This is a genomic window from Paenibacillus nanensis (genome assembly GCF_003583765.1).
GTDB lineage: Bacteria > Bacillota > Bacilli > Paenibacillales > Paenibacillaceae > Pristimantibacillus > Pristimantibacillus nanensis.
The window spans coordinates 1-52775 of the sequence record NZ_QXQA01000026.1; the positions used below are offsets into that span (position 1 = coordinate 1).

At 48.7% G+C, this 52775-nt stretch carries 50 protein-coding genes and 1 rRNA gene; 45 read left to right on the forward strand and 6 right to left on the reverse strand.

Annotated features, from left to right (window positions below; all coding sequences use genetic code 11):
* Positions 1-9 precede the first annotated feature (9 nt).
* The 4 genes from rrf (at position 10) to D3P08_RS25890 (ending at position 2134) form a co-directional block, all read left to right on the forward strand.
* Positions 10-126: ribosomal RNA gene (gene rrf, locus D3P08_RS25875) — 5S ribosomal RNA — on the forward strand.
* Between the two features lie 476 nt (positions 127-602).
* Complete coding sequence (locus tag D3P08_RS25880) at positions 603-1235, forward strand: TetR/AcrR family transcriptional regulator (RefSeq protein ID WP_420819060.1); 633 nt, start codon at positions 603-605, stop codon at positions 1233-1235.
* Positions 1236-1292: 57 nt separating this feature from the next.
* The gene (locus D3P08_RS25885) at positions 1293-1757 is read left to right on the forward strand and encodes an SRPBCC family protein (RefSeq protein ID WP_119603027.1); all 465 of its coding nucleotides are present in this window, start codon (positions 1293-1295) and stop codon (positions 1755-1757) included.
* The gene (locus D3P08_RS25890) at positions 1754-2134 is read left to right on the forward strand and encodes a VOC family protein (RefSeq protein WP_119603028.1); all 381 of its coding nucleotides are present in this window, start codon (positions 1754-1756) and stop codon (positions 2132-2134) included. The genes D3P08_RS25885 and D3P08_RS25890 overlap by 4 nt, the downstream gene beginning before the upstream one ends.
* 37 nt (positions 2135-2171) lie before the next feature.
* Here the strand turns inward: D3P08_RS25890 and D3P08_RS25895 are convergent, their stop codons facing one another.
* Entirely contained in the window at positions 2172-2729 is a 558-nt protein-coding gene (locus D3P08_RS25895) for a TetR/AcrR family transcriptional regulator (protein WP_119603029.1), read from the reverse strand.
* 175 nt (positions 2730-2904) lie between these two features.
* Here D3P08_RS25895 and D3P08_RS25900 point away from each other — a divergent pair, with 175 nt between their 5' ends.
* The 12 genes from D3P08_RS25900 to D3P08_RS25955 all read left to right on the forward strand — a co-directional run bounded on the left by D3P08_RS25900 (position 2905) and on the right by D3P08_RS25955 (position 15687).
* Complete coding sequence (locus D3P08_RS25900; protein ID WP_119603030.1) at positions 2905-3954, forward strand: NAD(P)-dependent alcohol dehydrogenase; 1050 nt, start codon at positions 2905-2907, stop codon at positions 3952-3954.
* Between the two features lie 103 nt (positions 3955-4057).
* A complete protein-coding gene (locus D3P08_RS25905) occupies positions 4058-5278 on the forward strand; it encodes a multidrug effflux MFS transporter (RefSeq protein WP_119603031.1) in 1221 nt (406 codons plus the stop codon).
* A gap of 11 nt (positions 5279-5289) precedes the next feature.
* Positions 5290-5589 (forward strand): hypothetical protein, encoded by a 300-nt coding sequence (locus tag D3P08_RS25910; RefSeq protein ID WP_119603032.1) that lies wholly within the window; start codon positions 5290-5292, stop codon positions 5587-5589.
* Positions 5590-6036: 447 nt separating this feature from the next.
* Positions 6037-8652 (forward strand): phosphoenolpyruvate synthase, encoded by a 2616-nt coding sequence (gene ppsA / locus D3P08_RS25915; protein WP_119603033.1) that lies wholly within the window; start codon positions 6037-6039, stop codon positions 8650-8652.
* 192 nt (positions 8653-8844) lie between these two features.
* A complete protein-coding gene (locus tag D3P08_RS25920) occupies positions 8845-9312 on the forward strand; it encodes a hypothetical protein (RefSeq protein WP_119603034.1) in 468 nt (155 codons plus the stop codon).
* Complete coding sequence (locus D3P08_RS25925; RefSeq protein WP_119603035.1) at positions 9309-9998, forward strand: AIM24 family protein; 690 nt, start codon at positions 9309-9311, stop codon at positions 9996-9998. The genes D3P08_RS25920 and D3P08_RS25925 overlap by 4 nt, the downstream gene beginning before the upstream one ends.
* Positions 9999-10255: 257 nt before the next feature.
* The gene (locus tag D3P08_RS25930; RefSeq protein ID WP_119603036.1) at positions 10256-10657 is read left to right on the forward strand and encodes a hypothetical protein; all 402 of its coding nucleotides are present in this window, start codon (positions 10256-10258) and stop codon (positions 10655-10657) included.
* Between the two features lie 40 nt (positions 10658-10697).
* On the forward strand, positions 10698-11294 hold the full coding sequence (locus tag D3P08_RS25935) for a hypothetical protein (protein ID WP_119603037.1): 597 nt from the start codon (positions 10698-10700) through the stop codon (positions 11292-11294).
* A gap of 88 nt (positions 11295-11382) precedes the next feature.
* Complete coding sequence (locus tag D3P08_RS25940) at positions 11383-12039, forward strand: hypothetical protein (RefSeq protein ID WP_119603038.1); 657 nt, start codon at positions 11383-11385, stop codon at positions 12037-12039.
* A gap of 52 nt (positions 12040-12091) precedes the next feature.
* Positions 12092-13726: a DUF6138 family protein gene (locus tag D3P08_RS25945; RefSeq protein ID WP_119603039.1), complete on the forward strand. Its 1635-nt coding sequence runs from the start codon at positions 12092-12094 to the stop codon at positions 13724-13726.
* Between the two features lie 20 nt (positions 13727-13746).
* Entirely contained in the window at positions 13747-14871 is a 1125-nt protein-coding gene (locus D3P08_RS25950; RefSeq protein WP_119603040.1) for a DUF4261 domain-containing protein, read from the forward strand.
* A 36-nt stretch (positions 14872-14907) separates the two neighbouring features.
* Positions 14908-15687 (forward strand): SMI1/KNR4 family protein, encoded by a 780-nt coding sequence (locus D3P08_RS25955; protein WP_240647752.1) that lies wholly within the window; start codon positions 14908-14910, stop codon positions 15685-15687.
* A 72-nt stretch (positions 15688-15759) separates the two neighbouring features.
* Here the strand turns inward: D3P08_RS25955 and D3P08_RS25960 are convergent, their stop codons facing one another.
* Entirely contained in the window at positions 15760-16086 is a 327-nt protein-coding gene (locus D3P08_RS25960; RefSeq protein ID WP_119603041.1) for a YnfA family protein, read from the reverse strand.
* A 228-nt stretch (positions 16087-16314) separates the two neighbouring features.
* On the opposite strand from D3P08_RS25960, the gene D3P08_RS25965 reads away from it, so the two are divergent.
* From D3P08_RS25965 to D3P08_RS25995, 7 genes are all read left to right on the forward strand, one after another.
* The gene (locus D3P08_RS25965) at positions 16315-16656 is read left to right on the forward strand and encodes an ArsR/SmtB family transcription factor (protein WP_119603042.1); all 342 of its coding nucleotides are present in this window, start codon (positions 16315-16317) and stop codon (positions 16654-16656) included.
* Positions 16657-16673: 17 nt separating this feature from the next.
* Positions 16674-18854 carry a heavy metal translocating P-type ATPase gene (locus D3P08_RS25970; protein ID WP_240647753.1) on the forward strand — a complete coding sequence of 727 codons (2181 nt, stop codon included), beginning with the start codon at positions 16674-16676 and terminating at the stop codon, positions 18852-18854.
* Between the two features lie 72 nt (positions 18855-18926).
* Positions 18927-20822, forward strand: coding sequence for a copper resistance protein CopC (locus D3P08_RS25975; protein ID WP_119603043.1), 1896 nt, complete (start codon positions 18927-18929; stop codon positions 20820-20822).
* 95 nt (positions 20823-20917) lie between these two features.
* Positions 20918-21250, forward strand: a complete 333-nt coding sequence (locus tag D3P08_RS25980) for a winged helix-turn-helix transcriptional regulator (protein ID WP_119603044.1) — start codon at positions 20918-20920, stop codon at positions 21248-21250.
* Positions 21251-21507: 257 nt separating this feature from the next.
* Positions 21508-22236, forward strand: a complete 729-nt coding sequence (locus D3P08_RS25985) for an NAD(P)-dependent oxidoreductase (RefSeq protein ID WP_119603045.1) — start codon at positions 21508-21510, stop codon at positions 22234-22236.
* A gap of 18 nt (positions 22237-22254) precedes the next feature.
* On the forward strand, positions 22255-22707 hold the full coding sequence (locus D3P08_RS25990) for a DUF2269 family protein (protein WP_119603046.1): 453 nt from the start codon (positions 22255-22257) through the stop codon (positions 22705-22707).
* Positions 22708-23002: 295 nt separating this feature from the next.
* Entirely contained in the window at positions 23003-23623 is a 621-nt protein-coding gene (locus D3P08_RS25995; RefSeq protein WP_119603047.1) for an NAD(P)/FAD-dependent oxidoreductase, read from the forward strand.
* A gap of 157 nt (positions 23624-23780) precedes the next feature.
* Here D3P08_RS25995 and D3P08_RS26000 read toward each other — a convergent pair whose 3' ends face one another.
* Entirely contained in the window at positions 23781-24443 is a 663-nt protein-coding gene (locus tag D3P08_RS26000; protein ID WP_119603048.1) for a response regulator transcription factor, read from the reverse strand.
* Between the two features lie 13 nt (positions 24444-24456).
* The gene (locus tag D3P08_RS26005; RefSeq protein ID WP_162848604.1) at positions 24457-26520 is read right to left on the reverse strand and encodes a sensor histidine kinase; all 2064 of its coding nucleotides are present in this window, start codon (positions 26518-26520) and stop codon (positions 24457-24459) included.
* A gap of 224 nt (positions 26521-26744) precedes the next feature.
* On the opposite strand from D3P08_RS26005, the gene D3P08_RS26010 reads away from it, so the two are divergent.
* The 7 genes from D3P08_RS26010 to D3P08_RS26040 all read left to right on the forward strand — a co-directional run bounded on the left by D3P08_RS26010 (position 26745) and on the right by D3P08_RS26040 (position 34098).
* Positions 26745-27278 (forward strand): hypothetical protein, encoded by a 534-nt coding sequence (locus tag D3P08_RS26010; RefSeq protein ID WP_119603050.1) that lies wholly within the window; start codon positions 26745-26747, stop codon positions 27276-27278.
* A gap of 135 nt (positions 27279-27413) precedes the next feature.
* Positions 27414-27842 carry a MarR family winged helix-turn-helix transcriptional regulator gene (locus D3P08_RS26015; RefSeq protein WP_119603051.1) on the forward strand — a complete coding sequence of 143 codons (429 nt, stop codon included), beginning with the start codon at positions 27414-27416 and terminating at the stop codon, positions 27840-27842.
* A gap of 84 nt (positions 27843-27926) precedes the next feature.
* Positions 27927-28967: an NADH:flavin oxidoreductase gene (locus tag D3P08_RS26020; protein WP_119603052.1), complete on the forward strand. Its 1041-nt coding sequence runs from the start codon at positions 27927-27929 to the stop codon at positions 28965-28967.
* A gap of 337 nt (positions 28968-29304) precedes the next feature.
* Complete coding sequence (locus tag D3P08_RS26025) at positions 29305-30624, forward strand: hemolysin family protein (RefSeq protein WP_206099011.1); 1320 nt, start codon at positions 29305-29307, stop codon at positions 30622-30624.
* A 309-nt stretch (positions 30625-30933) separates the two neighbouring features.
* Positions 30934-31677 (forward strand): hypothetical protein, encoded by a 744-nt coding sequence (locus D3P08_RS26030; RefSeq protein ID WP_240647754.1) that lies wholly within the window; start codon positions 30934-30936, stop codon positions 31675-31677.
* 97 nt (positions 31678-31774) lie between these two features.
* On the forward strand, positions 31775-32467 hold the full coding sequence (locus D3P08_RS26035) for a response regulator transcription factor (RefSeq protein WP_119603054.1): 693 nt from the start codon (positions 31775-31777) through the stop codon (positions 32465-32467).
* Positions 32464-34098 carry a HAMP domain-containing sensor histidine kinase gene (locus tag D3P08_RS26040; RefSeq protein WP_119603055.1) on the forward strand — a complete coding sequence of 545 codons (1635 nt, stop codon included), beginning with the start codon at positions 32464-32466 and terminating at the stop codon, positions 34096-34098. The genes D3P08_RS26035 and D3P08_RS26040 overlap by 4 nt, the downstream gene beginning before the upstream one ends.
* Before the next feature lie 218 nt (positions 34099-34316).
* On the opposite strand, the gene D3P08_RS26045 is transcribed toward D3P08_RS26040, so the two are convergent.
* On the reverse strand, positions 34317-34871 hold the full coding sequence (locus tag D3P08_RS26045) for a hypothetical protein (RefSeq protein ID WP_119603056.1): 555 nt from the start codon (positions 34869-34871) through the stop codon (positions 34317-34319).
* Positions 34872-35312: 441 nt separating this feature from the next.
* On the opposite strand from D3P08_RS26045, the gene D3P08_RS26050 reads away from it, so the two are divergent.
* Complete coding sequence (locus tag D3P08_RS26050; RefSeq protein ID WP_240647755.1) at positions 35313-35441, forward strand: NAD(P)-binding protein; 129 nt, start codon at positions 35313-35315, stop codon at positions 35439-35441.
* A gap of 231 nt (positions 35442-35672) precedes the next feature.
* Here D3P08_RS26050 and D3P08_RS26055 read toward each other — a convergent pair whose 3' ends face one another.
* Positions 35673-36452: a helix-turn-helix transcriptional regulator gene (locus D3P08_RS26055; protein ID WP_119603058.1), complete on the reverse strand. Its 780-nt coding sequence runs from the start codon at positions 36450-36452 to the stop codon at positions 35673-35675.
* A 230-nt stretch (positions 36453-36682) separates the two neighbouring features.
* Here D3P08_RS26055 and D3P08_RS26060 point away from each other — a divergent pair, with 230 nt between their 5' ends.
* From D3P08_RS26060 to D3P08_RS26125, 14 genes are all read left to right on the forward strand, one after another.
* Positions 36683-38494 carry a family 43 glycosylhydrolase gene (locus D3P08_RS26060; RefSeq protein WP_119603059.1) on the forward strand — a complete coding sequence of 604 codons (1812 nt, stop codon included), beginning with the start codon at positions 36683-36685 and terminating at the stop codon, positions 38492-38494.
* A gap of 121 nt (positions 38495-38615) precedes the next feature.
* The gene (locus D3P08_RS26065; RefSeq protein WP_119603060.1) at positions 38616-38798 is read left to right on the forward strand and encodes an ABC transporter permease family protein; all 183 of its coding nucleotides are present in this window, start codon (positions 38616-38618) and stop codon (positions 38796-38798) included.
* Between the two features lie 37 nt (positions 38799-38835).
* Entirely contained in the window at positions 38836-40707 is a 1872-nt protein-coding gene (locus tag D3P08_RS26070) for a beta-L-arabinofuranosidase domain-containing protein (RefSeq protein ID WP_119603061.1), read from the forward strand.
* Between the two features lie 439 nt (positions 40708-41146).
* On the forward strand, positions 41147-41449 hold the full coding sequence (locus tag D3P08_RS26075; RefSeq protein WP_119603062.1) for a hypothetical protein: 303 nt from the start codon (positions 41147-41149) through the stop codon (positions 41447-41449).
* Positions 41450-41695: 246 nt separating this feature from the next.
* Positions 41696-44362, forward strand: coding sequence for a discoidin domain-containing protein (locus D3P08_RS26080; RefSeq protein ID WP_119603063.1), 2667 nt, complete (start codon positions 41696-41698; stop codon positions 44360-44362).
* 202 nt (positions 44363-44564) lie between these two features.
* Entirely contained in the window at positions 44565-45488 is a 924-nt protein-coding gene (locus D3P08_RS26085) for an ABC transporter ATP-binding protein (protein ID WP_119603064.1), read from the forward strand.
* Positions 45485-46258, forward strand: a complete 774-nt coding sequence (locus D3P08_RS26090) for an ABC transporter permease (protein ID WP_162848605.1) — start codon at positions 45485-45487, stop codon at positions 46256-46258. The genes D3P08_RS26085 and D3P08_RS26090 overlap by 4 nt, the downstream gene beginning before the upstream one ends.
* A 13-nt stretch (positions 46259-46271) precedes the next feature.
* Positions 46272-47045: an ABC transporter permease gene (locus tag D3P08_RS26095; RefSeq protein ID WP_162848606.1), complete on the forward strand. Its 774-nt coding sequence runs from the start codon at positions 46272-46274 to the stop codon at positions 47043-47045.
* 13 nt (positions 47046-47058) lie between these two features.
* Entirely contained in the window at positions 47059-47760 is a 702-nt protein-coding gene (locus tag D3P08_RS26100; RefSeq protein WP_119603067.1) for a response regulator transcription factor, read from the forward strand.
* On the forward strand, positions 47757-48827 hold the full coding sequence (locus D3P08_RS26105; RefSeq protein WP_119603068.1) for a sensor histidine kinase: 1071 nt from the start codon (positions 47757-47759) through the stop codon (positions 48825-48827). The genes D3P08_RS26100 and D3P08_RS26105 overlap by 4 nt, the downstream gene beginning before the upstream one ends.
* A 26-nt stretch (positions 48828-48853) precedes the next feature.
* Positions 48854-49327, forward strand: a complete 474-nt coding sequence (gene lspA, locus D3P08_RS26110; protein WP_119603075.1) for a signal peptidase II — start codon at positions 48854-48856, stop codon at positions 49325-49327.
* A gap of 237 nt (positions 49328-49564) precedes the next feature.
* Positions 49565-50119, forward strand: coding sequence for a PadR family transcriptional regulator (locus D3P08_RS26115; protein WP_119603069.1), 555 nt, complete (start codon positions 49565-49567; stop codon positions 50117-50119).
* Positions 50120-50146: 27 nt separating this feature from the next.
* Positions 50147-51298, forward strand: coding sequence for an MFS transporter (locus D3P08_RS26120; protein ID WP_119603070.1), 1152 nt, complete (start codon positions 50147-50149; stop codon positions 51296-51298).
* Between the two features lie 471 nt (positions 51299-51769).
* Positions 51770-52555: a class I SAM-dependent methyltransferase gene (locus tag D3P08_RS26125; protein ID WP_162848607.1), complete on the forward strand. Its 786-nt coding sequence runs from the start codon at positions 51770-51772 to the stop codon at positions 52553-52555.
* Positions 52556-52775 lie beyond the last annotated feature (220 nt).

Sequence of the window (52775 nt, forward strand, 5' to 3'; positions counted from 1 at the left end):
AAAACACTGTTTGGTGGCGATGGCGGAGGGGAACCACGCGTTCCCATACCGAACACGACCGTTAAGCCCTCCAGCGCCGATGGTACTTGGACCGCAGGGTCCTGGGAGAGTAGGACGTCGCCAAGCACGAATGCCTGTCACAGTTATCTGTGGCAGGTTTTTTGTTTTCATGCGTGGCGACGTTTCTCTCCCAACGGGGAGAGTGTCTGAACCTTCCGGTCGAAGCAATTCGTTGATGCATGACCCGGCCTGAAGAGGAAGGCTCAGACGCCGACCGTTGATGTATATTCTGCGAAGAGTATTCATCCCGGTGCGGAATGGGCGTCGCCAAGCACAGAAAACCTACCGTAGTCGATACGGTAGGTTTTTTGGTTTTCGTGCATAGCGACGTTTCTCTCCCAACTGGGAGAATGTCTGAACCTTGTGATCGAAGCAATTGGTTGATGCATGACCCGGCCTTAAAGCGAATTGTTCAATGACTGCGTTTCAATGATTACATCATATTTACTAAACCATTGACTTCCAAATAAAAAAAGGGTAGTATTAACACAACTTAATGTTAGTGAACACTAACATAAAAAGAAAGTCACAAACGACAATGGATGACTTTTTATGATTTTAATAATCAAATAGGAGGTGATGCTGTGGAGAACCAGACCGCATTAGACAGTAAGAGCAAGCTGATGGTGGCCGCCATTGATTTAATGGCCGAGAAAGGCTATAAAGGCGTATCAACCAAAGAAATCGCCTCGACTGCGGGAGTCAGCGAGATGACATTGTTCCGAAACTTTGGCAGCAAATTCAATCTGCTGGAGAAGGCGGTCGACCGTTACCATTACTCCATTGAATTTACAAAAATTTTTGGTGAGCAAGTCACTTGGGATCTTAGAGCGGATCTTCTAATGATTAGCCGGATGTATCATGAAATGATGGAGCGTAACCGTAAGTTATTTCTCATTGTCTTAAAAGATGATGAATTAATCGGAATTCGCGAGAAAGCACAGAAGCATCCGCGCACCTTGCTGGAATTGCTGACGAATTATTTTACCGAGATGCAGAGGAGGAAGCGATTGATCCCAACAGATGCGGAAACACAAGCGATTACGTTTATGTGGATGAATTATGGAGCGTTTATGACACAGTTGTTCGGCGCATCGAAGATAACGAATGTTACCCTGCCGAGATTTATAGAGTCAAGTATCGATTTGTTTGTGAAGGCACTGAGTCCATCTTAATTTTTTTTGGATGATCGTTAGTTAGTACTAACATACATCTCGAAAGAGGGGAAAATAATGAGCTCTAGACTTTCCACATCGAACAAGCTTGTCGGGCTTACAGCTTCGACAGGGTATCAAGTGGGGGTACGTCGAACACTGCCGATCTCTCCGGTTCAGGCGTGGGCGTACCTGACCTCAACCGAAGGATTGAAGCTGTGGATCGGATCCTTAAACCCCTTGACCTTCAGCGAAGGAGAGGCGTTCTGTTCCGCGGAAGGTATTACCGGACAGTTTCGGGTCGTCAAGCCTTACCAACAGCTCCGTCTAAGATGGCAAAAGAAAGAGTGGAAAAAGCCGGCTACTTTGCAAATTAGGCTGCTGTCCAAAAATCCGGACAAAACGACGATCAGCTTCCACCAAGAGAATCTGGACCATCCGGCTACGCGTGAGCAGATGAAACAGCATTGGGAAGAAGTGCTGATTACGATTCAAAAACATATTATTGCTTCCAAAACAATTGAAGGTGAGGATTACCAATGAACAGATTCAGTCATATTGATCTTCGTGTAAACGACATGGCAACCGTATTGCCCTTCTACGAGAAGCTGCTCCCCGAACTAGGATTTACGAGGACATTTCACAGCGCTAACTGGAAAGTATTTGCTGCGGATGGAGAATTGCCGAGCGCTGCTTATTTCGCCATTACGGAAGATCGAGAGCATAGGCCTAACGACAATTTGATTGGCTTCTGGGCCCAAGATCGGACGGAAGTCGATCGGATTGCCGAGATCGTCAAGCAGATTGGAGGGAAAATCAATGACGGTCCAAGGCTGTTCCCGATTAGTCCAACCTATTACGCGGTTTATTTCGAAGACCCTTGCGGCAATAAATACGAAATGCTGCATCGTTTGAACTGATTGATTCGAGGCTGCCGTGTCCCGGCAGCCTCTTCGATTACAGGCTTCTTCCTAACAAGGTTCCGACTTGTTTGGCCATAACCTTGGGCGGATACGGCATCCCATTTCTAATCCACCATTCAATGACCCCAACATATGCCGTCCCAGCATATTGCAGCAGAACATCATCACTTAAATCTGTATTTTTCCCGCTTTCTCTGTCAATTTCATCTTTGAACCCTTCCATAAAAGAAGCAAGAAGCCGCTTTCGGAAGGAAGATGGGGCACCCTTCGCATCCTTACTTGCGAGCATGGTCGAAAAAAATAAATAATTGTTCTCGAAATATTCAAAGTAAGGCACTAAAGCATCGACCCAGTCCATCTCACACGCCCACTTTTCCATTTCCCCTATTTCATTCAAGTGTGTCTCGATCAGCTTGTCCAATAAGTCATATTTGTCCTGATAGTGAAGATAGATGGTACCACGGTTTACGTTTGCCCGATCCGCAATGTCCTGAATGGTGATCTCATCAAAGCTTTTTTCGGACATCAGTTCAATAACAGCCTTTTTCAAGGATTCTTGCGTTTTAACAATTCTTCGGTCCACCTTGGCCATTGAAATCAAGTCACCCGCTTTCTAGATAATTAACATTTTTTAAGGGTTTGTTGATATATCAACAATTCGCAATTTATTAACCATTGATTGCTCGCTTCTTCCTACTATAATAATAGACATGAGTTGAATAAACAATTCATTTCTTTTAATGTCATTAACTATTCGGGAGGTATATATGATTACTGCTAATGCGCGGGCTGTTTTCAATCCGGAAGGACCATTCCAACTTACTACGATAGATCGCAGAGATATTCAGCCGCATGATGTTCTCATTGAAATAAAATACGCTGGGATTTGTCATTCTGACATCCATACAGCGCGCGGCGAATGGGGACCGGTTAACTATCCACTCGTCCCTGGGCATGAGATATCGGGAATAGTCGCCAAGGTTGGAACAGCCGTTACCAAATATTCGGTCGGCGACCGGGTAGGGGTGGGCTGTATGGTAGACTCCTGCGGCGAGTGCGTAAATTGCCATAAGGGAGAGGAGCAGTATTGCCTGAGCGGGAATACGGGCACGTACGGATCCATCGACCGGTACGGGCAATATACACAAGGAGGCTACTCCACTCACATCGTCGTAACCGAAGACTTCGTGGTTAGAATTCCGGACGCAATGGAGCTTGACGCAGCGGCTCCGCTGTTGTGCGCCGGAATCACCACCTATTCGCCGCTGCGCCATTGGGGAGCAGCTCCTGGCAAAAAAGTTGCGGTTGTCGGACTTGGCGGTCTTGGACATATGGCTGTAAAGCTCGCTCACGCCATGGGGGCTGAGGTTACCGTTCTATCGCAGTCCTTGAAGAAGAAAGAAGACGGCTTGCGGCTAGGCGCTGACCATTACTATGCTACAAATGATCCTGAGACGTTCGCAAAGCTGGCTGGCGCGTTTGATCTCATCATAAACACGGTAAGCGCGAAGGTTGATTTGAACGCTTACCTTTCATTACTCGCATTGGACGGCGCTTTGGTCAATGTGGGAGCCCCAGCCGATCCTTTGTCCGTTCATGTCATGTCGCTAATCGGTCATCGTCGAACGTTTGCCGGATCAATGATCGGCGGAATTCGCGAAACGCAGGAAATGCTGGACTTTTGCGCGGAGCATCAGATTGTTCCTGAAATCGAAGTTATTTCCGCCAATCAGATTGATGAAGCATGGGAGCGCGTGCTCGCTTCCGATGTCCGGTATCGTTTTGTAATCGACATTAGCACAATGGAGCATGAATAACGATTCGTTCAAGCGAAATAGTAAAGGCATGCCTACATTTGTAGGTATGCCTCATTCATTAATTAGCTTCTTCAGAGAGAAATGACGGGTAGGAGATACTTTAGTGAACAAAAACAATAATCAGCGTAACGTAAGATTAGCTTTACTGCTCGGTTTATTTTCAACCATGGGACCTTTCACGATCGATATGTACCTGCCGGCATTTCCGGAAATTGTGGAGCATTTCGGATCAACCGCTTCATTCGTACAGTTCAGTCTCACCGCTTGCTTGCTTGGACTTGGCCTTGGCCAGCTTGTGATGGGTTCGCTGAGCGATGTACATGGCAGACGAATCCCGTTGCTTATTTCGATGGCCGTGTATGTCGTCTCCTCGTTAGCTTGCGCATTTTCGCCAAATATTTGGATGTTAATCGCATTCCGGTTTATACAAGGCTTTGCCGCATCGGCAGGCATTGTTATCTCTCGAGCGATTGCACGCGACCTGTACAGCGGCAGCGAACTCACGAAATTTTTCTCGCTGCTTTTGCTTGTCAGTAATTTGGGGCCGCTCGCAGCTCCAGTTGCAGGCAGCGGCGTTCTTTCTTTCACGACGTGGGTTGGTGTATTTATCGCGCTGGCCTTACTCGGAACGTACTTATTGATTATGACCAAATGGCGGCTAAGGGAAACCCTGCCAACCGATCGCCGCAGTCCTTCAAATTTTGCGCATCAGCTCCGCAGTTATGGCACGCTCTTGCGGGATCGCCAGTTTTTAGGCTACATGCTGGCACAAGGTATTATGATCGCAGGGGTTTTCGCTTATGTATCGGGAACGCCCTTTATTTATCAAAATATTTACGGCGTTTCCCCAACCGTGTTCGCGCTTCTGTTCGGGTCGAATGGCATAAGCCTGATTATCGGCTCTCAGCTCGTCGGGCGGATGTCGCATCGCATATCCGAGCACGCCTTTTTGTTATTTGGCCTCTGGCTTGCTCTGATAGCAAGTGCTGCCGTCTTAGTGGTTGCTTTCGTACAAGGGCCGCTTTTCACACTGGTCATTCCTTTGTTCTTATTCGTTGGCGCGATAGGAATTACGTCTACGGCAGCCTTTCCGCTCGCCATGGAGAGTCAGGCCAAAAATGCAGGCAGCGCCGCCGCGCTTCTTGGTGTTATCCCCTTTGTGCTAGGGGCAGTCGTCGCTCCTCTTGTTGGCATTGCGGGAGAAAACACAGCCGTTCCGCTAGGAGTCATTATTTTATTGGCGAGCACGACGGCACTGCTCGCATACTTCTTATTGATAAGATCCAATCACTATTCGCCTTCTGAAGCACATTCCGGCCGATAAGGAGGGGAGACATGTTCAATCTACACGCGAATATGGATGTATTAAGCTTCCCTCGCGGCAGGGGAACGCACAATAAATCGGTCATCCGGGACATTCATGATGAGTACATGCTGCATGATAAAAAAGTGAGACGCATTCATACCGCTTGGAAACTTGAAAGCGGCACGATCGTGGTTTATGAGTACATGTCGAGCAGTGTCCCGCCTTCCAGTATTTGCTTTTTCGAAAAAATAGAGGATTACAATGAAGCTTGTGAAGAGGTCAGCTGGTTAACAACGAAAGCAGGGTACGTAAATGAAAATAACGGGTGACGTTGTAAGTATTCCTCAGGGCGGAAAACATTAGCACGGAGCGACGAGAGACAGAGGGTTCGTACACTTAGCTCTGACACTGTGGTGAACCGATTGGTTAGAGCCGGTTACGGGTGAAGGATATCGCATCCTTATATAGATGAACGCAGCATATAGAAAAGGCAGCCGGTCTCGGCTGCCTTTGAATTTTTGTTATCCTTTGCGAGGATTCATCACGAATTCATGACGCGTCGTTATGATAGGTGAGAGGGGGACGGGAAAATAAAAAAGAACCTCGATAAAGGTTCTTTGACATTGCACAGTAACAGACATGATGATATAATCAAATGGCGCCTGATCGAAAATACTCATAAAGGCATAGTTAGTTCATCTTACAATTATATTGTATCATGCTGATGAACTCCTGTCAAATGTTTTTCTCAATTTCATCGTTAGGAGAGATGTGGAATGAGTCCTCTGGTTCTCGGTTTTCAAGAAGTGGAAGAAACTCAGCTTTTGCTCGTAGGCGGAAAAGGATTACACTTAGGGGAATTAGCAAAAATGGAAGGCGTTCATGTGCCGGATGGATTCTGTGTAACAACCGCGGGTTATCAAAAAGCCATCGAACAAAACGAAACGTTTCAAGCTTTGCTGGAGCAGTTAACTACGCTGCATGTTGAAGACCGGGACCGAATAGGCGAAATCAGCGGAAAGCTTCGACAAATTCTATTGGAAGCGGAAATTCCGTCCGACGTCGTGAAAGCCGTTGCTCGCTATCTCTCCCAATACGGCAAGGAATTTGCCTACGCCGTCCGTTCAAGCGCAACTGCCGAAGATTTACCGCATGCCTCTTTTGCCGGACAACAAGACACCTATTTAAATATTATCGGCGAAGAAGCGATCCTGCAGCATATTAGCAAATGCTGGGCTTCCCTCTTTACGGATCGCGCTGTCATCTACCGTATGCAAAACGGATTTGATCACAGCCAGGTCTATATTTCCGTTATCGTGCAAAGGATGGTTTTCCCTCAAGCATCCGGCATTTTATTTACTGCCGATCCTATGACATCCAACCGAAAGGTGCTTTCCATTGATGCCAGTTATGGGCTTGGAGAAGCGCTTGTCTCCGGCCTTGTCTCTCCCGATTGTTATAAAGTACAGGGAGGGGAAATTGTCGAGAAGAGAATCGCGGCCAAAACGTTGGCTATTTATGGGCGCGAACAAGGCGGAACAGAGACCATACAGCTTCCGCCAGATAAGCAAAAATCACAAACCTTGACGGAACGGCAAATCTTACAATTGGAGCGGATCGGGAGGCAGATTGAAGCATATTTGGGCTGCCCGCAGGATATCGAATGGTGTTTAGCGGACGATACCTTCTATATTGTCCAAAGTCGGCCAATCACGACGTTATACCCCATCCCTGAAGAAAAGGATCAAGACTATCGCGTATATATATCCGTCGGCCACCAGCAAATGATGACCGATCCTATCAAGCCATTAGGATTGTCGTTCTATCTGTTAACGACTCCCGCACCCATGCGCAAAGCTGGAGGACGGCTCTTTGTAGATGTTACACCAAGACTCGCATCAGCTGCCGGTAGAGAAGCATTTTTGGGTATGCTGGAACAATCCGAACAGCTCTTAAAGGACGCGCTTGAGACCATCATCGAGAGGGGAGATTTTATAACAAAGGTGCCACCTGATCAAGAAGAGCAGCGTTCCGGCAAAAGCAATATAAATGCAGCGCCCCCGGGTGTTCAACCCCCGCTCGAATACAACCCGGCAATCGTTTCTGAACTGATTCATCGCAATCGAGTCTCGGTAGAGGAGTTAAAACAAAACATCCAAACGAAATCGGGAGCGGAGCTATTTGATTTTATTCGAGATGATATCCAGCAGTTGAAGAAGCTTTTATTTGACCCGCAAAGTTCAGCTGTCATTATGGCCTTCATGCATGCATCGAATTGGATCAATGAAAAGATGCACGAGTGGTTAGGCGAAAAAAACGCTGTCGATACGCTTACGCAATCCGTGCCCAACAATATTACCTCGGAGATGGGGCTCGCTTTATTGGATGTCGCAGATGCCATTCGTCCTTATCCGGAGCTCATTCGCTATTTGCAGCAAGGAGAAAACGATGACTTTTTGGATGGTCTGATTAAGTTTGACGGCGGACAGAAAGCCCGCGACGCAATCGTCGCATTTCTTAGCCAATATGGCATGCGATGCGCCGGAGAGATCGATATAACGAGAACGCGCTGGAGCGAGAAGCCATCTACACTCATTCCCATGATTCTTAACAACATTAAAAACTTTGAGCCTCACGCCAGCCGGCGGAAATTTGAACAAGGACGGCAAGAAGCAATCAACAAAGAGCAAGAGCTGCTAAGCCGGTTAATGCAGTTGCCGGATGGCGAGCAAAAGGCCAAAGAAACAAAACGGATGATTGACCTGGTTCGGAATTATGCCGGTTATCGGGAATATCCAAAGTATGGCATGGTGAACCGCTACTTCATTTATAAACAGGCTTTATTGAAAGAGGCCGAACGACTCGTGCAAGCTGGTCTTATCCAGGAAGAAGAAGATATTTATTATCTTACGTTTGAGGAGCTTCTCGAAGCCGTACGAACGAATAAGGTGGACGTCCATTTGATCCGTAAGAGAAAGGACGACTACAAATTATTTGAAAAGCTGACCCCACCGCGTATGATGACGTCCGACGGCGAAATTATATCCGGTAAATATAAACGCGAAAATCTCCCAGAAGGAGCGATTATAGGTCTGCCGGTTTCTTCTGGAATGATTGAAGGACGCGCGCGCGTCATCCTAAACATGGAAGAGGCTGACCTCGAAGAAGGAGATGTATTAGTCACCACCTTTACAGACCCAAGCTGGACGCCGTTATTCGTCTCCATAAAAGGCCTAGTCACCGAGGTCGGCGGGCTAATGACCCATGGCGCAGTGATCGCGCGTGAATACGGCTTGCCGGCTGTTGTCGGGGTGGATAATGCCACCAAACGGATAAAAGACGGGCAGCGCATTCGCGTGCATGGAACAGAAGGGTATATCGAGCTCCTGTAATTTTTGCAACCGTAAGGTGTAAAACGAAGAGCTGAAGCGGATGCAGACGGAATCGTCACGATCTGTCGGTTGAGGTCGCATCCGCCGAATTCTTCTTGCCGACAGCAACCGACAAATATGATAGAATAAGAGGAATAACTCTCGCAAATGGGCGGTCCCCGCCTATTTATGTCGGATGAGGTGATTCCTTAGATGCTAATGAGATGGAAGCAGGTCCAGCGTGCTGCAATCGCAGTCCTCATTTTATTATTCATCCCTTTCGCCGGACAGACCGCAGAGGCGGGCGTATTTGACCGATTGCAGGACATTTACGAAGCGCCGGAGCTTCTTGAGGAAATGCAATCGCAGCTGCAGCTGCAGCAGGAACAGCTTGAAGAGGCGCGTCAGCAGGCGGATGAGCTGTTGACACGGCAGGAGCAGCTTCTGCAAAGCAACGAAGCGTACCGCCGGCAGAACGAGGAGCTAGCCTCCGAGAATGAGGCACTGCTCGCGAAGATGGAGAAGGCCGAAGCGAAGCGAAAAGCGCTTTATACGAAGGCGGCAGCGATAGCAGGCACGGTGCTTGCGGCGATTGCTTTCTACGCTGTGTCCGTGCGAGTCTGGCGGTATATGGTGTGGAAGAGGCAAGGCAGAGACGGCCACGGAGCGATGCATCTATGAAGCTGACGACACCGCCGCCGGCTGGTCACGTGAAAGTTGAGCTGGACGCTGCGGATGTTCTGCATGTGCTCCACCCGAAAGCGATCACCGCCTATCAAGGCGCTCCGCGGAGCAGAGAGGACCGGTTCTTGGACATCCGAGGCGCCCTACGGAAGAAAAGGTGGATTCGTTCGAGGCTGCAGGGCCCGTCCCGGTTTCTAATGGGGCTTCCTGCCGGGTATTCGCTTGAGGCCATTGAGATTCCGGAGAATAGCAATCTGCTGTTCGACTTCCGCCATGTCGCGTTGTTTTCCGATGGAATGGTGTACCATGCGAGAATACTGAAATGGAAAACCGCTTGGATCACAAGGGAGCTGGTTCGGATTAAATTCAGCGGGCCAGGAACGCTTGGCGTGCTTAGCGCAGGCGACCTAGCGACCATCCAGCTCCATCCGGAACAGCCGCTGTTCGTGGACAAGAACGCGCTCGTCGCCTATCCCGAAGACGCGGAGATCCGGTTGTCCGTATACGGGAACACGCTCGCCAGCCAGCATATGAACGTTCAATGGGAACTCAAAGGGAGAGGTCCGGTTCTCGTGCAGACCGGCTCACGAGATACGGAGCTGGAGGACAAGCTGTCGGATGACGGCTGGTTCAAACGTATTCTGCGTGAAGTGCTCCCGTTCGGAAGCGTTTATATTAAATAAAGCCGCCAAGGTGCGGCTTTTTTTGCGTTTATTGAAAAAGAACTAATCCCTATATGAGCGACCTCCGGAGTCGTTTTTTTTATTCAAACAAAAGATTGGTGCAACAAACTTCTCTTTCTTAGCGTATACACAATGTGGAAAAATTGGTACGCTTTAATGGCGATTAAGGAGGCAGAAGGTGAAGCCGATTTATAAGCTGGCTGCTATTTTATGATTGGATCTGATGTACGAAGAGATAGGAGGAGGACGCCATCGATTTGAACCTAAAGAAACAGCTTCGTTTTGAGATCCTTCGATGCGGAGCCTTGTCCCTTATAAGCATCATACAGCTTCTGGTAGGCCTTCAGGCAGACAGGCCGGCGTTTTTTAACTTTATTTTCTTTCTAACAGGATTAGTGTTCATTGCGGTGATGATCGTGCAAATCATCGATTATCGATCACATTCCTATGACGTCCTGCATGGAAAGATTCTTCATATTGAGGGTCAAATCATTCATGCTGCAATCAGTGATTCCGGCGCCGTCAAACGGTATAAGATAACCGCTCCCGAAGTCTTGCCAAGACTCCGGACTAACCAGCATGTCATGCTGCATATTGCGAAATTGACCCGTTTACCAAGAAGCATTCACATAATGGAGGATTCCGGCGTACATACGTAGATCATTATTTTTTTAAATCAACAATACAGAGGTGTTCGTCTTGTATAAATCGTTGCTTCTTATTATTCTGGCATTTCTGACGGCCTGCTCTTCGGTCGGGAACAACAGCGTAAGCGAGCCAACCGAACCCGTCAGCTTCGAAGCAGGGGCATTTGTCGATCAAGATTTGTCGCTGGTGCATGCCGAGAACAAAAAGTCGATAAAACTGGGCATGTCGAGAAAAGAGGTTGAAAAGCTGCTTGGTGAGCCGACGGAGTCGATTGATTTTATGAAGGTTTATATTTATTCCGGCATTAAGGTTCACTATGCGGAAGATATCGTAGACGGGATGATGATTGACGATAATACGCCCAATCCCGCTTCGTTCCAGACGCCAAGAGGTCTTCAATACGGCGATTCATTAGAACAAATTGAAAGCTTATACGGTGAGCCCCAAGATAAAACAATAAACGGACAAACAACGACATTGGTTTACCTTATCGAAAAAAGGGGCGATCAGTGGGAGCCCATTCGCAATTGGGATGAAGCTCAAAATAAAGAAAAAGCATATTCGATTTCTATAAATGTCGACGCCGAGGCGGGGATGTTCTTTTATATGGCTGCTAACTATCAATTTTCTGTTAATCCAACAGGTTAGATGCCCGTTTCTGCCAAAGCCTATACTATACTTGCAAGTAGTCATGATGGACTCGCTTATTTAACTGCCACCTGGAGGTAATGATCTAATGAAAATATGGCCTAAAACATTCATGGAGCCCGATGTGTTAAAACAGCGTCTTCTCGCATTAAGCGCAATGGACATTTTGTTGTGTTCGGAGGACTGGCTGCGCAGGTACACATTTGATCCGAAATGGGATGAAGAAACCGCTGTAGCCTGCATCCGTAACGGAGCGGGAGATGATGTGTATATCGTCTTCGCCCCGGAAGGAGTCGTGATTAAAGGCTTCGATCACGAATCGGAGATGAGTCCCCATGCTAGGGACGATTACGAGGTTTGGCCGGGCATCTACGACCAGGCTCCCGCTCCGTTGATAGCCCGCATTGATGCTGATTCCATGAGCAGGGAGGATGTGACATTCTGTTTATGGAGGGAAGCCGGCGATGCGTCATGGAAAACGGGAACTGTGGACAATCCGGAAGGATTAGATGACGGCTCGGATTTTTTGCTCGGCATGATCTATCATTCCGCGGTTGATTATGTGGAATGGGCTCAAGATTACTATGAAATGGATGTGGCTACGGATGTTGTCGAGCACCTTTTTGCCGGCCATATGCTCACCAAGGACATGGTAGAGAAGGTAGTCTCTGGAGACCATGCAGAGAATGCGTTTAAAGAGCTTCAATCATTAGAATTAATTCGTCAAAGCGAATCGACATCTTAACAAAGACACAAGGGCAGCTAGTCAACGGAGCAGCTGCTTTTAGGAGGAGACCATGGAAAAGCTAGCCGAGCAACTGTTAAATGAGATCTGGACCACCCAATTGATTCCGATCTATGAGAAGGAAAAAAAGAGAATCGATGGTTTAAAAGGACTGAGTCCGCTAGAGCCCGGTATCATGAATTACGTGAAAATAACCTTCATGAAAAGTGATGCAAGCTGGGTGCCGGATCAGATCGCCATCGACATCTACGAGCCTCTTTCCTTTGGCGATGACTCTTATAAGATGGAAGCCGGGTCTTATATAGATGAACTGAGCGAGGACATCCTAGTCAACGAATTTTTCCCAGCCTTGCGGGAGCGCATGAACGACATCTTCCTATCCGATCGTTACGGCGCACATTTCTTCGGGTACAAGCTTCAGCTTGTACTGGAGTTTCAAAGTGAAGGTTCAACACTGCTTCACCGGGAATATCTGCGCAATGAAGCAAAGCTTAACCATTTGAAGCAGCAGCTGCATAAATTTATTGAAAACAAAATATGGAGAGATCTGCCAGTGCTTCCCTCTGAAAGGGACGAGTTTTTCTTCGCCAGACATCTTGTAAACCCGGATCTGATGGAGCAAGACCCGGCCGTTATCGCCCCCCTTATTAACCGATTGAATGAAAAGCTGATTACCAACCATAAGCACAGAGAAAAGTGGCAGTACGCTTATGTGTCGGCATTTAAAGAATGGGCAGAGGATCGGTTTCTGGACCAATATTTTGAACGCGTAGGGAGTTACGGGTTGGAGCGCAGGCTGATGCCCGATGACAGGCGACCGCCCGTTCAGATAAGCGAGATGGATTTTTTCTTATACGCCGCATTACAAATCGGACAAAAGGAACCCGACACCCGCAAGCGTTATTTTGAACTAGCCGTACAGCTCGGTTCCGAGCAAGCAGCAGCCTATTTGACGAAGGGCAGCGGCCGTTTTGCGGCGAACCGCGCCGGCAGTCTGATGTCCGGAACATGCAACGATATCATGCAAAGCATTGAGATTCGGATCGATTCCGAGGAAGAAGCGGCCTACCGAGAAGCTCTGACGTACATTTGCGATCTTCTGAGGGAAGGGTTCCCGCGTACGTATCAGATGAAGCTGAAAAGCGCAGAGAAGCATTGGCTGCCGGTTGGGAGCCTAGCCAAATCCAAGCTGCATCAGTTTTTTGCAAACGCGCTTCGTTACGAAGCGCTATTCCCGTTAATATCCGAATATGCGGAGCTGGCCATGAAGGAATTTGCCTGGTACGGAGATGTGGAAAGCGGCGAAAAATCCGTCATGCCCGGAACGTACGCTGTGTTCGGACTTGGATTGTTAAGCGACGCCTACTTCCCGTTGGTTCAGCGATATATGGAGCTGGTCGATAGCGAGCATCAATCCGCGCAGGATAAATACGCAGAGGCATTTGTCGCGCAGCATGGCGTGAATAGCAGGGTTATGCCTACTCTAGTTTCCATCCTACTTGGCGGCAGCGATATGGCTAAACCGGTAAAAGGTATTGAATTTGATTCTCCGGAGCTGGCGGATGCTCTGAACTTGGCGCTTGCAGACAAGGCGGATCATCAGAGGGAGTTCGTCCTATTCCGGATGTTCGGCAGCGAGAAGAAAGGGTTAGCGGCATTGAAACGGGCGGAATCCGGCCGATTATAGCCTTATTAAGGAGAGATGACATGATTACTCAACAACAAGCAGCCGTACAGTCTATGATCAATTGGCTGGCGGACGAACGGGAGCTTGGCCGCAAGCCTCACAAAATCGAGATGGCGGGAGAATTTGATTTGCATGAGATGCGCTACTACATATTCAGGTATAAACCGTCCTTGTTCGGAAAATGGCTCCTTGGCGTTTGCGGCGGCTATGAAAGCCCAACAGACACCGAGCATTGCGGCCATGTGTTTAGCGAAATGACGCAATACGACCCGGCCACCGCGAAGCAGGAATCAATCGCAATGGTTGAAAGAATACGTGAGTATTGGATGAGCCAGGCTGCGGCTATTGAAGCTGCGCAAAACCAAGAGGAGCATCCTGATAATAACGATGACTCAAGCGGCATTTTCAATGGGTTCGTTTTGTTGAATTCCTCCACGTGCGATCTTGAGCAGATTAAAATGAATCTTAAGCAGGATTGGAATATTTCCTACTCGCCAGGAGAAGAGCTAGGCCCTGACGGCGAAAAGGAAGGGATTTTGGTCTGGGATGTGGATGGTTATACGTTAGCAGTCAGTTTTGTCGATGCTCCTATACCGGGCGGCGAGGCCCAGCATTACGCACAGGGGAACTACCTTTGGCCAGAGGCGGCGGATAGGACCGATACCCACGTAGCTCAAATTATATTGGCTGTTTTCACCGGTTCCGGTTCACCGCTAGGTAGCGGCAAGTTGTATACCAAACTGGCAGCCAGCTGCTTAAAGCTTCCTAACGCGGTGGGGTTATATTCTTCCGGCACCGTGTTCAAGCCCGAGCATTTTATAGAGATGGCCGAAATTATGAAGTCCGATGACATATTCCCTCTGCTAAATCTGGTGCACGTTGGACTTGTTGGCACTGCAACAGGGATGAACGGATATACCTGCGGCCTTGCCGCATTCGGCAAGGATGAAATCGAGGTGCTGGATAGTCAAGCGACGCCCGCCGAGCTGCGCGATTTTCTCATTCAAATCTCCGATTATATCGTAGAGCATGACGTCAAGCTCCGAGATGGAGAGACGATTGGCTTTACGGCTGAACAAAAGCTCCCGATCACCCGTTCGGATGGCGCTTACGTCAAAGGAAAGAGCCTGAAAATTAAGTATTGAAGCGGTCAAAAGATTATTTTCGAAGCGGGGTTCCAAGTGGAAAATAGATATCCTGAAATCGACCTCATTATGAAGAAGATGCAAGAGGCTGTGACCAAAGAGCGGGAACAACATCCCGCTTTTTACGCTAAATATCCGATGCGGCTGATCACTGAAGCAGAGGAGAAGGACGTTCGCAACGTTACCAGCACATGGGATCTGCCTGAGGAATACGTGTACTTTTTAAAACGATATGTCCCTGAAAGAGTTTCTTGGAGTGCTGTGGAATATATAAGTATTTATATTTACGGGGCTAAGGATCTCGAGGCGGGTCAATCAGGATATAGCTATAATCACGTGACAGATGAAGTCATAACGGATTGGCCTTCCGACTATCTAGTTATCGCTTCTGATGAAGGCGATCCCTATTGTATCGATCTTTCCAGAGGTGATACCGTCATTTTTACAGCGCAGCATGGAACAGGCTTATGGGATTTTTCTATTGCTTATCACAATCTTTCGGAGTTTCTTAACAGTGTTCTGCATCCAAGAGAGCTCGAGGACGAAGAGAGCCCGGAGACCATTCCATCCGATTACTATAAACTCCAAATTACGGGGACAGGCGCCGATAAGGCAAAAACATTGATGTTCATCAAAAAAATGTTTTCATGCGATTATACACAAGCGAAAGCTTATTTAGAAAAAACTCCTTTGATTGTTTATAAAGGCATTGAACAGGGCGTCGCTAAAATTGAGGAGCAGCTCGAAAGGATCGGGGCGGACTTTGAAAAGCACAAAATCAGCTGGGAGGAATTTATAGAATTAGTCCAAAGCTGAGATCATTTCACGGAAAAGCGTAAGAGGCATCCGGATTAGCGGAAGCCTCTTTCTTTCGTCTCGAAGAAATTGTCACCCTCTTGGGGCCCATAACATAATCGACACACCGACTATACAGATGGCGGCGCCGATCCAGTCGTACAAATCGGGTGTTTTTTTATCGACCAGCCACCCCCATAACACAGCCAGTACGATAAAAACACCGCCGTAAGCCGCATACACTCTTCCAAAAGACGGGAAGCTTTGCAGCGTAGGAATGATCCCGTATAAAATAAGAACGAAGCCGCCAACCACTCCGTACCATAGGGGCCTTGATTCTCGTAACCATAACCAAATCAAATATCCTCCGCCTATTTCCGCAAGACCGGCTAACACAAAAACAAGGATTGCGAGCAGCACAAAAATCCCCCTAACAATACCCGTAACGTTCTTTTTTCTCCTTATATCTCGAACGAGTAAAACATCTGCAGCTATAAGTCGGATTATAACTTGATTTAGAAAGCGGTGTAAATGAAAAAGGGAGTGTAACGCCCCAACGATCCGATTGACGCACATATTAGACAATGCTAATATGATGGAAAAATACATATTAGACAATACTGATATGAGGTTCCGGAGGTAGCCAGGATGGCATTGCAGGCTTGCGACGTGAAAGCAAAATTTATGCGCGGGTTCAGCGACAAAACAAGACTTCAAATTCTTGAAAGTCTCAGACATCAAGAAAAAACCGTATCCCAGCTAGTGAATGATCTCAAGGGGAACCAGTCTAACATTTCTCAGCACTTGGCTTGTCTTAAAGGATGCGGCATCATAGTCGGACGGCAGGAAGGAAAATATATCTATTACAGCTTGCGCAATGAACAGATCGCGCAGCTTCTTGACGTCATGGATACCGTGTTCCGGCAGGTCGAAGCGGAAGTCAAGGCGTGCGAAAAACATGACGAATTGGTATATTACGATAAATCGTGAGCAGGGAGGACCGGACGATGTGCGGCGATAACGAAAAAGTAAGCAGCTCCTGCTGCTCCTCCTCAAATGAAGATGCGAAACCAAAAGGCACCATGCGGGTCGTCACCGGCGATGTTCGAACCTACAGCATTGAAGGGATGGACTGCAGTTCTTGTGCATTGACGATAGAGAACCATTTGAAGGGGCAAGATGCCGTCAAAAGCGTAAAAGTCAACTTCTCCACAGGAAGAATGACGATCGAGCACGACAATTCCGTAGAGGACATTTTGAAGGAAGTTTCAAAAACCGGCTATAAAGCTGAGCTCGTAACAAGTCGCCGACCTGGTGAAGCGAAGAGGGATAGATCGGGAATGAACGCTCTTGTTCTATCCGGCGTGTTATTGTTTATCGGATTTATCGGTTCTTATTCGGAGGTTACTGCCGCATTAAGTCCTATTCTTTATGCCCTAGCCATAGTAGTCAGCGGATATAAGCCGGCTAAAAGCGCCTTTTTCGCCGTCAAGAGCCGGTCGCTGGACATGAACGTCCTCATGACCGCGGCGGTGATCGGAGCCGCTGCGATCGGAGAATGGCTCGAGGGCGCAACGGTAGTCTGGCTGTTTGCATTAGGCAATGTCTTGCAATCAAGATCCATCGAAAAAACAAGAAATTCCATTCGAAGCCTTATCGATCTCGCTCCTCCCGAAGCTTGGGTCAAACAGGGTCAAGAGCTGCTAAGGAAGCCTGTTGAAGAGGTTTCTGCCCACGATGTCATCGTTGTCAAACCGGGCGACAGGATTCCGCTCGACGGCGAGGTGATTAGCGGCGAATCCAGCGTCAATCAGGCTCCGATTACCGGAGAATCTCTCCCTGTCGACAAGCAGGCCGGCGATGTGGTTTACGCCGGAACGATCAACGAACATGGCTCGCTGGAAGTTAAGGTTACCAAGCTGGTGCAGGATACGACCATCTCCAAAATCATTCATTTGGTCGAAGAAGCTCAGGAGCAGAAAGCGCCTACGGAAGCTTTCGTCGATAAATTCGCACGGGTCTATACGCCGATTGTTTTCCTATTCGCGCTTGTTGTGATGGTCATTCCACCGCTAGTCGGATTCGGAACGTGGAGCGGCTGGTTCTATAAAGGATTGGAGCTGCTGGTCGTGGCGTGTCCATGCGCGCTCGTCATCTCTACGCCAGTGGCTATCGTGTCGGCTATTGGGAATGCGGCAAGGAACGGCGTCCTCATTAAAGGGGGCGCATTTCTAGAAATCGCCGGCAAGGTGTCAGCCATTGCTTTCGACAAAACCGGCACCTTGACGGAAGGAAAACCAAAGGTTGCGCATATCATCCCTTACGGAACGACGGAAGTTGAGCTTTTATCGATCGCGAAGACGCTTGAGGAGTACTCTACGCATCCGATTGCGAAGGCTGTAGTCGACTATGCCAATGGGAAAGGCGTTCAGGCAAAAGAAGCCGGCTCGTATAAGAACATCGTCGGAAAAGGCGTTAGCGCAATGATTGATAGTCAAGAATACTTCGCCGGAAATCTGAAGCTGTTCCTTGATCTGAACACCAATCTTGAAGGCGCGAACGAGCGAATCTCATCGCTTCAGCAGGAAGGGCACACCATTGTTATTATCGGAACGAGGTTGCAGCTCATTGGCATCTTAGCCGTAGCAGATACCGTTCGGCATACATCGGTAAAAGCACTTTCGTCCCTTCGGAGCGTCGGGGTAAATCAGGTTGTCCTATTAACCGGAGACAATGAAGGAACGGCCAAAAAAGTCGCTGCGGAGACCGGAGTAAACCGTTATTTTGCCGAGCTGCTGCCTGAAGATAAAGTGTCCGTCGTCCAACAGCTGCAGGGGGAAGGTCACGTCGTAGCGATGGCGGGGGATGGTATTAATGATGCGCCGGCGCTCGCGACCGCGAATCTCGGCATCGCAATGGGCGGGGCCGGCACCGACACCGCCATGGAAACAGCCGATATCGTGTTAATGGCGGATAATTTGGAGAAGCTCCCTCATACGGTCAAGCTCAGCCGGAAGGCGATGCGCATTATTAAGCAAAACATCTGGTTTTCGCTAATCGTTAAAGCTGCGGCGCTTATTTTGATTTTCCCCGAGGTGTTGACTTTATGGATCGCGGTCATCAGCGACACGGGGGCTGCGCTAATCGTCATCCTGAACAGCATGCGGTTGTTAAGAGTTCGAAGTTAAACGGGCTAGCAAAAAACGGAGGATCTATATCCTTCGTTTTTCCATGAGTATAGTCCAATTGGAGGTTCCATAGTGAAGCGATTTGCAGTCCTTTTCTTTTTTCTAATTACGTTGATTCCCATAACACAAGCTGATGCCCATTCCCCTATCGAAAAGCGGTTTCCGAATGTAAACGCGGTGATGGAAACCCCGCCTGAACAGGTCGAGCTTTATTTTGAAGACCCTGTCCAAATTCATCGGAGTTCCGTAACGGTGCGGAGCGAAGAGGAAACGGAAGTCCAACTAGGGAAAGCGCAGCTGGATCCCGACAATAATCGCCGAATATTTGTTGCGCTGCAGCACAATCTCCCGCCCGGCAAATATACGGTAGATATCGATGTTGTGGCCATGGACGGACATGCCCTGAAAGAGAAGTATACGTTCGAGGTCAAAGTCGTGAAGGCTACGCCGGAAGAACGGTTTCAAAACCTGCAGCTAGTACGTTCCGTTCCCGAGGATGGCACAATCGTGAAGAACACGCCGAGCCGAATCGAAGTCTGGTATAACGAAGACGTCGATGAGATGCCTTATTTCGGGCTGCTGGATGATCATCAGCATATCGTCGACACGGCAAAACCAACCGTTGATCCCGCCGATCCCAAACACTACATACTGGAATTGGAACAAGATCTGCCTGGCGGTACCTATGCAGTGCATTTTTATCCTCGCATCGGCGATCGAACGACAGTCAATATCGTCTATTTTGCTATTGATCATTTCACATCCATTACCGGCAATCGGGAATTTTCTTACGATAAGCTGTGGGATCAGCTTGGGCTGCTCCAGTGGGCGCATTGGCTGTCTTATTTCGGGCTGCTTACGCTCACAGGAGGGACGTTATTCCGGTCTATGCTTGGTAACAGCCGTCTCGGCGAAGAGAAGCGTTGGGCCAGATTCGCCCAAGGGATGTATGGTCTCAGCATACTATCGATCCTATTGGAATTGATCATGTACCGAGTAGGTTACTCTCAAGTTGTATTTTATGATTTCTTACATTTCACCTTTGTATGGATCACTATTGCCCAGTTCGTTACAGTACTCATTAGCGTATGGATCAAAAAATGGCGCCTTGTTGTGCTGTCCATAGCCGTTCTAAGCGAAGCTTTTATCGGTCACTCCGTCGATCCGGCATATGGAGGCGTATGGATGATGGGCGTTGATTTGATCCATCTATTCGCTTCCGCAGTTTGGATCGGGGGTTTATCCGCTTTATTGATTCGAATGCCGAAGGAGAACGGGAAGGAGTGGCTCCAGCATGCGGGCCGGCTTTTCTCAAAGTGGGCTTTGGCAAGCTATTTGGCAATCGGACTGTCGGGAGTTGTGATGACGGTCCAATACGTGCCGGCATTCAGCATGCAAAGTCTTTTTACGAGTTATTGGGGGCAGATGCTCATTTTGAAGGTGTTGCTCTTCTTAGTTATTTTGATATTTGCGGTGTGGCAGCGCAGGTTATTGAAGAGAATGGCCGAATCGATGGCTTACCGGTTCCAGAAGAACGTAAAAATCGAAATCGTTCTGGCCGTCTTGGTCGTACTTGCTGCTAGTTTTCTTGTTGATTTATCTCCCAAAGAAGCTGGTCAGAGCATCGAGCCTGCCTCCCAGACCATTGAGGGGATAACCGCCTCCGTTCACATCTCCCCGTTTAAGGTCGGCGCGAATGACGTAACCATTCGGTTAAGCGATGATACGGAGGTTGCCTATGTCCGGGCTAAGTTTTCTACAACCCTCGGCGGCGGGGTCGAAAATACAGCCTTCAAGCTGGAGGACGGATTGTACAAGCTGACGGGCAATATTTTTCACGGAGCGGGATCGGTGAAGATGGAGCTTCAAGCGGTCAAGCGCAATGGCGAGAAGCTGGTATACCCGCCGTTCACGATACAAGTGCCAGGCTACATGCCGAACGACATTGAAATCGAGAACGAGGGTTAGTCGCCGGAATTGACATGACTGGAGAGCTATCATACAATTTGGTTAGGAAATTTTTGGTTAATGCACTTACTTGATCGTAAGGGGATGATTCAACAATGATACATCAGCGTGAATGCCCAGTAGAGACACTTCTTCATGTGTTAGGCGGCAAATGGAAGCCGATGATTTTATGGCATTTGATAGAATCCAAGAGGAGATTCAACGATTTGGAGAAGCTTATACCCGATGTTTCCCAAAAAATGCTTTCGCAGCATCTCCGAGATTTGGAACGAGAAGGCATAGTCGATAGAACGGTCTATCCTTCTGTCCCCCCGAAAGTCGAATATTCCCTTAGTGAGTATGGCAAAACATTGATTCCCGTTGCGGAAGTCATGTGCGCTTGGGGAGAAAATCATAATAAGCGGAAATATGAAGAGCCGGCGTCATAATGCTGGCTCAATGAAATGGCGCACGAATTCTATTCACTCCAATTAAAAGCTGCCACGGGCTTCCGGGCAGCTTTTGTTTGTCTACAAAAAATGATCGGGCTCGCGATCATACAACTTCTTATCGTTCAGATAATCCTTTCTCATGCTTACTTTTTAGTAAGCAACCGACTTTAAAGTGGGTTCTTAACATCATTTTAAAGCGATGCTAAGCTTGAATTAGCCAAATAAGGGGGCCTACTAAAGAGGAGGAAAGAACAATGAAAATAATTGTTTTTGGCGCGACGGGGAATACAGGGAAAAGAGTGCTGGCGCAAGGATTAAAGATGGGGCATGACATGACCGCATTTGTGCGAAATGCGAAGAAGCTTATGGATCAACTAGGCGAGCATTCCGCAAAGCAAGTGAAGGTGATCGTTGACGATCGTATGGATCCGGTGCGCGTCGGCGAGGCGCTCGACCATCAAGACGCCGCAATAATTGCGGCGGGCCATGCGGGACAGGGAGAAGAGTTCGTTCGTATCGTCGATACCATTATAAGCCAATGTGAGCGCCAGCCTAATTTTTCTGGGCGGGTATGGATAATGGGGGGAGCCGGCTTGCTGGATATTCCTTTTACGGATCTTATGGGCAACCTTTTACCTGGTTTCCCGCCTGAGTTCAGAAATCATAACCGGAATTTCGAGAGACTGCAACAGACGGGGCTTGACTGGTCCATCATGTGTCCGGGAACAATGCTGGATTCGATCGAGCATGCAGAGCCGATTCGTCTACATGTGACGACTGAAACCTTGCCCATTCCGGTTCCGGAATCGATCAAGGAATATTCCGAGGCAGATTTAGCCGGTTATTTATTCAGCCGTCTTCAAGAGCTGAACGTATCTTATGACGATGTCGCCAAATGGATGTTAGACCATCTTGAGCTCGGGGGAGCGTTTAAACGGAAAAGAGTCGGTATAGCCTATCAAAGCAATATGGCAGTGCGCTAATGGAAAGGGGATAACCGTTTGTTTGGATTACTGCTCGTATTGCATCTATTAGCTTCAATCTCCATCATCGGCCCGGCTGTCATGATGCCCATGATTCGCAGATCCGCTAAAACGATGGGCCAGCTGCACTTTGTTTTACGCCTAACGACGAAGCTTGCTATCATGCCTAAAATTGGCGGGACCGTCCTTATCCTAACCGGGATATGGCTTATGGTCATCTCCAAGATGGGGTTATCCCAAATGTGGCTGAACGTATCCATTCTATTGTCGCTGCTCACGATCGTCATGATCGACGGATGGATCGAACCGCGTCTGAAAAAGATCGAAAAGCTATTATCTGAAGCTCAAGACCAGGGTAATGAAATACCCGCCGAGTTCGGACTGCTGATCAAAAAAATCGTGCCGGTTGAGACGGCGGCACAACTATTGATGATTGGCATATTGGTGTTAATGGTCGTCAAGCCCTTTTAAAGAAACGGAGGAGTCATCCTAATACAATGTGCGTAAGTCGAAGAGCGCAAGGAAGATATGCATAAGAAACCGCGTAAATCGCGGTTTTTTGCTTTGTCAAGGATACAATGATCAGATCCATCGCATAAATAGGTGTCGATTGTACTCTTGACAATTAATACGGTAGGGGGGTATTCTATTTTACAAGCGAAGGCTACCGATGACTTTCTACTGCTCCGTCACTAGGTTTCCAAGCGGGGCACGGTACCCGTCGCTTATGGCTGCTACGTGTTTAAGCTGAAGGAGGGGACCCATCATGGGAGAGGTTGTGAAAATTGCGGTTAATCCGCCTATTCAAGTCGGCGGGAGCCTATTCAGCCCTATGCAGCTGGCTAAAATCGGCGCTTTGGCTGGCGAAGAGGCGAAGATCGAGATGACGCCTTTTAAGCAGCTTTATATAGAAGTGCCGCTCGAACAGCGTGACTTTATGATGAATGAGCTAAGAAATTCAGGTCTTGAGGTTACGCCGCCAGGCTTTGTGGTGAAAAGTCTGATTGCGTGCAACTTTTGCAAAGGCGCGGAAGAAGCGGGGTTAGAAACGGGGCTAAAACTTAATGAGGCTATTGCAGGATTGGATACGCCAACGCCGTTAAAGGTCGGTTATGCCGGCTGTGGACTTGGCACGAGTGAACCTTTGTTGAAAGATATCGGAATAGTCAAGACGAGGAATTCCTTCGATATCTATGTGGGCGGAGAACCAAAAGGGCTTAAGGCATCCATTGCCCAATTGCTAGTATCCGGGTTAACGGAAGAACGCCTTATTCCTGCAATTACAGCTATAATCGAATATTATAAAACAAATGCCAAAGGCAAAGAGAAATTCGGTAAATTCATTCATCGTGCCTCGCTAGAGGAGTTGCGGAAAATTGCCAGGTAACGGACGCAGGCTTCAAACTCTCCGGTTTCCCGATTTTTTCCACTCACAAAAACTTACCAGGTGATGAAGAAATAAAATGAAACAGCCAATTGAATGGACCTCTCTAAAAAGCCGATTCAACCACGCCCAGCCCGGACGTGGTTTCTTTCGTCATGCCTCAATCTCTGCCCGACTGCTTTCCAATACCGGCATCCCTCGCCAGCAGGATGGCTTGAGTTCGGTCGACAACCTGCAGCTTGTTCAATATATTCGAGACGTGATTCCGAACCGTCTTCAAGCTAAGCTGGAACGATAGGGCGATATCCGCCATCGTCCTCCCGTTAGCGAGCTGCTCTAATATTTCATTCTCCCGGGCGGTCAGCCCTGGAAACATTTCTTTTTGCGGCGGATGCTGGATCGTATCGAAGTAATACATCATTTTGCTGGCGATTCCGGAGCTGAAGATCGCCTCCCCATCGGCAACGGCGACCAATGCGCGGATAATATCCTTGGGCTTTGATCCTTTGAGCAAATATCCGCGAGCGCCTGCCCGAATTGCCGAGAAGACGGAATTATCGTCGTCGAACATCGTCAGGACCAGGATTCGGATGTGCGGATTGGTCATCGTAATTTGTCGGGTAGCTTCAATACCGTTGACGACGGGCATACTGATATCCATTAAAATCAGATCCGGCTGCAACGACTCTGCCAAACGCATGACTTCGTCTCCGGATTCTGCTTCCCCGACGATCTCCAATTCCTCATGACCCTGCAAGACGGCGGCGACTCCTTCCCGGAAGAGGGGATGGTCATCCGCTAACAATACTCTCAATTTCTCCATTTATGAAACCTCCTTATTCCGATTGCGGTCGTGTGATCAACGGAATCTCAATCTCGATTCGAGTTCCTGTCTCTGCTGTGTGTTGAAACGCAATCCGTCCGTTCAACTCCTCCGCGCGTTCCCGCATCGAGCGAATGCCGACGCCTTGTTTGGGAGCGCCGGACATGCCGATTCCATTGTCCGCAATTTGGATTCGAAGCGTCTCGTCAACGGACAGCCGAATATGGCATGCGGTGCCTTGTGAATGCCTCAGAGCGTTCGCGATCGCTTCCTGGACGATTCGAAAGACGGCCGCTTCTACCGCTGCCATTAACGGTGGCAGGGAATCGGGGGCATGAACAATGATGCGAAAGTTGGCTTGCTGGGAATGTGCCGCCAGTTCGCGAAGGGCGAAGAGCAAGCCGAATTCATCCAGAGAAGGCGGCCGGAGCGCATAGACGAGCCGCCGAATGTCCTCGATAGCTCCATCTAATTGGCGCTGAATATTGACAAGCATTGACTCCGCTTTAGTCGGCTGGCCTTCGAACTGATCGATTACAGTCGCAAGCTTCATGCTAATGCTAGCCAAGTTAGATCCGAGTCCGTCATGAAGATCCCGCCGCAGCCTTCGTCTTTCTTCCTCTCTCGCACTGACCAGCTGTTCCCTTGAACGTTGAAGTTCGTTTGACAGAAGAGCTGTCCGGGTAGCAATAGCTACTTGCCGGATTAAGTCATCGAATAAGTACCGTTTGTTAGGAGGAATGATGTTATGGATAGCAGACGAGCCGAGAATCAATGTTCCTACAGGCTCATCTTGAATGGACAGCGGAATCTCCATACATTTGGCAACCGGCGTGCCATAGGACGCTAGCAGTATATCCGGTCTATCACGATTATCCTTAATCGCGGCGTAAGATAGTCTTAAGCCTTCTGCCAGCGACTCCAACACGAGCGGTAAGAAGGTTCGATTCGAAACAACCGCTTCAAGCTTATGAATTAAATTCGAGACAACCTGGTAAGGTTCCGCGCGCACGCCGTATATGAGCCGATTCACGGCTTTTTGCACTTTATCCCGCAGCGGCTGCAGCACAATCGAGATGATTCCGATCGTCAGTAAAGAAGCCAACCAATTGTCCGTCGTTTGAAAAATGGCGCCAACCATTCCTGTCGCAAGCGCGAAGACCGATACGATCGCAAAGCTCAGTACGGCGTAAACAATGGATCGATTAAAAATGGTTTCCATTCTCCGGCTTCTCTGCTCGATAACGGTAAGCGCCACTGAGAAAGGAATCGATAACAAGCCGATATGCATGAATCCCCAAATGAAAAGTTTACTGACAGGATGATATCCGACGGCAAGCATTGTAACCGATCCAATCATGTACAACGCGATGCTTCCGATGAACCATATCGTGCGTTGACGCTGCTCCGCCGAGAACGTCCTCTTGTAACGGTAAATTTGGGAATAGAAGATCAGAGCAAACAGGGTAGAGCTTTGAATAAAACGTAACGCGATTGGCCAGGTCGACATATCTAACACCGTCGATGGAGCGAAATAGGTCGATAACGCAAAAAATAATCCGTATACCGCAAAGTATTTCGTCCAGCGGGGAGTAAACGTTCCGTCGGGATACAAGAAAAGCAGCAAATAAGACAAACCGAATAGGATATCCTGAAATTCGAACGCCCTAACCGCGAGAGGCCAGGCTTCCAATACCGATCCGTCATTCGTGAATACGGAGCCTGTCGACAGAAGCACGATCGAGGTCGTATAACAAACGGGATCGTTCGATCCATAACGAAATAGAATCCAGCTGACGGCGAAAAAGCTCAGGAACGATAATGCGGCGAATCCGCCTATTACTCCGCTATAAAACGAAACCGGCAGATCGATCTGATTCAAAATGGATAGCTGATCTGCAGTCAAATAAAAAATATCGTCGCACAAAAGCTCCTCTGAACAAGCGCTTTGATGCAGCGTATAACCCTTCCATAACGAAATCGCGAAAATACTAAGCGAGAGAAGGGCGAACAGAGGCCATATCGTATATCGACAAAGAAAGAAAAACCAGCTCTTGCCCTTAACCACCACGAGCATTACACATTCTCCTTCCCGCTCCTTCATGCTGTCTTTCTAAAACTATATCGGGGATTCCTCCAGCGCGGAAGGGAAGTATTCCCGTCAGATCGGGAATTTTCTTCCTTACCGTTCGGGAGATGTGATCATGACGGCGGGACAGCTTCGTTGATATATTGTTCACGTCGCTTTTGTTATCGAAGGACGACGCAACTTATAACGACGCGCAGAAGCGGAGGATGAACATGACAATCGAAAGAGCGGTTAGATGGTTTGCATTTGTTGCAATGGTTGGAGGTATTGTTAGGCTCGGGATGACCCCCTCGTCCTACATATGGGGAGGAGATAGCAATCAAGAGTTGATTTGCGCGTTTATCGCAAACATATTGATGGTTTTCGGTACATTCGGCCTCTATTTGGCGCAAGTGAAAGAAGCGGGAAAATTCGGGTTTATCTCTTTTGCTATTATGGAGCTTGGACTCATATTGGTCACTTGCACGGTTTGGTCGTCCATGCTGCATGTGTCGCCTTGGGATTGGGGCATCGTGAAAGCTTTTGAAATATCGTCCGGGATGCTCGGGCTCTTGCTTTTCCCGATAGCCAATCTCAAAGCTCGCGTCCTCCCGAAATGGCCGAATTTCACTCTCATCATTATGTTAGCAGTAGGTGTAATCCCGATGTTCGAGAAAATCGTTGCTTTATTGTGGGGAGCCGCCTATATCGGGATGGGTTACGCAGTATGGTCCTCCAAGCTAAAAAAGCCGAAATACGAACAGTAGAACATACATCAATACTGCGAGCTGACGTCGATACCCAATCGGCGTCTTTTTGTTAATCCGAATCTTTGACCATTCTTTATTAGCTTGTTACAATAAGACCACAGCAATAACAATTTTTCATGGGGTGGTCGAAACTTGCATTGCGACAACGAACGATTGGATTTATGGCTATCCATATCCCATATTTATTCTTGCATCAATGATAAATTGGAACAAGCGCTGCTCAAGCAGTGCAACATCTCTTTAAAGGAATTTTACGTTCTTAAATTCGTATCCGGCTCGGCGTGTAAGGAATTGCGGTTGCAACAGCTCCAGGAGATGGTGGGATTAAGCCAAAGCGCGACGTCCCGTCTTGTGGATCGGATGGAAGCACCGCATGTTGGAGCTTTGGAACGTCATTCCTGCGCGAACGATCGAAGAGGTATCTTTACCCGCATCACGCATTCTGGCGAGCAAAAGTATCAGCTCGCTCTGACGATTGTGAATCAAGTGCTCGATGCAGAGCTTCAACAGGATGGCGTCTTGAAGGAGCTTGAAATCCTTATAAAACAGCTACAAAAGTAGGAGCACTTGACACGGCTCTTCTTTTTCGTTAATTTATATGCATGCGCATGCTTTTATATATAAAATTACTATCGGAGGGAAACCATGACAACCACGCAAACCGTGAAAGCCTTGTTTCAACCCTTTACTTCGGATAAGCTAACCCTAGCTAACCGGACTGTAATGGCGCCCATGACCCGTCAGAAATCGCCGAATGGCGTTCCAGGGCCGGACGTAGCCGCCTACTATCGCCGCAGAGCGGAGCATGGAGTAGGACTCATCGTTACGGAAGGCACCGTTATTCATCATCCGGATGCGAGCAATCAGAAGGATGTCCCGCTTTTTTACGGGGAAGAAGCCTTGAACGGCTGGGCGAACGTCGTTGCCGAGGTTCATGCTGCGGGAGGGAAAATCGTTCCTCAAATCTGGCATATGGGCGCACGCGGTAACGTGAACGATTACTCCGAAGAGGAAATCGCCGGCATAGTCCGGGAATTCGCCAAAGCTGCCGCGGAAGCCAAACGTCTAGGCTTTGACGGCATCGAGCTCCACGGCGCTCACGGTTATTTGATCGACCAGTTTTTCTGGGAGAAAACAAACCAGCGGACGGACCGGTACGGAGGAAGCTTAATCAATCGTACGACCTTTGCGGCGGAAGTCGTGAAAGCTTGCCGCGAAGCTGTAGGCCCCGATTTCCCGATTATTCTGCGCATCTCGCAATGGAAGGGAATCGACTATACGGCGAAGCTTGTTAGGACCCCGGAGGAGTTGGCACAATTTCTCGAACCGCTGGTGAACGCTGGCGTAGATATATTCCATTGTTCAACGCGGCGCTTCTGGGAACCGGAATTTGAAGGCTCCGATCTGAATCTTGCGGGCTGGGTGAAGAAACTGACAAGCAAACCAACCATTACGGTTGGTTCGGTAGGTTTGGATGGAGACGTGACGAACTTTTTCAAGACGGGAAGCGGCGCGGGGAACGCCAGCTTGGATGGCTTGATTCCCAAGCTGGAAAGCCAAGAGTTCGATCTCATCGCGATCGGCCGAGCTTTGCTTGCGGATCCGGCTTGGGTCAGCAAAATCAGAGATGGGAAGCTGGAAGATCTGATTCCTTTCTCGCCACAAGCGCTCCAAACTTTACATTAATTTCGAAAGCTCCAAGGGGAGAGCACGGTAAAGGGCAGTCCGTTTCGGGCTGCCCTTTTGCAGCATGAAGAATAGAACCATTTTCGAATTATGAAACTTTTCGGAAGCATTAACGTATAGGTAGCGTGGAAAATAGCTTGCTAATCATTTACACGACTCAATGAGGTGAACAAGTTAGTGGAAGAAGATTCAGATGAAGACGGTGAACCTGCCAATCGGAACGTCTGCAATTTGAAAAAGGAACGACAAATCAACATTAATTTTTATTTGCGTCTCTAGATCATCCGCTCATGGTATTAACAGCATGTATTTATAAATATCATGGAGGATGAATAACGTGTATTTCGAAATTATTGTTCTACTGTTTCTTATCGTGCTGAATGCTTTCTTCGCTGCTTCCGAGATCGCATTGATCTCGTTGAACGATAACAAAATAAAATCCATGGCGGACTCGGGACACAAAAAAGCTAAACTATTACAACAATTGTTAGCTGAGCCAAGCCGCTTTTTGGCTACGATCCAGATTGGCATTACATTAGCGGGATTCATGGCAAGTGCGTTTGCTGCGGAAAGATTCGCCGGCGAGTTGGCAACGGCGTTAGCCTCAGCCGGAATTCCGTTGTCCGAAAATATTTTGGAGACGGTATCGTTAATCGCCATCACGCTGCTCCTTTCTTATTTTACGTTGGTTCTCGGAGAGCTTGTGCCGAAGCGGGTTGCCATGCAAAAGGCCGACACCATCGCCATGTTCGCTGCGACGCCCTTGACCTTGTTGTCAAAACTAACGGCGCCTTTCGTTAAACTGCTTACGATCTCGACGAATCTGCTAGTTCGTATGATGGGGGTTGATCCAAATGCGAATAAGGAGCAGGTGACCGAAGAAGAAATTCGAATGATGGTGGATGTAGGCGAAGAAAATGGAGCCATTGATGAAGATGAAAAGATGATGATTAACAATATCTTCGAATTTGACAACAAAACGGTATCCGACATTCTTACACACCGAACAAAAGTCGTTTTTGTTCCGTTTCAATCAACACTCCAAGAGGTTGCCGATATAGCGCAGCGCGAGAAATATACCCGATTCCCGGTATTTGATCATGAAGTCGACAATATTGTAGGTGTCTTGCATACCAAAGACTTGATACCGTTCATCGGGGCGTCCGGCGCATCGTTTGATCTGAAGGCCATTCTTCACAAGCCGTATTTCGTACCGGAATCGAAGCGAATTGACGAGCTGTTTAATGAGTTGAAGAAGGAAAAAGTTCATATGGCTATCGCAATCGACGAGTACGGCGGGATTGCCGGTATTGTCACGACGGAAGACTTGCTTGAAGAGATTGTTGGTAATATTTATGACGAACATGACGAAGAAGATAAAGATATTGAACAGCTGAATGACCGTTCATTCTTAATAAGAGGGGACTTATCGTTACGTGATGTTCAAGAATTTTTGAGAATCGATTTGCCTCTACAGGCTTTTGATACCTTAAGCGGTTTTATCGTGGGCAGACTCGGTACGATCCCGAATGCAGGCGACAAACTAGTGTTGGAATATAACGGGGTTGAATTTCATGCGGAGATTGTCAGCGAAAAACGGATTGAAAAAGTACGCGTTCTGCTGACAGAAGGCTCCGATTTCGTAAAAGCAGAATAATTACCGATTGACGACCTTACCAGGGTTTACTTGGATAAGGTCGTTTTTTTTAGGCGCGGCTTAAGGTCTTTTTGTGAGAGCGCGAAACAATCAGACCTACGCAATTGTCATACGGGATGGGAGGGATTCAACCGGTTCCGACGAATAAGAAACTAGATTGAACTCCCTACATGACGTCACACAATTTCCCATAATGTTGCCAAACAATAACTGCAATTACCCTGTAATCTAATTGCGAAGGGGAAATACATACAGGTAGAACAAACGGAATCCCCGAAAACAATTCTACGGGTAAAGGAGTTTTGGCAAATGAAAACAGGTTGGAAAAGTTTCGGAATGAAAATGAGTACTTTGGCAGTGGCTGCTGCTCTTACAACAGGCGGGATCAGTGCGTTCGCAGCGGAACAAGCCCAGACAGGAGAGACCCAGGAAGCCAAAGCTGGCGCGGAAGCGGTTAAAGGCAAACCATTTATTTATCAATTCCATGCTGGCGATGCAGGACTGCTGAACAACCCGATCCATCAGCGCAATTATTGGAAGCTGCTGGTACAGGCTTACGCGCCAGAGACAGCGAGTGCATGGACGAGTGCTCTGGAAGAAAGAAAGCAACTCGAAGCTAGTCTTCCCGCAGCCGATGCGGGACACGTCGTAACCTTCAAAGGGAGACTGCCTGACGGCGTAGAACTGTCAGAGCAGCCTGAGGATCCGCAGAACACGCTGCGAATTCAAATCGATAAAAGCGGCAATAACCAGCACATCGCTAAATTCACTGACCCTTCGGGCAACGTCATTTCCATGCCGACAACGGACATCCTCAAGCTGCAAGAAAAACCTGAGCAGTTTACAATTCATAAAGAGCCAGCCCCCGAGATACAACGTCTGATCAAGCTGAACGAGGCGGTAGAAGCGAATGACGCGGAAGCGATTCGGACGTTACTGCCGCAGTTGCTGGAAGACTACCGGAAGCAAACGGCGGAGCTTAAGGAAGATATTGAACAATTGAAAGCATTAAAAGCAGTGAGTACGGAAACAGATACCAAAGCTGAAAAATAACGAAACGAAAAGCAGGAGGAGGCCGTAAGGCACTCCTGTTTTCACGTTGTCCTTTACGAATATCGAGCTACAGGTCAGTAATAGGAGGAGTTAACGAATGTACCGGATCTATCTGGTGGAGGATGAAGAGCATCTGCGCGGAGTACTGGAGGCCTATTTGTTGAAGGAGGGATGGCATGTGCGTTCGTTCCCGGACGGCGCCTCGGCAAGAGACGCGATTGAGGAACGGCCGGACCTGTGGGTACTCGATATAATGCTGCCTGGAGGTATCGATGGCTACCAGCTTATTCGTGAGATCAAGGCCGATCGGCCGCTGCTGCCGGTGGTGTTCATTTCCGCTAGAGATGCGGATATTGACCGCGTTGTCGGGCTTGAAATGGGCAGCGACGATTACGTCGCCAAGCCCTTTCTTCCGCGCGAGCTTGTTGTTCGTATCCGCAAGCTGCTGGAGCGGATATACCGCCATTATGAGGACGCGCAGGATAGGAGCGAGAGGAGAAGCAAGCTGTATATGCCTCCTTATATCATTAATGAGCTAGCCCGAACGGTAGAAGACGAAAAAGGCATAAGCATTGAACTGACGTCAAAAGAGTTCGACCTCCTGGTGTACATGGCGAGACATACGGGTCAAGTGCTGGAGAGAGAGCAGATGCTGAGTGCCGTCTGGGGAAGTGATTATTACGGCTCGGATCGGGTCGTAGACGATCTTGTGCGAAGATTGCGCCGCAGGCTGCCTGAGATGAAGCTTGAGACCGTGTACGGTTATGGATATAGGATGGTGAGAGGATGAGAATCAGGCAATGGCCGCTTTCGGTCAAATTATGGAGTGTGTTCGCCGCATTGACGTTGTTCATTTTCGCTTTGCTTGCGGTGCTCCTGCCATGGCTCTTGAAAAGCTTTTTTACGGATCAGCTTTATGATATCCTGATAGACTCCCAGACCAATGTCATGCTGGAATATAAAGAGACGGGAGGAACAAGCGTCAGCGATCCCGTCTTGAGAGTACATACATCGAGCAAACAAAGCGCGCCTGGCTTAGAAGCGCCCCTAGATAATCCGGTGACGGATGGAGCTTCTGGAGAGGCAGGAGAAAAAGCAGACGTTGAGCCGTTTCAGATGAGCGGTTCGAACCAAGATGTCCGCAGCGTACTGGTCTCACCGGACCATTCGGTTATTCGGGTTCAGCGTGGCGCCGAGGTCAAAGTGGAACAGAAGGAGCCGATGGTTCAGCATTTTATTATTCATTCGGAATCTGCTCAAGTGCAGGAAGAAGCAGGTGAAGAGACGTCTGTCGGTACAGATCCGTTCGTCACTGCGATCGAGAAGGATGCGCTCGCGCAGCAGCAGCCTATCAAGAAATATAAAGCGGATATTAACGACCAAAGCTTATTTTATGTCATCCGCAAAGAAATGGTTGAAGGGGATATAAACTATATCGTCTCATACGCTTGGGGGAATTACCGCAATGATCTGGTGATGACGATGTTCAAACGGCTCATGCTGCTCATGGTCGGGTTAATTGTAATCAGCTGGCTGCCCTGCATGGTGCTGGCACGTTATTTAACACGTCCGCTTGTCCAGATGGAGCGCCATGTGGGACGACTGGCCGATCGCGATTGGCATGAGCCTCTAAAGACCGGCCGGCATGATGAAATCGGAAGGTTGGCACAAGCGATCGAGTCGATGCGGCAGCGGCTTGTCAGACAGGATAAGGCACAGCAATTTTTTCTGCAAAATACGTCGCATGAGCTAAAGACGCCGGTAATGGTCATCCGCAGCTATGTACAATCGATTCGTGACGGCATTTACCCGAAAGGGACGCTTCATGGCAGTTTGAACATCATTATGCAGGAAGCAGAGAGGCTGGAGCGGAAAATTCGCGACCTGTTGATCCTGAATAAGCTAAACTACTTGTCCGCTCGGGACATAGAAGCGCAGCGCTTTATTGTAAAGCCGATCGTTGAAGATGCGATTCAGCGGCTGCGGTACAGACGCCCGGAAATCAGCTGGCAGCTGGACCTGGATGACTCGGCCTCGCTTGTTGGAGACAGGGAGCAGTGGAATGTTGCGCTGGAGAATTTGCTCGATAACCAGCTGCGATATGCCCGGTCCGTTATTCAAGTCACGGTAGAGAAGGGCGCAAGACAAACAGCTTCAAAGAACGAGGAGCCGCAGGCGTCATGCGGGAACCTGTCTGTCATTCGTATTGCGAACGACGGGCCTCAGTTGGATGAGGAGGCGGCTTCACGCATGTTCGAACGATATCAGACTGGAGCCTCGGGACAATTCGGGCTTGGCCTCACGATCGTCCGGCAAATTGCCGAAAACCACGGGTTATCTGTGCGGGCCGCCAATGAAGCGGATGGCGTCGCCTTCTATTTGGAGCCATGGGCTGACCAAGCGTCCGAATTAGCGGGATGATGTCTTATGCGCCGAGCAGCTCGATCAACATGATGCGAATGATGCGTAATGGTGCGTAATGATGTATTAGCTTGCGAATCCCAGCTGAGTATTTGATCTTCGAGTATCGTTCTGCACGGAGGACTCATTAAAGCTTTAATCTGATCGGGACTGATACCTGTCTAAAATACAATATACAGATATCAGTCCACTAATCGATGACGATCGTGCCATTTCTGCTATAGTTCTATACTAATACGCGCAAGGACCCCAGCTGGATTGGATTCGCTTCTATTGGCGTTAGAAGGGAAGTTGAACGCGGCTATTACAATATCATTATTGCCTCTCCGAAGAAAACGTCTAATATTAAATGTTCTTCCCGGATTAAAGAAGGAAACGTTAGCTTGTGGATTATCAATGACAACCGGCCGTCCATTTATTAAAACGATAGCAAAGTTGTCGACAGCCAAGAACAAACTAGCACGCCTGACAGCATTATTAATTCTGAATCTTCTAGCGACCACAGCAGCAGGGCCATTCGGATCATTTCTTCCCCAAACGTACGATTCGCCGGCCCGCGGCGCTACCCACGCCGGATTCCGGGCAATTTCCAAAGCGTTTACCCAATCTCGATTTGTACTAATTGTCCTAGTAGCTTGACTTATGACATACGGTCTTTGAGCTTGTAATGATCTTCGTGCGGTGCTCATCGCTCTTAATGTCCTTGCAACGGTTCTTGCCATAATTCCTCGAGGCCTTGCAACCGAACTTCTTTTAACCGTTCTTTTTTGCATCTGTTAACCTCCTGATTTTTTATATTAAATCCTTATCATATATATGTTTCCGTAAATATCATTGAAATGGACATTAGACATCATCAAGTCACCCAGTCTTCCTATAGGCAAATAGACTTACGTACTGCAGGCGGCATCAAAAGTAATATATTCAAAGCGAAAAAACTGGAGCCGACGACGGAGCTGGAAGGCTAGCTTGGGCATCCGTCAGTTTACGGCTAGCGCCAATGACGGCAACCTGCCGATTCAAACGATGGATCGCGATCCGGATCGATTCCAAATGATCGGCTAACGGCGTCGGCAAATATTGGCTAGTCGAGCTGGAGAAGGAGCAGAAGGTTGTATATACGCAGGAGCTTTCCCTTAATTTTGCGTATATGTCGCACGTCACCTATTCCCTTCATACAGGTAAATTTGCGAAGGGATGCTTAGCGATTGCAAATGGTTGATGTGGTCGTGGTTGGCGGAGGAATGGCTGATTTAAACAATGCAATTTATGTTGCCAAAGCTGAGAATCAAGCGGTGGTTATTGAAAAACAGAATCGCTTAGGCGGCAGCGTTAAGCCATAGGGATAGCTCACTTTGAGCGCGGCGAATTTACGGCTTCGGGAGATGGGGGGAAAGATTCGAGGCCGCGATACTCGCGGTTTTTTGTTTTAAGGATATAAGCACTTGTCCTAATCGAAGGCAAGAACTTATATCCTTAACCGAGAAAGAAAAGAACATGTATTCTTCAGCGCATAGCCACGAGGCCTGTTGATGTTGAATATCGATCATAATGTCTGAATAGCATGCCGGTTTTTATTCCGCGGCCTCACCGGCGGAGCTGCGGAAGGCGCGAGGCGTGCAACCGGCAATTCGGCGGAATTGTCTGGAGAAGTGCTCGACATTCTGGTAGCCGCACAATGCCGCGATGTCGGCGATCCGCTGAGAGCCGTATACAAGCAGCTCCTTGGCCAGCCGGACCCGGCTCTGAATGACATCTTCCATGCACGAGACACCGAAAGCGGATTTGTACAAGGTCTGCAAATAACTCGGACTTAAGTGGACGGACTCCGCCATGACCGGTACGGACCATGCATAACCGGGATTATTGTGAATCCGCTTGCGAAGCTCCAGCAAATGATGCTCATCCGGCTGTCTATCCGTGTGCCGGGCGGCCTCCAGCAGCTTGTTGTACAGCAGCCGGAGCAAATAACCGATCGATAATTCCCGGTAATCATATTGAAAGTAATTTTCGGTAGCGAGCAGCTGGAACAGCTTGCTGAAATAGCCGGGGTCCGGCATCTGCAGCGGAACTCCAAGCGGCAGGCTCGTTTCCGTTAAGTAGGATTCGTCGGAATCGAAGCGCACCCAGTCGTTAACGAATTGCTCCGAGCAAGCGCGATACCAGATTTTCTGTCCGGGCCGAAAAAGCACGGCGCAATTGGCCGGGTATTCTCTGATACTGCCCTGCACCCAGATTTCGGCCGGAGTATGTGTCAAAATAAGCAGCCAAAAATCATGGCCTTCCGGAAAATCATAGAGAAAGTCGCCAGGATGGGCAGCGCCGCATCCAACATAGTAAATAGTAGTTGTCATCGTTTCCTCGCAATACTCGCAATAAAAGAATCGATCAAGTTAAAGCAAGTATAAATCATTGTCCGGTAAAAGTCAGTCCCCTATACTATCCCTGAACACGGAATTGATAGTTCTTCAACGATACCAGGCTGAGGGAATCTGATGCGCTCCGGTTCGCAACATTGGAAGCGCTCATTACGGCCGAATGGTCTTCGCTACGCATGCAATCTTACAAGCCAGGGGAGCGGGTTATGAACAAATCGACATATGAGGTGCTCTGCTACACACGGAAGCCACAGGAGGAACAGCTGTATGCGCCCAAGCTCGCTTACAGCATGCATCTGGCCTGCAGCCTGAATGGCGCGCCGTACCGGCCGCTCAACCATAATTCAGGTGTCCTGTTCGCGAAAGCGACAGAAAGGGAAAACGGTACATTATGCGCCAAAAGCTTGCGCAATCCGTACCTGTTCGCGATGGCTGACGGCAAATACGGCGTTGTCGCGATCCGGACGGAAGCGGGAGGCGAGCCCGATACGGAGAGCTGGGGCTCAGTACTTTTATTCGTCTCGCCCGATCTTCTGCAGTATAACGAATTAGGGCTATTACGGTTGGGGAGCGCCGGTCACATTCGCGACGTCAGATGCGAATACGAACCGGCGAGCGCCAGATATGTGATTGACTGGGTGGATGACGACGGGAATGCGTACCGCAGCACATGCGCAGATATCGCCAGTCTGGATGAGCTTTCGCCGCCGGAGCCGCTGCAGTCGTTCGCCCTGCCGCCGATTGCCGCAGACATCGAAGGCTTTGTGCCTCGCAATGTCATGTCGGTGCCGCCGCAAATAGGCGAGCGGCTTGTCCGCAAGCTGACCGTGCCCATCCATGTGCGCACCGAGGCGCCGCAGCGCATTGAGGCTGCGGGGGGAACGGAGCAGCTGCAGGCTGTTGGCGCGACGGTAGTTTACAGCGACGGCACAACGGCGAGCAAGCGGGTCGACTGGGATACGTCGGGAATCGACTGGGAACGGCCGGGAACTTACCGCGCAACGGGGCGCATCCGGCAGGAGCGCTTCCCATTTCCGGCTGCGGCTCACCGCGCAGATCCCTGCATCGCCAAGTGGAACGGCCGCTATTATTTTATCGCAACCAACGATGCGGACGGCAATCGGTCCCTCTCGATCAGAAGCGCCGAGTCCATTCCGGATCTGGTAACGGCAGAAGAAATCAGGCTGCTGGATACGGACTCTTACGACATTTTGAAAAACTTCCTGTGGGCACCGGAGTTTCATGAAATCGACGGACAATTGTATCTGTTCTTTGCCGGAAGCACGGGCGAATTTATTCATATTCAGTCCCATGTCATGCGGCTGAAGAAGGGTGGCGATCCGGTTGTTGCGGCAGACTGGGAGACGCCGGTACGTGTCGTGCGGCAGGACGGAAGCCCGCTATTCGAACATGGCATCACGCTAGATATGACGATCCTGCAATGGAACGGCCGCGTATACGCGTTATGGGCTCAGCGGCAGCTTATACCGCATGATCTGGGGTCCTGGATTTATATCGCGGAGGTTGATGGAGGCAAGCCATGGCGGCTGAAGAGCGAACCGGTCTGGATTTCGCGGCCTGACTACGGCTGGACGAACAACCGCACCTTCGTGGAGGAAGGTCCTTTCGCCCTAATCACCGATCGCAAAATCTTCGTTACCTTCGCCGCCGCTATGGTCGACGCTACTTACTGTGTCGGCTTGCTAAGCGCCGAACCCGATGCGGACTTGCTTGATCCGGCGAGCTGGACTAAGGGCAACTATCCGCTGCTGACATCCAGACATGTACCGGGCGAATATGGCCCTGGTCATAACTCCTATGTCACGGATGACGACGGCGTTATTTGGAACGTCTACCATGCCCGCTCCGGCATCGATGAACCGCGCTGTACGGGACTGCGGCGCGTGCATTTCGATATCGACGGTTGCCCGATGCTCGATCTGACGCCGGACAGAGACGTGAATCCGGCATTGGCCGAGCTAAGTTTGGATGTTGTGGTGATGCAGCGACGGGGGTAGCGTGGGCAAGCTTTTACATCTTCACGCGCGTCATATTGCCTTTATCGAAATGGCCGTCTTTGTGGTCGCACCGTTTCAGTTTCTGGGTGTGTGAAACGATTTTCCGGGCCCGCTTGCTTACATGAACAAGGAATCGAAGTTAACGCTGGTGCTCGGCCTGCAGCAATTTATTGGCTATTATACAGCTCAATGGGAGCTGTTGATGGCGGCGGCCACGATGGTGCTCATTCCGCCAATTCTACTATTTATGCTGGGACAAAAATATTTTAATAAAGGCATTGCGGTATCCGGGCTGAAGGGCTGAAAGCAGGTCCGGGCAACCTATCGACAGGAGGGACACAATGAAAGCATTGAAGGGCAAGCAGGTTATTGTGAAAGAGCATGATCTGATTCGCAGGGAACGAGCGAACAGAAGCTATCTGATGAAGCTGGACAGCGGCCATCTGTTGTTTAACTTCCAATTGGAAGCCGGCAGATTTCACGGCAGAACGATTCCCGAAGGGGCGCATGGCGGCTGGGAAACGCCGGTCTGCCAATTGCGCGGCCATTTTCTTGGCCATTGGTTGTCGGGCGCCGCGCTGCATTATGAAGAAAGCGGCGACATCGAACTAAAGGCCAAACTGGATGCTATCGTGCAGGAGCTGCATGAATGCCAACGGGATAACGGCGGTCAGTGGGTCGGTCCGATTCCCGAAAAGTATCTGCACTGGATTGCAAGGGGTAAAAGCATCTGGGCGCCCCAATACAATTTGCACAAAATTTTGATGGGGCTGGTCGACGCCTGGCAGTACGCCGGTAATCGGCAGGCACTGGATATCGTGGATCGGTTCGCGGACTGGTTTGTCGATTGGAGCGGCACCTTCACCAGAGAGCAATTCGACGATATCCTCGATGTGGAGACAGGCGGCATGCTTGAGGTTTGGGCCGATCTGCTGCAAATAACCGGGTCGGACAAATATCGTGTGCTGCTGGACCGCTATTACCGCAGCCGGCTGTTTCAGCCTTTGCTAGAGGGCAAGGATCCGCTTACGAATATGCACGCAAACACGACGATCCCGGAAGTGCTCGGCTGTGCGAGAGCCTATGAGGTTACAGGGGACGACAGATGGCTGTCCATCGTGAAAGCGTACTGGAATTGCGCGGTTACGGAAAGGGGAAGTCTTGCGACAGGCGGTCAGACTTCTGGAGAGGTCTGGATGCCGAAGATGAAGATGAAAGCGCGACTGGGCGACAAGAATCAAGAGCATTGCACGGTCTATAATATGATTCGGCTGGCGGATTTTTTGTTCCGTCAATCTGGCGACCCTGCCTACGCGCAGTATATCGAATACAATCTGTACAATGGCATTATGGCGCAAGCCTATTATCAGGAATATGGCTTGACGGGCAGCCAGCATAACCATCCCCGAACAGGCCTGCTGACTTACTTCCTTCCCATGAAAGCCGGTTTACGCAAGGATTGGAGCACGGAAACCGACAGTTTCTTCTGCTGTCACGGGACGATGGTTCAGGCGAATGCAGCCTGGAATAAGTGGATTTATTATCAGGACGAGGCTATCGTCTATATCAGTCAATATTTCGATTCCGAGCTGCACACAAGCATTGAAGGCAACGACATACGGATCGTTCAGAAGCAGGACAAAATGAGCGGCAGCCTGCTGTACTCGTCCAACACGGCCGGTTATCAAGCCATCAATGATACGGCAGCGGCGAATGAAAATATGCCTGCCATCCGCAAATACGATATCATTGTATCCGCTGCCGCGCCGACAACGTTTACGCTCCGCTGCCGTATACCGGAGTGGATCATGGCGGAGGCGTCCGTGTACGTCAATGGCCGTTTGCAGGGGACTACTGGGGATAGCGGCCGATTCTATGAGATTCACAGAGAATGGAAGGAAGGGGATACCGTCTCGATTGTGCTGCCAATCGGCATTCGATTTGTCCCGCTGCCGGATGACGTCCGGACAGGCGCCTTCCGTTATGGGCCGGAAGTGCTGGCGGGCTTGTGCGAGACGGAACGGCAGCTCTACGCGGAGGGTGAGGATTTCGCATCCGCCATCGAGCACGAAAATGAGCGCGAATGGGGGAGCTGGCGGTATTTCTTCAAAACCGTCCATCAGGACCCTGCCATTACGTTCAAACGAATACGGGATATCGGGTATGAGCCTTATCAAATTTACTTCAAAGTAACAGGTGAAAAATCGAAGTGAGAGGGCTACGTTTGAACAAGCTCTCTTCAAAGCAGCTATGTAATATTGGATGATCTGACTTATCAAAACATAAAACGCATTAACCGCCTTGATAAATGGAACGATTCATCAAGGTGGTTTTTTATGGTTCATTTACGGTTAAGGCTATAAGTTTTTTGCCGGGTGGAAGTAAAAACATCAGTTGTTTGGATGACGACCTTATAGCTAATAAAAAGTCAGATAAAAAAAACCGCATTATATGCGGGTTGAGACCATCAATCAATCACATGAGAAGTATGGGGTAGATGACGAGGATTGCCGGGGCGCTCCGACAAGTTGCTTTTAAAAAATAATTCAGAAATGACAACGGTAGAGTATAACTTAAGAATAGAATTCATTTCGTCAAGCAAATTATTTGTACTTATTTGCAGCCCAAGCTAACAAAATAGGAGATTTCCATATGAGGAAACTGGTTATTATCCTCTTTTTATCGCTGATACCAAGTATTGCGACCATGATTTTATTAATAAAATTTTTCCCTTTTACCGGCCTTGCAAGAGTTATAACCATACCGATAACACTTTTTGTTAATGTTATTTTTTTGGCATTCACCCTGTTTATCACACAAAAGATAAAATCAAAAGTCCTCAAAAGTTTGATTTTGGCGGTTGTTATTCTAATAACCATTTTTGTGGCAACTATCTTACACCCGCAAGAATATTTACCCAGTGTAATAACACAATTAAGAGAAATGGAATTCTGAGGAGCTGCCTGCTTTTGCGGGCAGTTTTTTATGCTCTTTTTTCAGAATTAATCAATAGAATGGTTAATTTTGCCGATTCGCTGGCCAAATGATCAATCGAAATCTAGTTTTTGCCCATACCCAATTCCAAGATAACCATTCTATAATTTGGGTGCCTGTACTTGGAGTATAGGGAGGAGGGCGGATGATTTTGTAATCGCTATCATGTTAATCGCATTTTGAACCATAATGAGGAGGAACTGATGGATGAAAACAAGATTGTTGTTCATGATGATGACGGCTTGCTTGCTGGTAAGCACAATCATGACGGGTTCGCAAGGTAAATTAGCTTATGCGGCTGGCACTGCTGTTCCGCCGGGTACGATTCCGCTTGAAGCGGACGGGCGTACCCAGCTGTACCCGGACGACTGGTATCCGGGCCTTGAGGATGCGGAAGGGCGATTCCTTCACGATTTCTCTTATGCGGGGTACCACCGGGGAGAAGCTCCGCTTCCAACCGTAGAACTGACAGGAAGCATTGATGTAACGAAAACGCCTTATTTTGCAGATTCCACAGGGCAGACCGATTCGACTGCGGCCATTCAACAGGCGATTAACGATGTATCGGCCGCCGGCGGCGGTGTCGTCTATTTACCGGAAGGCACCTACAAGCTGAATCCGCCTCCTGGACAAGCCTACGCGCTTGGCATTAACGCCAGCAACGTCGTGCTCAAGGGAGCAGGCGTCGGCAAGACGTTTCTGTACAATGCTTCCGAATATATGAAGCAGAAGGATATTATCCGGATTGGCGGCGGTGACTGGGTGAAGACGGATACATCAGCTAAGCTAAGAAAGTCCCTCACCAAGCCTACCGTGCTGCTTCCGGTTAATCATGCCGAAGGTTTTGCCGTAGGCGACTATGTGCTGATTACCTTCGATACCACCCAAGAGTTTCTGGCGGAGCTGGGGATGCAGAACAAATGGGCCTCGCGCCTTGGCAAGGTAGAGCCTATCTTCTACCGGCAGATTGTTGCCGTAGATGAAGCTCACAACACGCTGACCATAGACATCCCTACCCGTTACCCGCTGAAGATAAGAGATAACATTACGATTACGAAGACGGCAGCGCCAATCTCGGAGATCGGACTGGAAGATTTCTCGATTGCGAACGTCCAAAATTCGAAGAGTGGTCTTGGCGAGGATGATTTCAAGGTGGAGGGGACAGCCGGCTATGAGACAGATAATGCAAAGGTTATAAATGTCATTGCAGCCGCCAACAGCTGGATCCGCAATATCAGTACGTATAAGCCGGAGGGCAACTCCACGTATCACATTTTATCCAAAGGCATCATACTTGACCGGACTAAAAATATAACAGTCGACCATGTCACGATGCAGTATCCGCAATACCGCGGCGCTAATGGCAACGGGTATTTGTATCAGCTTATCGGCAACGATAATCTGATTACGGACAGCAACGCGGTTGGCGCAAGACACAGCTTCACGTATGCGAACTTCTCCGCGAACGGCAATGTCCTGCACAATGTGTACTCGGAGAACTCCTTCTATTTGACCGATTTCCATATGTACCTGAGCATGGCGAATTTGATTGACAACATGACGGTAAACGGCGACGCCATCTCCGCCATTACACGGGATTACGGTTCGTCGGCAACCAACCGTCATGGTGTCGTCACGACCGAGAGTGTATTCTGGAACACGACAGGACTTAAGGCGCATAGCAGCAAAAACGGCATCATTGTGGAATCCGAGCAGTTTGGCAACGGCTACGTCATCGGCACAAAAGGTCCGGTAAACGGCGTAAACGTACAAATTACCGGTTCGATTCCGGAAGCGGACACGAAGCCGTTCGATATGGCGATAGGTATTGGGGAAGGCGAGCGGTTATCGCCGCAAAGCCTCTATGAGGATCAATTCGCAAGACGTAACAGCCAGTTGGCGTTAGGGCTTGCCTCGGTGCTGGTGAATGGCGAGCCGGTGGAAGGCGTGCAGTTTCTAAAGACAGCGTACTCGATTGTTCTGCCTTACGGAACCAAAGATACGCCGACACTGGAGGCAACACCTTTTGCCAGCAGCGCTTCTATTCGAATCGAGCAGCCTGCTGGCCCGAACGGCACCGGTACGATTCAAGTCGCCAATAACGGTCAAACACAGGAATACAAAGTGACCTTCCAGGTTGCGGCTAATCCGGCGCTGCCGAAGAGCATTACCCTTTCACCTGACCGTTCCGTGCTCGGCTGGAGAACGACAAGCGATGCGATCAGCGCCGGGAATGAAGGTGCATTAAAGTCGCTGATCACACTAAACAACGGGGATGTGACCGATCCCGTACTGGCCGGAATCAAGGTAAAATATACGGTAGATAACAAAGAGCTTGGCAGCATCAAAGGCAATGTATTCAAAGCGAAAAAACCGGGTACGATCAAAATTACCGCAACCGCCAAAATGAATGGCGTTACGGTATCCGCGTCCCGAACCTTTACGGTGCTGGAGCCGATGGCGGAGCCGGAAGGCAAGCTTGCGGCCATCCGTCAGGTTACGGCCAGCGCCAATGACGGCAACCTGCCGATTCATACCATGGACCGCGATCCGGATTCCAGATGGTCGGCTGACGGCATCGGCCAATATTTGCTGGTCGAGCTGGAGAAGGCGCAGAGGATCGATCAGGTCAGCATTTTGTTCTACAATGGCAATACGCGTTACTCTACCTTCGACATCGAAGTATCGGAAGACGGTGTTCATTTTGAGAAAATACTCGATCACCAGAAGAGCCGTAAGCCTTCGCCTAACAGCATCGAGAATTTTCCGTTCCCTAAGCCTGTAAAGGCCAAATTCATCAAGTTTGTCGGCTACGGTAATGAGCTGAATGGCTGGAACAGCATTTTGGAGTTTTGGGCGCATAAGGCTAAGTAATAAAGAATAGCAGGGAGGAGAGGGCAGTTGACCCTCTCCTTTTTGTTGTACAACCATGGTCGAAAGAAGATACAACCTTTATCCATTTATCGAATTTTAATTATTTCAATATCAAACTTTTATTTTTATAGAGGCAGCTATTAATTTTCAGTGGTTAAGATGAAAGGCAAGGCTCATCATCAAAGATAATGGGGGAAAGCTTATGGGAAATAAGATACTTCTGGAAGTACGAGGATTGACGAAAATTTTCGGATCCAGGACCGTCGTGGATCGTCTGGATCTTCGCATGGAGGAAGGAGATATTTACGGGTTCCTCGGTACCAACGGTTCTGGAAAAACAACGACGATCCGCATGATAACGGGTCTAGTTCATCCCGATGCTGGCGAGGTTAGGATTGGCGGGTTTGATCTGAAATCGCAGTTTAAGGCAGCTATCTCTCTTGTAGGCGCCATTGTTGAGAATCCGGCATTTTACCCGTACCTTTCCGCCTATGATAATCTCAAGCTGACGGCGAATCTTTTGCCGGGGGTAACCCGAAAGCGGATCGATGAAGTGCTTGACATCGCTGGTCTTGCCGATCGGGCTAAAGACAAGGTTGGTACTTTTTCGCTTGGCATGAAGCAGCGGCTTGGCATTGCGGGCGCGCTCCTAAACCGTCCGAAGCTGATCATTCTGGACGAGCCTACGAACGGATTGGATCCGCAAGGAATGAGGGGGATTAAGGAGTTGATCGCGCAGCTCGCGGCGGAGCAAGGCATCTCTTTTCTCATTTCAAGCCATTTGCTTCACGAAGTCGAACAAATATGCACGAAGGCAGGCGTTATCCGGAAAGGGAAGCTGATTGCGGAGGGGGAAATCAGGCAGCTGCTGGCTACGGGAGTGGAAACCGTAGAAATCGTCACTTCGGAACCGGACAAAGCGGAGCAGCTTCTAAGAACAGCAACCGAGGTCATTTCCATTTCGCGCTCCCAAGACCAGCTCACCGTCCAAACCTATGGCGATTGCTCATTCAAGCTGAATCAACTGCTCGTGACGAGCGGCGTCCAAATTCGAACCATTAGCAGAAGGCCTCAGACGCTTGAGCAATTCTTTCTCGGCATAACGGAAGGAGATGGAGGGCCGTGATCAGATTGATCCAAAACGAGCTTTACAAAACATTTCGATTAAAAAAACTTTATATTTTTATGGCTGTCCTGGCCGTACACGCCTGGTTAACTGTACATTTCTATAACGAAGGCGGGGAATGGAAGTCGGTAATTCTGATGCCTAATGGCCAGTCTCTCCCGTTGACGCTCCTGAACAGCATGGCTCAATTTATGACCGTATTTATTCCCGTTTATGTTGCCGACCTGATAACAGACGAAGTGAAAACCGGCACGTTAAAAATGTCATTACTGCGTCCTGTCCGGCGAATCGAATGGCTTAATGCCAAAATTGTCTCCTTATTCGTATTCATAACATTTCTGCTTGTTTTCTCCATTGCAGCCGAATACGCGATCGGAACGCTCGCATTCGGTTGGGGGGGACAAACACTGTATGCCGGATCGTTGTATACGCCGACAGAAGGCGTTTGGTTGACGCTCCGCCTGACATTCTCCATGCTTCTGCCGTATATGGCTTGCGGAATGATAGTGATTTTAATAGCCGTACTTGCGGCGAATATAAGCACGACAATCGGATTATCCATCGGCATGTTGACCGCCGCGCAATACTTGAAAGCCTTCGAGCATCTCGAGCCTTATTCCATTGTGCATCAAATGTATTTTTTTCATGAATATGTTCATCCGATTAGCGGGGAGGCTGCATCTCAAATCATCGCGGTGATTGCCGGATATATCGTCGTTTTCTATCTCGTTACCGCAATTATCGTAAAAAGAAAAGATTTCATTCTGTAAGGGGGCGCGCTCCTTGTTCAGGCTTATACAATGCGAACTCTTCAAAGTGTTTCGGCAGAAAAAGCTGTATGTGTGCATGCTCATATTGACTGCCGTAGAAATATCGGCTGTGTTTCAAATCCATCGCGAAGCAGCCGGTTTCACTGGCTTCGAGCCCAATGGTCAGTCGTTTCCATTGATCGTGCTCCGCAACAGTATATTTTTTATTCCTATTATGATCGGGATCCTGGCGGCAGATACCATTGCGGAGGAATACCGGAGCGGCAACCTGAAAAGGGCGCTTCTTTGCCCGGTAAGCAGGATAGATCTGCTTCATGCCAAAATTGTGTCTCTATTAACCGTTGTGACGATTCTGCTTATTTTTCTGGTTCTTTCCTCTTATATTGTCGGGACTCTGGCTTTTGGGTGGGGAGAGCGAACTGTTGTCGGCGAAATTTTTTATCCATCTGGCGGAGGGGCCCGGATTGCGGCTCAAATCGTTCTATTATCTGTGCTGCCTAATCTGACATTCGGTATGATTGTTATTTTCATTGCCTTGCTGACGACAAATTCGGGCGGTTCGATCGGAGCAGCCCTCGTACTTTTAGCTGTTTCTCCGCTTGTCGAGGGAATTCCGCAAGTTAAATATCTTTTTATCGGTTATCAAATGAAGGTTATTCCCTTTTATCCTCTACAAGATATGGCTGTGATGGACTTGTGGGGCGGATTGGCCGTCATCCTGGCTTATTTTGGTGTTCTATACACGGGTAGTGTTATGATGATAAGGAAAAAAGATATTTTGATTTAAATGGGGTGAGCCTGTGCGGTTTGATAGAATCTTGATCGTGGAAGACGAGAAAGAAATCGCCGAATTGTTAAAAGACTACCTGGAGGAAGAACAGTTTGAGGTCATCATCGCCAGCGACGGAAGACAGGCGATCCATCTATACAGAGAGTACCTGCCGCAATTGATGATATTGGATATAATGCTGCCCAAGCTTGACGGTATGGAAGTATGTCGCACGATCCGTTCGGAATCGTCGATACCGATCATCATGCTTAGCGCCAAGAAAAGCGATGTGGATAAAATTATCGGACTAGGGATCGGCGCAGACGATTATGTCGTTAAGCCTTTTAGCCCAGGTGAAATTATCGCAAGGGTAAAAGCGCAGCTCAGACGGGCCAATCAGCTTTCGTCTCCTGTAGGGACATCGGAAATCGTCCGATATCAAGATCTGGAGCTTAATATTAAGGCTTATGAAGTTACGGTCCGAAATCAACCTGTCCCATTCACGGCTAGGGAGTTCGAGGTGCTTCGTTTTTTTGCCCTTCATCCGAATCAGGTACTGACTCGCGAACAAATTTTCCAGCATGTATGGGGGCTCGACGAACACGGAGACTTGAATACCGTAACCGTTCATATCAAAAAAATTCGAGAAAAAATCGAAGTCGACCCGGCCAATCCAACGATGATCAAAACGGTGTGGGGGGTCGGCTACAAGCTTGACGGTGGTCCGCGGTGAAGTTCGGAATTCGCTTTAAGTTGATCGCAACGTTGACCGGGATCATTATTATTCCTGTTATTTTGATGAGCGTATCCGGAGTTCGAGAGAAGCCTATCGATCCAATCGAAGAAGCTCCTGGTTTAAACTTGTTGTTCCTGATCGGTTTTCTGGCGGTGGCGTTTGTTATATGCGCTTATCTATTAGCGCGAATCATTACAAAACGCATCCTCCTGCCTCTTAAGGAATTGAATGCTGCCGCGGAACAGATTATGAATGGCAATTTGGATGTTGAGATCCGGAATCGGTACCACGACGAGATGGGCCGTTTCAGTTCCGCTTTCGATATCATGAGAGCCAGGTTAAAGGAATCTCTGGACCAGCAAGCTGCTTACGAACGGGCACGCAATGAGCTAATCGCAAATATTTCCCATGATTTGCGGACTCCGATTACATCCATTCGCGGTTACGTCGAAGGTTTGCAGGACGGCATAGCCCGGGATGAGCAGAAGGTCACCAGATATCTTGCGGTTATTAAAAACAAAACCGATCTGCTTGACCGCTTAATTGAAGATCTGTTTCAATTCTCGCAATTAGAGTCAGGGCAGCTTATGATGGACTTCCGGGAGCTAGACAGCCAAGAGTTCCTCGAAGCAATGATAGCGCCTTTCGAAATGGAGTTTCATGATGCTGCGATTGTATTAAATGTGGAACGCCCCTTCCCTTCAAGACCTATACAAGCAGATAGTGATCGTATGGCGCAGGTGTTTGAAAATATCATCGAAAATGCAAAAAAATATGCCGGCAAACCTGCTGAAATTACAATTTCGACGCGAGACGAATCGGACAAAATTCGGATTGTGATCAGAGATAATGGGAATGGAATCTCCGAAGAGGATACTCCTTACTTGTTCGAACGTTTTTATCGAGGAGAAAAATCACGTTCCCGCGCGTTCGGGGGAGCCGGATTGGGTCTTGCGATATGCAAACGAATCGTAGAAGAGCATGGCGGTCAAATTGGAGTGCAGAGCAAACCGGGGGCAGGCGCCGAGTTTTTCTTGACATTGCCGGTTGTCAAAAAGGATTGAGAAACGGGAGAGGAGCTCACATCGTGATTCGTTACTATTGTATAGCCTTATTTGTGATGATTGCGGACCATACGGCAAAATGGCTAGTGTCAGCTTATATGAAAATCGGACAAGAAATCCCCTTAATACCTGGAGTTCTCGGGCTTGCATCCATCCGAAACAGAGGAGCTGCCTTTGGCATTTTGCAAGGTCAAATCCCATTTTTTATTATCGCAACGACCGTTGTCCTTATCGGAATAATGCTCTATCTACCTAAAGCGCACCGTGAAAAAACGATATTGCCGTATGGCTTAGCCCTTATATTAGGCGGAGCGCTGGGTAATTTTATAGACCGTGTTATGAAAGGGGAAGTTGTGGACATGATTCAAGTTCATTTTATCCATTTCCCCGTTTTTAATGTAGCGGATTCCTTCTTATGCATTGGTGTCCTTATCGTATTGATTCATTCTTTGAAAGAGTCTCGTAATAAGGATGAACAGTTGAAAGAAGTAGTTCGCTAACTAACGCTGGCATTAGTGAAGAACGAACCGATGGCAGTGGCAGAGGGCGAAATACTATCGTATTCCATAAGTTAGAGATGAAATTTCGAAATACGCGCCCGGTGCGGATAGTCGCATCGGGCGTGTTTTTTAATAGACCCAATCTGAAGTATTTTTACAAATTTTGATGGACTGTATATGTCGTATCGACATATAATATATATATCGAAACGACATATGTAGAGGCGGGGATGCAGTTTGTATGAGTTGTTTGTGCTCGGAGAGCTCATGACAGGCGAAAAACATGGTTACATGCTGCAGGATGTGCTGAAAAACTCGGTCGGAATGGGGCGGAAGATCAGCTCGGGGACACTCTACCCGCTGCTCTCCCGGATGACGGAAGAAGGGTGGATTCGTCTGCGGCTTGAGGAAGAAACGAAAGGAGGGCGAACGAAAAAAATTTATGAAATTACGGAAGCCGGTAGAATCCGATTTCTGCAATTAATGGAGAAACCGCTTGAATCGTCTATGGACGGCGAGACGGAGCTTATTTTCCGGTTCAAAATGGTCTATTTCCTGTACGTGGACAAAACTGTGCGCTTGAATTGCTTGACCCAATACTTGCATATCATCGAAAAAAACTACAGGCTGCTTGCCGGGTTTGAATCGGATCTCCAGAGCTATAAGCCGGAACCGGAGAGACAGCGAGTTCAGTTGCTGAGAGCGCTCGATCATCGGAAACGGCTTGCGGAGGTCGACATCGCGTGGGTCAAGGAAGAAATCGAGCGCGTCCGTGAAGAAGCAGATTTCTAAAAACAATAATTTCAGTAGGAGGCTCGTATGGAACGACTGTGGACGAAGTCCTTTATTCAATTGTCTTTGGGGATGCTGGTGCTATTCACCGGCTTTTATTTGCTGCTGCCTACGATGCCGCTCTTTATTAAGCAATTGGGAGGCAGCGAAACGCATGTCGGATTGGCGGCGGGCGCGTTCACGCTGACTGCGGTTGTGTTCCGGCCAATCGTAGGCGGGATGCTGGACCGATATGGCAGAAGACGGTTTATGATCTGGGGGCTTCTTATCTTTGCGGTGGCGATGTATTTGTACGATTGGGTGGGCGGTATTGCGGGGCTGATTGCGCTGCGCGCGCTGCACGGCGCGAGCTGGGCTTTCTCGACAACGGCAGTCAGCACGTCGGTCACAGATATTATCCCGGATTCGCGCAGAGGAGAGGGGATGGGCTGGTTCGGAATGGCGATGACCATTGCGATGGCGGTCGGACCCATGCTTGGATTATGGGTTCTCCAAAGCGCTTCTTTCCACACCCTGTTTCTGGCGACAACGGGCTTGTCTGTTGCGGCTCTTGCGCTTGTTTTCGCGACGCGCATTCCGTTCCAGCCGAAGCAGGGCGGCGGCAAACTCGTATTGTTCGAGAAATCGGCTCTGCCGGTTACATCCGCATTATTTTTTTTGGCGGTTGCTTATGGCGGAATTACGACTTTTCTGCCATTGTTCGCGGAATCGATTCGGGTCAATTCCGGCACTTTTTTTCTGGTATACGCTTTGGCGCTGACGGCGGCGAGACCGCTCGCAGGGAAGCTGTCGGACCGCTATGGCGAAAGCGGCGTCATCGTGCCGGCGCTTGCGCTAACGATATTGTCGCTGGTCGTGCTCAGCTTCGCCGACGGATTGGCCGGCATCATAGTCTCGGCAGTGCTTTACGGGATCGGATTCGGATCGGCTCAGCCGGCTTTGCAAGCAGCGAATTTGCGGCTTTCCCATCCGGATAAGAAGGGAGTGGCCAATGCGTCGTTTATGACTGCTTTTGATCTTGGCATCGGACTCGGATCGATCGGGCTAGGCTGGGTTTCCCAATATTCAAGCTACGGTATGCTATTTGCCGTTTGCGCGGCGTCCGTCGCCGTATCTGCGATTGTATTCTTGTTGTCGGCGAAACGCCAGCTTGCTTCGAAGAGAGCGATAACAGGGTGACGGAACAGTAGTTCATTGTATACGCGAAAAAAGGAGGGCGAGAGGCCCTCCTTTTTAACCTGCTGCAAGCCGCCAGCAATAGTACCCGCTTTGTTGCAGCCCAAAATGACTCGAAGCACGAGCAGCATGACGGATAATCCTCTTCGATGCTGGACTCCCAATAATCCGGAGAAAGCCCATAGCCCGTTCGGTTCGTGCCGATCATCCTAATATCAGTGAAGAACGGTACAAAGGGGAGAAGGGCATTGGTAACATCCTATCGATTACTAAAACGAGTAGCTATGAACGAAAAAAACGACACTGCAAAGTGTCGTTAGCATGTTTTTGAGTGATTTAAAGCAGAGGGGATCTATCCCGATTCCCTATAATCGTATTATAAATCCAAGAACTTTATAAGTCTATACTTTTTTGGCAATATTAAGTATCTTATTCATGCTGGCCGGCAAATCTCATGTTGGAGGTGTTGCAACAATGTTTCCTGATTTGACAAAGCACCCAGAATACCTGAAAAATCAGTCATTAGAATGGTGCAATCAATTAGCAGCCAAGACGGGGAAATACGAATACACTTGGAGAAATAATTACGAGGGGCAGGCAGCAGAAGAAATCTTGACTGAGAAGCTATCCTCTTTGTTACATGGTAAAGTATTGGATGTTGGTTGCGGTCATGGAGACTATACAGTTAAATGGGAAACCCATGCCAATGAAATTGTAGGGTATGACATGACGCAGGGTTTTATTGCGACAGCTAATCGGAATCGAAAATTAAATATGCGGTACGTAGTTGGGCGGACTAATGAAGGATTGCCTTTTCCTGATGATTATTTTGATATCGCCTACACTAAGAAAGGGCCGACGAGCTGGTACAATCAGGGCAATAGAGTTGTTCGGCCCGGTGGAACGATTCTGTTGTTTCATCCCGGCGACGGCAACGGGGAAGGAGCAGAATGCGGGCTATACTTTCCGGGACTATTCGCTCCGCCTACGGCAGGCACCCCAATACTGGAGAAAATTCAAGAGAGGTTAGAAACAAGTGGTCTAACTGACATTGACATGTCTGTCTTGAAGGAAACAGTATGGCTTCCAACAGCTGAAGATGTGTTCGAAATGGTTTGTTTCGGGCAGAGTGACGGATTTAGGCAATTTGTTAGAGAAGAATGTTACAAGCAGATCGTTTCACAATTCGAAAAATACGCAAGTGCTAAGGGAATCAAAACGACGGGGTTTTACTATTTAATTCAAGCAAAGGCATCATAATGAATTAGGGGCTATCCGTTGGATAGCCCCAGATTGTAGAGAAACCCCACGTTTTTTCAAACGTCGGGGTTTCTTTTTTGTTTTTTCAGTTGCTTTTGAGGCGTTTTAAGATGGCTTACGCCTCTTTCGCCTTCCGGTCTAGATGGAAGGCGATCTTTTTCATGTTCTGGACCGCTGCGGTCATCAGCGCTTGCTCGGTTACGTTCCGCAGCCCCCGCAA

What these genes read in the sequence shown, in the direction of transcription:
- D3P08_RS26040 (WP_119603055.1), top strand. Translation starts at nt 32,464, where the DNA reads ATGAGAATCAGGCAATGGCCGCTTTCGGTCAAATTATGGAGTGTGTTC.
- D3P08_RS25945 (WP_119603039.1), top strand. Translation starts at nt 12,092, where the DNA reads ATGGAAAAGCTAGCCGAGCAACTGTTAAATGAGATCTGGACCACCCAA.
- D3P08_RS26020 (WP_119603052.1), top strand. Translation starts at nt 27,927, where the DNA reads ATGACAACCACGCAAACCGTGAAAGCCTTGTTTCAACCCTTTACTTCG.
- D3P08_RS26070 (WP_119603061.1), top strand. Translation starts at nt 38,836, where the DNA reads ATGAAAGCATTGAAGGGCAAGCAGGTTATTGTGAAAGAGCATGATCTG.
- D3P08_RS26060 (WP_119603059.1), top strand. Translation starts at nt 36,683, where the DNA reads ATGAACAAATCGACATATGAGGTGCTCTGCTACACACGGAAGCCACAG.
- D3P08_RS25890 (WP_119603028.1), top strand. Translation starts at nt 1,754, where the DNA reads ATGAACAGATTCAGTCATATTGATCTTCGTGTAAACGACATGGCAACC.
- D3P08_RS26075 (WP_119603062.1), top strand. Translation starts at nt 41,147, where the DNA reads ATGAGGAAACTGGTTATTATCCTCTTTTTATCGCTGATACCAAGTATT.
- ppsA (WP_119603033.1), top strand. Translation starts at nt 6,037, where the DNA reads ATGAGTCCTCTGGTTCTCGGTTTTCAAGAAGTGGAAGAAACTCAGCTT.
- D3P08_RS25995 (WP_119603047.1), top strand. Translation starts at nt 23,003, where the DNA reads ATGGGAGAGGTTGTGAAAATTGCGGTTAATCCGCCTATTCAAGTCGGC.
- D3P08_RS25920 (WP_119603034.1), top strand. Translation starts at nt 8,845, where the DNA reads ATGCTAATGAGATGGAAGCAGGTCCAGCGTGCTGCAATCGCAGTCCTC.
- D3P08_RS25985 (WP_119603045.1), top strand. Translation starts at nt 21,508, where the DNA reads ATGAAAATAATTGTTTTTGGCGCGACGGGGAATACAGGGAAAAGAGTG.
- D3P08_RS26080 (WP_119603063.1), top strand. Translation starts at nt 41,696, where the DNA reads ATGAAAACAAGATTGTTGTTCATGATGATGACGGCTTGCTTGCTGGTA.
- D3P08_RS25900 (WP_119603030.1), top strand. Translation starts at nt 2,905, where the DNA reads ATGATTACTGCTAATGCGCGGGCTGTTTTCAATCCGGAAGGACCATTC.
- D3P08_RS25895 (WP_119603029.1), bottom strand. Translation starts at nt 2,729, where the DNA reads ATGGCCAAGGTGGACCGAAGAATTGTTAAAACGCAAGAATCCTTGAAA.
- D3P08_RS25910 (WP_119603032.1), top strand. Translation starts at nt 5,290, where the DNA reads ATGTTCAATCTACACGCGAATATGGATGTATTAAGCTTCCCTCGCGGC.
- D3P08_RS26010 (WP_119603050.1), top strand. Translation starts at nt 26,745, where the DNA reads ATGACAATCGAAAGAGCGGTTAGATGGTTTGCATTTGTTGCAATGGTT.
- D3P08_RS26005 (WP_162848604.1), bottom strand. Translation starts at nt 26,520, where the DNA reads ATGCTCGTGGTGGTTAAGGGCAAGAGCTGGTTTTTCTTTCTTTGTCGA.
- D3P08_RS25980 (WP_119603044.1), top strand. Translation starts at nt 20,918, where the DNA reads ATGATACATCAGCGTGAATGCCCAGTAGAGACACTTCTTCATGTGTTA.
- D3P08_RS26065 (WP_119603060.1), top strand. Translation starts at nt 38,616, where the DNA reads ATGAACAAGGAATCGAAGTTAACGCTGGTGCTCGGCCTGCAGCAATTT.
- D3P08_RS26050 (WP_240647755.1), top strand. Translation starts at nt 35,313, where the DNA reads ATGGTTGATGTGGTCGTGGTTGGCGGAGGAATGGCTGATTTAAACAAT.
- D3P08_RS25970 (WP_240647753.1), top strand. Translation starts at nt 16,674, where the DNA reads ATGTGCGGCGATAACGAAAAAGTAAGCAGCTCCTGCTGCTCCTCCTCA.
- D3P08_RS25950 (WP_119603040.1), top strand. Translation starts at nt 13,747, where the DNA reads ATGATTACTCAACAACAAGCAGCCGTACAGTCTATGATCAATTGGCTG.
- D3P08_RS26085 (WP_119603064.1), top strand. Translation starts at nt 44,565, where the DNA reads ATGGGAAATAAGATACTTCTGGAAGTACGAGGATTGACGAAAATTTTC.
- D3P08_RS25880 (WP_420819060.1), top strand. Translation starts at nt 603, where the DNA reads ATGACTTTTTATGATTTTAATAATCAAATAGGAGGTGATGCTGTGGAG.
- D3P08_RS26035 (WP_119603054.1), top strand. Translation starts at nt 31,775, where the DNA reads ATGTACCGGATCTATCTGGTGGAGGATGAAGAGCATCTGCGCGGAGTA.
- D3P08_RS25965 (WP_119603042.1), top strand. Translation starts at nt 16,315, where the DNA reads ATGGCATTGCAGGCTTGCGACGTGAAAGCAAAATTTATGCGCGGGTTC.
- D3P08_RS25885 (WP_119603027.1), top strand. Translation starts at nt 1,293, where the DNA reads ATGAGCTCTAGACTTTCCACATCGAACAAGCTTGTCGGGCTTACAGCT.
- D3P08_RS26055 (WP_119603058.1), bottom strand. Translation starts at nt 36,452, where the DNA reads ATGACAACTACTATTTACTATGTTGGATGCGGCGCTGCCCATCCTGGC.
- D3P08_RS25925 (WP_119603035.1), top strand. Translation starts at nt 9,309, where the DNA reads ATGAAGCTGACGACACCGCCGCCGGCTGGTCACGTGAAAGTTGAGCTG.
- D3P08_RS26125 (WP_162848607.1), top strand. Translation starts at nt 51,770, where the DNA reads ATGTTTCCTGATTTGACAAAGCACCCAGAATACCTGAAAAATCAGTCA.
- D3P08_RS26120 (WP_119603070.1), top strand. Translation starts at nt 50,147, where the DNA reads ATGGAACGACTGTGGACGAAGTCCTTTATTCAATTGTCTTTGGGGATG.
- D3P08_RS26000 (WP_119603048.1), bottom strand. Translation starts at nt 24,443, where the DNA reads ATGGAGAAATTGAGAGTATTGTTAGCGGATGACCATCCCCTCTTCCGG.
- D3P08_RS26030 (WP_240647754.1), top strand. Translation starts at nt 30,934, where the DNA reads ATGAAAACAGGTTGGAAAAGTTTCGGAATGAAAATGAGTACTTTGGCA.
- D3P08_RS26045 (WP_119603056.1), bottom strand. Translation starts at nt 34,871, where the DNA reads ATGCAAAAAAGAACGGTTAAAAGAAGTTCGGTTGCAAGGCCTCGAGGA.
- D3P08_RS25940 (WP_119603038.1), top strand. Translation starts at nt 11,383, where the DNA reads ATGAAAATATGGCCTAAAACATTCATGGAGCCCGATGTGTTAAAACAG.